We start from the raw sequence: 56,736 nt of genomic DNA, 5'->3' as shown, positions 1-56,736 counted from the left end.
GGCCTCGGACGCGGCCGGCGGCGTGAACGGACAGGTTGTGCGGGTCTGCGGCCAGAACATGGTGGGCGCATGAGTGAGACCCAGCTGGGCGAGATACCCGCGCTCGGCAAGCTGTATGTCGGTGCCGTCGGCGCTGCGGCCAGGGCGCGGCTCTCCTCGGCTCCGGCGTCCCGAACCTTGCCGGCGGACCGGCACACGGTGCGCGGCGCCCGTGTGGACCTTGAGCGGCTGGCGGACTTCCAGCGGCTCGTGCTGCACAGCGCGTCCGACTACCTGCCCTCCGGCTTCGTGCACACGTTCGCGTTTCCGGTGGCGATGAGCCTCATGGCTCGGGAAGATTTCCCGCTGCCGCTGCTGGGCATGGTGCATCTTCGGAACCATGTGGAGCACTTCCGGCCGATCCATTACACCGAACCGCTCACCGTCACCGCCTGGGCGGAAAACCTGGCCGGACACCGCGCCGGCACCTCCGTGGAGCTGATCGCCGAAGTCCGCGCCGGAACCGGGGAGGGCATGGGGGAGAACACCGGGGAGGGCACGGGGGATGGCACGGGGGAGAACACGGGGGAGAACACCGCCGTCGTCTGGCGCGGGCGGTCGACCTATCTCGCCAAGGGTGTGTTCCTGCCCCGCCTTGACCGGCCGGGTGCACGCGCACCCCGCCCGGATTTCGTTCCCCCGCAGCCGACGGCGCAGTGGCGGCTCGGCGCGGACGCGGGGCGCAACTACGCGCGGGTGTCCGGCGACTTCAACCCGATCCACCTCAGCCGGCTGTCGGCGAAGGCGCTGGGCATGAAGCGGTCGCTGGCGCACGGCATGTACCTGGCCTCCCGGGTGGTGGCCGACATCGTGCAGAACCGGCAGGAGCCGTACGAGTGGACCATCGAGTTTGACTCTCCGGTGTTCCTGCCGGCGACGGTCGCCCTGTCAATCTCCGATGCGGAAGGGGAGGACGGGTACGCCGGATCCACCTTTGTTGGTTGGAACCAGCGCTCCCTTCGCCGGAACTTCGCCGGCAGTGTCCGGCCGCTGTAGTTCCGCCCGGGCTGCTACCGTGCCCTCATGATGAAATCGGACGCATTGCTTGCCGCTGCCCGGGAGCTGGACGCGGCGGACCCGCTGGCCGGCTTCCGGGACCGCTTCCTGGAAGCCGACGGCGTCAGCTCCTATCTGGACGGCAATTCGCTGGGCCGTCCGCTGCGGGCCAGCGCGGCGCATCTGCAGGACTTTGTGCAGGTCCAGTGGGGCACCCGGCTCATCCGCGGCTGGGACGAGCAGTGGCTGGAGCTGCCGCAGCAGCTCGGCGACGCGCTGGGCGCCGCGGTGCTCGGCGCCGCCGCCGGGCAGTGCATCGTGGCCGATTCCACCACGGTCCTGCTCTACAAGCTGGCCCGTGCCGCAGTGGCTGCCCGCCCGGGGCGGACCGAGATTGTCCTGGACACCGACAACTTTCCCACCGACAGGTATGTTCTGGAGGGCATCGCCAATGAGTGCGGGCTGACCCTGCGCTGGATCGCCGCCGACTACGACGGCGGCGTCAGCGCCGACGCAGTGGCGCAGGCGGTCGGGCCGCAGACCGCCCTGGCGGTCTTCAGCCACGTCGCCTACCGCTCCGGTTTCCTGGCCGACGCCGCAGCCATCACGGCAGCAGTGCACGACGCCGGGGGACTGGTGCTCTGGGACCTGTGCCACTCAGCGGGGGCGGTTCCGGCACAGCTGGACGCCTGGGACGTGGACTACGCGGTGGGCTGCAGCTACAAATACCTCAACGGCGGCCCCGGTGCCCCGGCCTGGGCCTATGTGGCCCGGCGGCATCAGGAGACCTTCACCCAGCCCATCCAGGGCTGGCTGGGCAGCGCCGACCCCTTCGGCATGGCCCAGGGCTACACGCCGGCCGCCGGCATCCGCCGGCTGGTGTCCGGAACGCCGCCGGTGCTCGGCATGCTGCCCCTGCGGGACATGGTCGCGCTCCTCGCCGAGGCCGGCATCGATGCAGTGCGGACCAAATCCGTGGCCCTCACCGAATATGCCCTGGCGGCGGTGGACACCCTGCTGGCGCCGCACGGCGTCGTCCTGGCCTCTCCTCGCGCCGCCGAACGGCGCGGCAGCCACATCACCATCGATCATCCATCGTTCCAGGCCGCCACCGCGGCCCTGTGGAAGCAGGGAGTGATCCCCGACTACCGGAATCCGTCCGGAATTCGGCTGGGGCTGTCCCCGCTGTCGACGTCGTTCGAGGAGACGTTCACCGGAATCGCGGCGGTCTCGGCGGAGCTGCGCCGCCAACCGGCGGAAAGTCCCCGCCGGACGGAAGCCCGTCCGGTCCGCTGAGGCCAGCGGCCGCGGAGGCCAAGTATTGGAATTGACAACCGGCATGGACCGGGAGCCATAATGTTAGCGCTCACATATTTATGTGACGCACTTCTCATTTCCGGCCTGCCGGGCCGGCTGCGGGAAGGGTAAGCCGCGTCACGCGATCCGGTAGTTTCTCCGCTAGACAACGACGTCAATCGAAAGGGCTCCTTCGTGAAAATCCGTAAACTCCTGCTCAGCCTGACGGCGGGCATCCTGGCCGTGTCAGTGGCCGGCTGCGGTTCCGGCTCGGGCCGCGGCGGCGCTGATTCCGACGCCGCCGAATCGGGCGACAACGCCGGCGCGCTGGTGGGCATTGCCATGCCGACCAAGACCTCGGAACGCTGGATCAAGGACGGCGACTCCATCAAGGCAGAGCTTGAAGAGCTCGGTTACGAAACGACCCTGGAATACGCCGACGACGATATCCCCACCCAGGTCCAGCAGGTGTCCAACATGATCACCAAGGGCGCCAAAGTCCTGGTCATCGCGGCCATCGACGGCACCGCCCTCAGCGATCAGCTGGACAACGCGGCCGCCGCCGGCATCAAGGTGATCGCCTATGACCGCCTGATCACGGGCAACAAGAACGTTGACTACTACACCACCTTTGACAACTACACCGTAGGTGTCCAGCAGGCCACCTCGCTGCTGACCGGACTGGGCATCCTCGACGCCGAGGGCAAGGAGACCGGGGCAGCGGAACCGAAGAACGTCGAACTCTTCGCCGGCAGCCCTGATGACAACAACGCCAACTTCTTCTACGACGGCGCCATGGCCACCCTGCAGCCCCACATCGACAAGGGAACCCTCGTGGTCCAGAGCGGACAGACCGGGTTCTCGCAGATCGCCACCCTGCGCTGGGATCCGGCCACCGCGCAGAAGCGCATGCAGAACCTGATCGCCAGCAACTACTCGGGCGGCGAGAAGGTCGACGGCGTGCTGTCCCCGTATGACGGCATCTCTCTGGGCATCATTTCCGCCCTCACCGGATCCGGCTATTCACCGGATGCCCTGCCCGTCATCACCGGACAGGACGCCGAAGCCGCGTCAGTGAAGTCCATCATGGACAACCAGCAGTACTCCACGATCTTCAAGGACACGCGTGCCCTGGGCGAGCAGACCGTTGCCATGGTTGATGACGTGCTCAAGGGCGAAGTCCCCGAGACCAATGACAACGAGACGTACGACAACAAGGTGAAGATTGTTCCGACCTTCCTGCTGGATCCGATGGTGGTCACGAAGGACAACTACGAGGAAGTCCTCGTCGACAGCGGCTACTACCAGGCCTCCGACCTCAAGTAACCCCCTACCACCGCGGTTCCGAAGGCGGCAGCCGGATCCGGCTGCCGCCTTCGGAACACCGCCGGCAAGGACACGAACGTGAACGCGAATATTCTTTCCATGCGGGGCATCACCAAGTCGTTCCCCGGGGTCAAGGCACTGCAGGAAGTCTCCCTGGAGGTCCAGCAGGGGCACGTCCATGCCATCTGCGGAGAAAACGGCGCCGGGAAATCCACCCTGATGAAGGTCCTCTCCGGCGTCTATCCGGCCGGAACCTACGAGGGCGGAATCTACCTGGACGGTGAACTCCAGGAGTACAAGGACATCAAGGACTCCGAGTCCGCCGGCGTGGTGATCATCCACCAGGAACTGGCGCTGAGCCCGTTCCTGTCCATCGCAGAGAACATCTACCTTGGCAATGAACAGTCCAAGGGCGGTTTCATTGACTGGCACCGGACCAACCTCGAGGCCGCGAAGCTTCTCGAGCGGGTGGGCCTGGCGGAAAACCCGGCCATCCGGATCCAGGACATCGGCGTAGGCAAGCAGCAGCTGGTGGAAATCGCCAAGGCGCTGTCCAAGCGGGTGAAGCTGCTGATCCTGGACGAGCCCACGGCAGCCCTGAACGATGAAGACTCCGAGCATCTGCTGGGTTTGATCAAGGACCTGCGCAGTGACGGCATCACCTGCATCATCATCAGCCACAAGCTCAACGAGATTAAGGCGATCGCCGACGCCGTCACCATCATCCGTGACGGCCGCACCATCGAAACGCTGGACATGCATGCCGACGAAGTCTCCGAGGAGCGCATTATCCGGGGCATGGTGGGACGCGACCTGGACAGCCGCTATCCGGAGCACACTTCGGTCATCGGCGAGGAAGTCCTGCGCATCGAGGACTGGACGGTGCATCATCCGCTGGACCGGTCGCGCAAGGTCGTCACCGGCGCCAACCTGTACGTGCGGGCCGGTGAGATCGTGGGCATCGCCGGACTGATGGGGGCCGGCCGCACGGAACTGGCCATGAGCGTGTTCGGCCACAGCTACGGGCACAACATCAGCGGCCGCACCTACAAGGACGGCCGCGAGATCACGATGAAGACCGTCGGCCAGGCCATCGCCCACGGCCTGGCGTACGCCACCGAAGACCGCAAGCGCTACGGCCTGAACCTCATCGAGGACATTAGGCGCAACATCTCGGCGTCCAGCCTGAACAAGCTGTCCGTCCGCGGCTGGGTGGATCCGTACCGGGAGCATCTGACGGCGGAGAAATACCGCACCAGCATGAACATCAAGGCGCCGTCGGTGCTGTCGCTGACCGGCAAGCTCTCCGGCGGAAACCAGCAAAAGGTGGTGCTCTCCAAATGGATCCACACCAATCCGGACGTGCTGATCCTGGATGAGCCCACCCGCGGCATCGACGTCGGTGCCAAGTATGAGATTTACACCATCATCAACGAGCTGGCCGACCAGGGGAAGGCGATCATTGTGATCTCCTCCGAGCTGCCGGAACTGCTGGGGATCTGCGACCGCATCTACACCCTCGCCGAGGGCCGCATCACCGCGGACGTCCCGCGGGAGAAGGCCAGCGCCGAATACCTCATGCATTACATGACCCGTGATGCCAGGACTCCTGCCGCCGCGACAGACAAGGAACGCCAATGAGCACTCTCACCGACCAGGGTCCGTCCACCGGCGCTCCCGCGCCGAAGACCAACCCGACAGGAATCGTCGGCTCTGCCCTGAACTACCTCACCGGGCAGCTGCGCCAGGTGGGACTGTTCATCGCACTGATCGCGATCATCATCTTTTTCCAGATCACCACCAACGGGATCACCCTGGCACCGATCAACGTGTCAAACCTGATCATCCAGAACAGCTACATCCTGATCCTCGCCGTCGGCATGGTGCTCGTGATCATTGCCGGGCACATTGACCTCTCGGTCGGCTCCGTGGTCGCCTTCACCGGCGCGGCCGCGGGCGTCATGATCACCCAGTGGGGGCTGCCCTGGTGGCTGGCCGCCGTCCTGTGCCTGGTCCTCGGCGCCGCCGTCGGAGCCTGGCAGGGGTTCTGGATCGCCTACTTCGGAATTCCGGCGTTCATCGTGACCCTGGCGGGCATGCTGACGTTCCGCGGACTGACGCAGATTGTGCTGCAGAACCGGCAGATCTCGCCGTTCCCGGATCAGTTCCGCGGGCTGGGCAGCGGATTCCTTCCCGACCTCGGCGGAGGGACGAGTTTCCTGGAACCGCTGACAGTGATCATCGGAGTGCTTTCGGCCGCCGCCCTGGTGGGCTCGGGCATCCGGCAGCGGATGATCCGCCGCCGGCACCAGCTGGTCGACGAACCGATGCTCTGGTTCGCGGCCAAGCTCGTCCTGACCGCCGGCCTGATCCTGTTCATCACCTACCTGCTGGCCAGCTACCGCGGAACGCCCATCGTCCTGGTCATCCTGGGCCTGCTGACGGTCGGCTATGCCGCCGTCATGAACCGCAGCGTCTGGGGCCGCCACATCTACGCCATGGGCGGGAACCTGCACGCGGCGGAACTCTCCGGCATCAACACCAAGCGGACCACCTTCACCGTCTTCATCAACATGGGCGTCCTGGCCGCGCTGGCAGGGCTGGTCTTCACCGCGCAGCTGAACCTGGCCAGTCCCAAAGCGGGCGAGGGATTCGAGTTGGATGCCATCGCCGCAGTCTTCATCGGCGGAGCTGCCGTCACCGGCGGCATCGGCCGGGTGACCGGAGCCATCATCGGCGGTCTGATCATCGGAATCCTGAACAACGGCATGTCCATCATGGGCGTCGGCACCGAGTACCAGCAGCTGATCAAGGGGCTCGTCCTGCTGGCAGCCGTGGCGTTTGACGTCTTCAACAAGCGCCGCGGATCCTCCTTGATCACGTAGCAGGAGCACACACACCTGTGGCCGGCACCCGCAGGGCGGGTGCCGGCCACAGGCATGTCAGCCCTGCTGCGAGGAGACCCTAGTGATGGGCCTTCACAGCCAGGACGGGGCAGTCGGCCTGGAGCAGCACGCGCTGCGCCGTGCTGCCCAGCAGCATCTTGCCGACCGGGGTGCGGCGGCGCAGCCCCAGGACAACCAGCTCGACTTCCGGCCCGGCGGCCGCCGCGAGGATCTCCTCGGCGGGATCGAAGTCGCCGACCGGGTGGACCAGCTCGTAGGCCGTTCCATCCGCGGTCAGCTCTGCTTCGAGCTGGGCAAGCGCCGCGTTGTTGGCGTCCTCCTGCTCCTGATGGTGCAGTCCGTGACGGGGGAACGCCACGTTCACGATGACCAGCAGCGCTGCGCGGTCACTGGCCTCCCGGCGGGCGGCGTCCAGCGCCGCCGTCCCCTCGGGGGTGGGAAGAAATCCGACGACAATACTCATGGTGCTCCTGACCTAGGGATGGAAACGCGGGGCGGGGAAAAGGCTTAGCCCCGGAGTTCTTCGGCATCAGTAAAGCGGGTCTTCTTGGCGCGCACGGCCCGGTTCCAGAACCAGGTCAGCACCCACAGCAGCAGGCCCAGCAGCAGCATGAGGCCGGCAATCTGGTATTCGATCGGATCCTGCGCCCAGGGGCCCAGGAGGAAAGCGCAGGTGAAGACACCGACGTAGGGCAGGAAGCCGGGGGAGCGGAAGTGCTTGCTCTCGTGCGGGGTGCGGCGCAGCACCAGGCAGGCGATGTTCACCACGGTGAACACAGCCAGCAGCAGCAGCGCCGTGGTCCCGCCCAGGGCGGTGACGGTTTCCTTGCCCATGAAGTTGGTGACGGTGATGATCAGGCCCAGCGCGATGGCGGTGGTGAAGATGATCGAAGCCCACGGCGTCCGCCGGCCGGGGAGCACCTTGGAAAGTGAACGGGGAAGCACATCCTGCTTCGCCATGCCGTACAGCAGGCGGCTGGCCATCAGCATGTTGATCAGGGCGGTGTTGGCCACGGCAAAAATGGACAGGAACGGATAGATGACGTCCACCGGCAGGTTGGGTGCCCCGGCACGCACGACCTCCAGAAGCGGGGTTGCGCTGGAGGAGAGCTGGCCCACGGGCACAATGGCGACGGCGGCAATGGACACCAGCAGATAGACAGCCAGCGTGATGCTTAGCCCGGTCAGCATGACCTTCGGGAAAATCTTGGCCGGATCCTTGGTTTCCTCAGCCATGTTGACCGAGTCCTCAAAGCCCACCATTGAGAAGAAGGCCAGCGATGTGGCGGCCGTGAGGGCCAGGAAGACGCTCTTGTTTCCTTCGGTTTCGAAGACCATGACGCGGGAGAAATCGACGTTCCCCTGGCTCATTGCCCAGAATCCAATCAGGATGACAATCAGCAGACCGGTAAGTTCGATAATCGTCAGGACCACGTTGAACTTGATGCTCTCCCCGACTCCGCGCAGGTTGATCACGGCGAGGACCAGCATGAAGATGACGGCCACCCATGTGACTCCGGTCTGTCCCCAATCCAGGTCAAAGCCGACGATGAAGTTTTCGGCCAGGAACTTGGCGGCCGTCGAAGCTGAGGTAATTCCTGAGCTCAGCACGGCAAAGGTCACCAGGAAGGTGAGGAAATGAATGCCGAAGGCCTTGTGTGCATAGAGCGCGGCCCCGGCGGCCTGCGGAAATTTGGTCACCAGTTCCAGGTAGGACAGGGCGGTGATGGTGGCAACGGCGAAGGCGACCAGGATGGGTGCCCACGCGGCACCGCCGATTTCGCCGGCCACTTGGCCGGTAAGGGCATAGACTCCGGTGCCAAGAATGTCGCCGACGATGAAGAGCAGCAAAAGCTTGGTCCCCATCACCCGCTTCAGCTCGGGTTCCCCGGAGCCGATTTTTGTATCGCCCATGGCTGGTTTCCTGCTTTCTAAAGTATCTGCAATGCGGCACGAGGCGTGTTCCGGAAATTCGGTCACGACCCGCTGCCCGGTATTCTCTGCGCTGTAACAGGCAAATCAATGTTACGGGACTTGACGCGCCCCCGCTTGCGCGGAACCCGGATGGCGCACGACGCGGACGGATCCAATGCGCCTGCGCTGGACGCTGAGCACCTCCAAATCGCATTCCGGTGCGGCGACAGTGTCTCCGGGACGGGCAATCCTGCCCAACCGCGCCAGAATGTAGCCGCCGACGGTTTCGTACTGCCCTTCCGGAAGCGGGACGCCGGTCAGCCGCTCGAATTCCTGCAGGATCAGCGCTCCGTCCACCACCAGGTCGCCGCGCACCTGCCGGTGCCGGTCTTCGGGGTCCCGGAAGGTGTCGTATTCGTCGTAGATCTCCCCGACCAGTTCCTCCACAAGGTCCTCCAGGGTGACAATGCCGTCAGTGCCGCCGTATTCGTCGGCGACCACGGCAATATGGCTGCCGTTCCGGCGCATCCTGGACAACGAGGGAACCACGGGTGCCGTACCGGGCAGGAACAGGATCGGCCGGACAATGTCACCGAGCCGGAGTGCCTCAGACTCCGGGAAACGGGTGCCGCCGTCGCCGTTTTCCCGGAGGAGGTCGCGGACGTGGACGAAGCCGAGGACGTCGTCGGGGGACTCCCCAATGACCGGATAGCGCGAATAGGGCAACGAGTGCACTGCCGCCCGGGCCTGGGCTACGGTCAGGTCCGCGGAGAGGAACTGCACCTGCGGCCGCGGACGCATCACCTCCTGGAGGAGCCGGTTTCCGGCGCCGAACACGTCGGAGAGAATCCGCCGGCTGTCCTCGGCCAGGACCGGACTCGCGGCGACCATGTCCCACAGCTCCTGCGACGTCACCGGCGGTGTCCTGACTTTGGGATCCCCGCCGAGGAGCCGGACCACGGTGTCAGTGGAGACCGACAGCAGCTTAATGACCGGGCGCATCACGACGGCGAAAGCGTTCAGGGGAGGTGCGAGCAGCCGGGTGAAACGCTCCGCATTCTGCATCGCGAGCCGCTTGGGCACCAGCTCCCCGAACACCAGGGACAAGTAGGCGACGGCGAGGGTCAGCAGGATGAAGGCGGTGGCATCCGCGGCGGCGGGCGAAAAGCCGAAGCTGCGGAGGGCGGGGGCCGCGGCCGGGGCCAGCGCGGAGGCACCGTAGGCCGCGGAGAAAAAGCCCGAGAGGGTGACACCAATTTGGATGGACGAGAGGAAGAGGTTTGGGTTGCGGGCAAGTTCCGCGATTCTCCGGCCGCCGGCACCCGATGCCTCAATGCGGCTGATTTGGCTCTCCCGCAGTGAAACCAGCGCCATCTCAGTGCCCGCGAAGATTCCTCCCAGCAGCACGAAGAACACCACCAGAAGCAGATTGAAGAGCGTGCCGCCATCCATGGTCAGAGCGTACCGGTGCGTCGACGCAGGGCACATGACTGGCCGGGTGGTCGGCAGTCCGAGGGCCAATGCCGTGACGGCAGTAATCGTGTGCCCGTGGGCCTGCATCCGCTCGAAATGCTGCCCATGTCAGGCAAGAACGCTCGGTCATGTCGAAAAACGAGCGATGTGCTGGTGGCGAGCTGGTCGATGGTGATGGCAGGACAGCCGTCAGCCCGTGGCAATGCCACGGGCTGCTCGGCGCCCAGGCTCACGTCGTTTCAAGCCTGCGCACGCTCCAGTTCGCGGCGTTCACGACCTGCCCGCCTTCAGTCGTGATCAGGATCAACGTTCTGCCTCCGCGCATCGTCGCCGTACCGCCGATGCGGAGGTCCCAGGGGCGGCGCTCCAGAATCTCCCCGTCGTTGTTGAACCGGAACAGGGAGTTCTTCCCATCGGAGGGCTCGTGGACCGCGACCCAGGTCCCCGTCACCGGGTCGTGGAGGACATGCCGGAAGTGCTCAGCTATCCTCGCTCGTTCTCGCCCGTCGGAGTCGAGAATGCGTAAAACTCGGCCGCCTATCTCGGTTATCACCAGATGCTCACCGTCGCTGGCCGCGAACCAAACGATATTCAGTCCGGTCGAAATTCGGGACCCCAGCGGATCCAGCGAACGATCCAGCAGACGGCACCAACCGCCACCTACTGCAAGCGAGAGATCCGGGCGCAGCGCGATCACTCTCAACGCCCCGCGCAGGGTACGCACCTCCTCCCCGGTCGCTGCCTCCAGCACGCGGGTGGCCCTGCGGAGGTGAGTGACGACCACGCGACCTCCAGCCAGGGCAGTCACGGCCTCTACGTTCGTGCGGCTGCGGTCCTGCCACAGCCGTTGTCCCGTCAGGTCGTACCCGCACACGCCGTGGCGCTCCCACGCGCCGGCCACCACCACGGGGTGCTCACCGGGGACCAGTGCCCCCCGCCAGCCGCCGGAGTCCCAGACCGTTTCGAACGTGGCGCAGCGCGCATCGCGCATCAGTGACCACACGTCCACGACTCCCTTGGGTCGGGCGGTGACCAGCAGGTCCTCTTCCCACGGTGGTGCGGCCACCTGGCGAAGGTCGATCACTACGGAGCACCCCCTACGAGCTCATCGAAGATCATGCCGAGGACTCTGCCGGTGGATCCGATAACGGTCAAGTCCCCACGGAGGTGGTGTATGACGTTCCCCGCGTGATGCTTCGTTTAGTCAGGCCAAGGAGGCAAAGCCCTCCAGCGCGGCAACCAGTGCCGGGCGGTGGTCCTTCAGATGGTTCAGCAGCGCCGGTGTCCGGGAACCGTCCACCGCCATCAGGATGAGCAGGGTGAGGACGATGACCAGGGCCCCCGCCAGGTTGCTGAGAGATGGAGGCGCCGGCAGCGGCGATCTGCGGCGCGAACTGCGGCAGCAGCGCTAAAAATTGCGCCAGCGCCGCAATGAGTGCTCCGGCGAAACCGGCGAGCAGGATGAAGACGGCGGCGATGCTGCCTCCGGTGGCGATGCCCCGGGGAATTCCGTGTGCCTGCAGCCACCGACTGACCGGATGAACACACAGGGTGAGCACAAAAGCCAAAAACGCCGGCGTAAAGATTCCGCTGACCGCCGCCAGGCCGAAGGCTGCAAGGGTCGCGCCGCCGAGCATGAGCAAGATCACGGCGCTGCGGGGAAAAACGGGGCGTGCGCCGGTGTCCGATGGCCCCGAAGCCATCGAGTCCTCCTTCGTTGGCTGGACGAAAGTCTAGGAGCCCCGGGGACCGGACCAGAAGGGATGGGACAACAAAATACCCCCGGAATCCAGTGGATTCCGGGGGTATCAATTGTGCGCGGAGGGGGACTTGAACCCCCACCCTCGTTAGAGGACTAGCACCTCAAGCTAGCGCGTCTGCCATTCCGCCACCCGCGCTTGGGTGTTTTCCGCAAGGCCTTCAGTCGTTCAAAAGCTGCGGAAGCAACGGGAAAAACTCTAACACGGATTTGGACGCAACCGTAAATCGGCGCTGGTCAGGCCTCCGGGAACTAGGCTGGCAGCATTGCCTTCGAAGGAGAACCAATGTCTGAAACCACTGCGCGCGAGCGAACAGCCGAAGATGAAGTCACCCGGATCTGCCAGGAGCTCATCCGCTTTGATACCTCCAACTTTGGAGACGGATCCGGTCCGGGGGAGCGGTCCGCCGCCGAGTACACGGCCGGACTGATCGAAGAGGCGGGACTTCAGGCTGACCTGTTCGAATCAGCCCCCGGCCGCGCCTCGGTCGTCACGCGCATGGAGGGCACCGATTCGTCCCTTCCGGCGCTGGTGGTGCACGGCCATCTGGACGTGGTCCCGGCGCAGAAGCAGGACTGGTCGGTGGACCCGTTCAGCGGGGAAGAGCGGGACGGCCTGATCTGGGGCCGCGGCGCCGTCGACATGAAGGACATGGACGCCATGATCCTCTCCGTGATGCGCAGCATGGCCCGCACCGGAACCAAGCCGAAGCGGGACCTCATTTTCGCCTTCTTTGCCGATGAGGAAGCCGGCGGAAAGTACGGGGCCACCTGGGCGGTCGAAAACCGCCGGGAACTGTTTGACGGTGCCACCGAAGCGATTTCGGAAGTGGGCGGCTTCTCGGCAACGATCGGCGGCAAGCGCACCTACCTGCTGCAGACCGCCGAGAAGGGCATCTCCTGGCTGCGGCTGGTCGCCCACGGGCGCGCCGGGCACGGTTCGCAGATCAACACCGACAACGCGGTGACCCGGCTGGCCCGCGCCGTGGCCACGATCGGAGAGTACCCCTGGCCCATTGAGCTCACCGACACCACCCGGGCCTTTCTGGACGGCGTCACCGAGCTCACCGGCGTCGAGTTCGATCCTGACAACCCGGAGAAGCTGCTGGCCGAGCTGGGCACCGTGGCCCGTTTCGTGGGCGCCACGCTGCAGAACACTGCCAATCCCTCTGTCCTGAAGGCCGGCTACAAGCACAACGTCATTCCGGGAACCGCCGAAGCCCTGATTGACGTGCGCACCCTGCCCGGGCAGGAGGAGCAGGTCCTGGCCATCATCAAGGACCTCGCCGGACCCGGAGTCGACGTCAGCTACGAACACAAGGACGTCTCGCTCGAGGTGCCGTTCAAGGGCAACCTCGTGGATTCGATGATCGGCGCGCTGCAGGCCGAGGACCCGGGAGCGCCCGTCCTGCCCTACACGCTTTCCGGCGGCACCGACAACAAGTCCCTGAGCCGCCTGGGCATCACCGGCTACGGGTTCGCCCCGCTGCGCCTGCCCGAGGACCTGGACTTCACCGGCATGTTCCACGGCGTGGACGAGCGCGTTCCGGTGGATTCCCTGAAATTCGGCACGCGGGTGCTCTCCCGCCTGCTCACCAGCTACTAGGAGCCGCCCCGTGACCATCACCGACATCCTGACCCCGGAACTCCTGGACCGCCTGCGCAGCCGGGCCGCCGGCTACGACCGGGACAACAGCTTCTTCACGGAAGACCTCGAGGACCTGCGCGCCGCCGGCTACCTGGCCCTCTTTGCCCCGCGGGAGGCGGGCGGCGCGGGGTTCAGCATTCCCGAGGTGGTGCAGGCCCAGCGCCTGCTGGCCATGGCTGCTCCGGCCACCGCGCTGGCGGTCAACATGCACCAGGTCTGGTGCGGAGTGGCGCACCTGCTGTCGCTGCGCGGGGATGATTCCCTGTCCTTCGTGCTCGACGACGCGGTCAAGGGGGAGCTGTATGCCTTCGGCGTCTCCGAGCCGGGGAACGCCGCGGTGCTCTTTGACTCCTTCACGGCGGCGCGGCCGCAGGGGGACGGCTCCTACGCGTTCACCGGGACCAAGATTTTCACCAGCCTCTCCCCGGCGTGGACCCGGCTCGGCATTTTCGGCCGGGACGATTCCGATCCGGACGAACCCCGGCTGATCTTCGGCTTCGCTCCGCGGGGCACCGCGGGCATCACCATCAAAGACGACTGGAACACCATGGGCATGCGCGCCAGCCAGTCCTGCACCACCGTCCTGGACAACGCGGTGCTGACCGCTGATCAGCTGGTCCGCACCACGCCGGTGGGCCCGCACGCCGACGCCTTCGTGTTCGGCATCTTCAGCCTGTTCGAGACGCTGCTCTCGGCGGTCTACACCGGAGTGGGGGACCGCGCCGTCGACCTGGCGGTGGCGGCGGCGCAGGAGCGGACGACGGCGGGCGGCGGACCCGCCGCCCATGACCCGTTCACCCGCTGGAAAGTGGCCGATGCGGCGATCCGGATGGACGGCATCCATCCGCAGCTGGAAGCCATTGCGCGTGACCTCGAAGCGGGCACCGACCACGGCAGCCTCTGGTTTCCCCGGCTGTCCTCGCTGAAGTACCGTGCCACCGAAACCGCCCGCTCCGTCGTCGAAACGGCCGTGCGGGTGTCAGGGGGCCGAAGCTACTCGCGCGGGGCGGAGCTGGAACGCCTGTATCGGGACGTCCTGGCCGGGATGTTCCATCCGTCCAGCGAAGACTCGGTCCACAACTCGGTTGCGAATGCCTGGCTGGGGCCGGTTCCCGGGGATTCCTGAGCCGGACTGTGCTTCCTGACCGGGACGGTGCTTCCTGAGTCGGCCGGTGCAGGCCGGTGCACAAGGCTCAGGCGGTGCGCTGAACCCGCATCACGCGCCGGCGGAGCCAGAAGCGCCGGGCGCCGCCGCGGTAAATGCAGCTGCGGTGCAGCTCCCACTTGCCGTACTCCGCATGCCCACTGATCACCCTGCGGGCCTCGGCCACTGAATCTCCGGGGTTCACCGACACCACGAGGTACTCATAGTCCCGGAAGTTCTCGTCTGGCCGCTGCACGCCGGGCCGAAGAATTTGTTCTCGCATATCCCTCCAATTTTGCCTTCTTTACCGCTAACGTCTAGGGCATGAGCATAGATCCGCACGTGGCGCTCCAATCCCTGATGGCCGCCCTCGAAGAGCATCTGACGGCTGCTTCCCAGCGCCGCGGGGACAAGGATCCGATGGTGGAGACAGCATATCTGGCGGTGGCGGATGCCTTCGAAGTCTATGAGGAGGTCCTCTACGACGCGTACGGCGAGGTCACGCCGCTGGAGATCTATGAGGACGACGACGATGAGTTTGACGGCTCCTTTGCCGACGACGGGGAGGGAGCCGAAGAGCGGTCCTCCGGAGTCCAGCCCGGGCAATAGCTCCGGGCGCCCGGTCGGGAAATCCTGCCGCTGCGGAGCATGACATGGGACTCACCGGCGGGACGCCCCGAGGGGCTGCGCGCGGACAGGTGCGGGTCGTGGCTTAGAGTTCTATCTTGTGAATTGGTTTGAAGCGCTCTTCCTCGGTCTCATTCAGGGCTTGACTGAATTTCTCCCCATCTCCTCCAGCGCCCATCTGCGAATAGTGGGTGAACTGCTGCCCGGCGCCCAGGATCCGGGCGCGGCGTTCACCGCCATCACGCAGCTGGGCACGGAAACGGCAGTGGCGGTCTATTTCTGGAAAGACATCGTCCGCATCATTAAGGCGTGGTTTGGTTCGCTGGCCGGCCGCGTTCCGCGCACCGACCCCGATGCCCGCATGGGGTGGCTGATCATCATCGGCACGCTGCCCATCGTGGTCCTGGGCCTGCTGTTCCAGGACCAGATCGAAAGCACCTTCCGCAGCCTCTGGATCGTGGCGACCATGCTGATCGTGTTCGGCATCATCCTCGCCGTGGCGGACGCCGTCGGCAAGCAGCAGCGCAAGCTGGACCAGCTCACCTACAAGCACGGCATCCTGTACGGCTTCGCGCAGGCGCTGGCCCTGATTCCGGGCGTCAGCCGCTCCGGCGGCACGATCACGGCAGGGCTGTTCATGGGCTACACCCGTGAGGCAGCCGCCCGTTATGCCTTCCTGCTGGCCATCCCCGCGGTCTTCGGCAGCGGCATCTTCCAGCTGGTGAAGTCCTTGGACGAACCGATGGTCTACGGCGGCTGGGAAACCGCCGGCGCCACTCTGGTCGCGTTCATCGTGGGCTTCATCATCATCGGCTGGTTCCTGCGGTATGTTTCCACCCGCGGCTACAGCCTCTTTGTCTGGTATCGCATCCTTCTCGGCGTCGTGATTTATATCCTGCTGGGACTCGGCGTGCTGAACGCCTAGCAACGGAAAGTAGAGTTGAACCTGTGATCGCGTGGAAAAGCTCCCCCCTGCCCGTCCTGCCCGGAACCTCCCCGGACGTCGCCCTCTACGACACCGCCCTGCACCGGACAGTGCCCGTGCGCCCGGGGGGTGAAGCCAGCCTCTACGTCTGCGGAATCACTCCCTACGACGCCACGCACATGGGACATGCCTCAACCTATGTGGCCTTCGACCTGCTGAACCGGCAGTGGCGGGACTCCGGGAACAGCGTCCGCTACGTGCAGAACGTGACCGATGTGGACGATCCGCTGCTGGAGCGGGCGACCGCCAGGGGTCTGGACTGGCGCGCCCTGGCGCAGGAGCAGACACAGCTCTTCCGCGACGACATGGAAGCCCTGAATGTCCTCGCCCCGGACCACTACATCGGCGCCGTCGAGTCCATCGAGTGGATTGTGCCGGTGGTGGAAGACCTCCTCCGCCGCGGCCTCGCCTACCGGGTCCCGGCGGCGGGCAGTGAACCCGCCGGCGACGTCTATTTCTCCGTCGATGCGGCGTCGCGACTGGATCCCGAGGACCCCGACGCATGGCGGCTGGGCAGCGTCTCCGGGCTGACCGCCGACCAGATGCTGCCGCTCTTCGCCGAACGCGGCGGAGACCCGCTGCGCCCGGGCAAGCGCAACGCCCTGGATCCGCTGCTGTGGCGCGTCGAGCGTCCCGGCGAGCCGTTCTGGGACGGTGCGTCGCTGGGCTCCGGGCGGCCCGGCTGGCACATCGAATGTTCGGTCATCGCACAGCGTTTCCTGCCGGCGCCGTTCACGGTGCAGGCCGGCGGGTCCGACCTGGTCTTCCCGCATCATGAGATGAGCGCGGGCCATGCCTACGCCTGCACCGGCACACCGCTGGCACGCCACTATGCCCACGCCGGAATGGTCGGCCTGGACGGCGCAAAGATGAGCAAGTCACTGGGCAACCTGGTCCTGGTCTCCTCGCTGCGGACCTCCGGCACTGATCCTGCGGCGATCCGTGCCGTGCTGCTGAGCCATCACTACCGCACCGACTGGTTCTGGACCGGGGAGCAGCTGACCGCCGCCGAGCAGCGGTTGTCCCGCTGGCGGTGTGCCCTGCCTCTGACCGGATACGCACAGGCCGAGGAGATGCTCGCCGGTGTGCGGGCCGCGCTGGCCCGTGACCTGGATGCCCCTGCCGCCCTGGCAGCAGTCGACGCCTGGGCCGCTTCGGCCTTGGAAACTCCGGCCGAGGACCGCAGCGACGACGCAGCTGTCCTGGCCGGATCGGCCGTTGATTCGCTGCTGGGGATTCGGCTCTAGTCCCGCCGGCGGCGTTTGAGGTACCGCTCAAACTCGCGGGCGATCGACTCTCCGCTGGCTTCCGGCAGGTCGGCGGTGTCCTTGGCCTCCTCCAGTTGCCGCACGTAGGCGGCAATTTCCGGATCGTCGGTGGCCAGTTCGTCGACGCCGCGTTCCCAGGCCTCCGCCTCATCCGTCAGCAGCCTGGTGTCCAGCGGCGCCTGCAGCAGCTCCTCGAGGCGGTGCAGCAGCGACAACTGCGCCTTCGGTGAAGGGGAGTGGCCCACATAGTGCGGCACGGCCGCCCACATCGACACGGCGGGGATGTCGGCCAGCCCGGCCATTTCCGCGAGGACCCCCACGATGCCGATCGGCCCCTCGTAGTGCGAGGATTCCACCTTCAGCTCCTCGCGCAGGTCGGAGTCCTCGCAGGTGACCGTGACGGGAATGGGACGGGTGTGCGGCACGTCGGCGAGCAGTGCGCCGGCCAGCACGATGCAGTCAACACCGAGTTCCTTGGCCAGGGCAATCAGTTCGGCGGTGTAGGCGCGCCACTTATAGGACGGCTCGACGCCCGACACGAAAATAATGTCCAGGTTGCTGTCCGGAACCTCGGCACGGGAAATGCGGGTGGTGGGCCACTTGATCCGCCGCTCACCGGACCCCAGCCGTTCAATGACGGGGCGGGTGAACTGGAAGTCGTAGTATTCGTCGGCGTTCAGGCTCCCGATCTTCTCGGCTTCCCAGAACATGCTCAGGTACTTCAGCGCGTCGCTGGCGGCCTCCCCGGCGTCGTTCCACCCTTCGAAGGCGGCCAGCATCACGGTGGTTCGCTCCTGGGAACCGCCAAAAAAATCCTGGAGACCAACGGGCGGGGTTTCTTCGGTATTGCTCACAGACTCACCCTATGCCCAGCACGTCGCGCTGTCAGGACCGGGCGGAGCGCTTCGCCGGGAGCGGGGTAAACCGGGGGTCCGGCCCGCCCAGTAGACTGGGATGCATGTCTTCCTCCGTCCAGGCCCCCCTGCAAACCGAACCCGCCCCCGGTCCGCTTCAGGCGGTGCTGTGGGACATGGACGGAACCATCGTGGACACGGAGCCGTACTGGATCGCCGCGGAGAAGGACCTGGTGCACAGCTACGGCGGCTCCTGGACCGACTCCGACGCCGAGGCCATGGTTGGCCAGGCGCTGACCTTCAGCGCCGGACTCCTGCAGAACGCCGGCGTCCCGCTGAGCATCCGCGAGATCATCGACCGCCTCATCGGCCAGGTCACCGAGCAGGTCCGCCGCGAGGTTCCCTGGCGCCCCGGTGCCCGCGAACTCCTCGGCGAGCTGTCCGCCTCCGGCATTCCGTGCGTCCTGGTCACCATGTCCGAGGCCGTCCTGGCCGAGGAGATCTGCCGCCGGCTGCCCGCCGGCACGTTCTCCTTCCTGGTCACCGGCGACATGGTCCGGCAGGGAAAACCGCACCCCGAGCCGTATGAACTGGCCTTTAGCCGGCTGGCGGAACAGCTTCCGGACCTCGCCAAGGACCGCGTCGTGGCCATTGAAGACTCCTTCCCCGGAGTCACCTCCGCCCGCGCCGCCGGTCTCGTCACCCTGGGTGTTCCGCATTTCCTTCCGCTGCCTCCGGACGCCAGCCGGCATGAGTGGGAGACGCTGGCCGGGAAGACGGCGGCGGACCTGGCCTCCCTGCTGAGCACCGCCAACGCCGGGGCTGCCCGGTGAGCATCGGGCAGGGCGCCGGCACCCCCGCTCCGGTCCGGGACGGGATCCCGCTGGGCCGGATTGCCGGCGTCCCCGTGTACTTGGCCTATTCCTGGTTCATCATCGCGGCTTTGATCGTGGTCTTTTTCGGGCCGCTGGTCGGCCGGAGCTTCCCGTTCCTGGGGGCCGGCGCCTACGCCGTCGCCCTCGGCTACGCGATCCTGCTCCTGGTCTCCGTCCTCATCCATGAGCTGGCCCACGCCCTGACGGCCAAAGCGTACCGCTGGCCGACGGCGAAGATCGTCCTGACGCTGTGGGGCGGCCACACCCAGTTTGGGCAGGTCCGATCCACCCCCGGCCCGTCGCTGCTGGTTGCGCTGGCCGGTCCCGCAGCGAATTTCCTGCTCGCCGGGGCCGGCTGGCTGCTCCTCCTCGCGGCTCCGCTTCCTCCGGTGGCAGTGCTGCTGACGGAGATTCTGATCTGGGCCAACCTGCTGGTGGCCATCTTCAACATCCTGCCCGGGCTTCCGCTGGACGGCGGGCGCATCGTTGAATCAGCCGTGTGGAAAGCCACCGGATCACAGGACAGGGGCACAGTGGCAGCCGGTTACGCCGGACGCATCATCGCCCTGGCCCTGGCCGCCGCCGTCATCCTGCCGCCGTACCTGCGGCAGGAAAGCCCCGATCTGCAGGTGGTCCTGCTCACTGCCGTGGTCTCGGGATTCCTCTGGATGGGAGCCGGCGCCAGCATCAGCAATGCCCGTGTGCGGCTGCGGCTGCCCTCCATCAGCGCCGCCGCCCTGATGACTCCGGCAGTCTCCGTTCCGGCGGCCTCTCCCGTGGCCGTGGCCCGGGAACTGCTTGCCGGCCGTCCCGGCACCGCCCTGGTGATCACCGCACCGACCGGACAGCCCTGGGCCATTGCGGACCAGGACGCGCTGGCGCAGGTGCCGGAGCAGCTGGCCATGTCCACCCAGATCGACGCCGTCGCCCGGCCCCTGGGACCCGGCGCCTATGTTCCTGCCGCCGCCGCGGGTTCTGAACTGGTGGACTATCTCGCTAAACTTCAGGGCAGCGAGTATGCAGTTATCGACCGGGACGGCGGGGTGGTGGGACTCCTGACCCAGGCAGCTGTCCTGAACGCCATCGCGGCCAAGCCGAACCGGCCCCGCAGCTCCTGAGGCACTCCCGCACCGGCATCCCGGCCCCGTCTTCCCCGTTGACCCGGGGACCCGGACGCCGGCGCTGCCGGCGGAGCGCCCGCTCCACCCCTTGAACTTCACCCCACCACCGCGCACCACCTAGATCCAAAGGAACGTTACCCATGAACTCGGAGACCCCGGGCCAGACAGCCGCTACAGCTCCCCACGGCGCCGACCACCGCAGGGGACCGCTGCGTCCGGGGGAGCGCGTCCAGCTCACCGACGAAAAGGGCCGGCACAACACCATCACCCTGACCGAAGGCGGCGCCTTCCACACGCACCGCGGATTCCTGCCGCATGACACGATGATCGGTGTTCCCGAAGGCACCATCGTCACGAACACCACCGGTCAGCAGTACCAAGTGCTGCGGCCGCTGCTGTCTGACTTCGTGCTGTCGATGCCGCGAGGCGCCGCCGTCGTCTACCCCAAGGACGCCGGCCAGATTGTCACGATGGCAGACATCTACCCGGGTGCGCGCGTCGTCGAAGCCGGCGTCGGCTCGGGTGCGCTGAGCATCTCGCTGCTGCGCGCCGTCGGTGACTCCGGCTCCCTGCATTCGTTTGAGCGCCGGGAAGAATTCGCTGACATCGCCCGCGGCAACGTGGAAACCTTCTTCGGCGGCCCGCACCCGGCCTGGAACATCACGCTGGGAGACTTCCAGGAGGAGGTCGTCCGCACCGAAGAGCCCGGCAGCGTGGACCGGGTGGTCCTGGACATGCTGGCACCGTGGGAATGCACCGACGCGGTGGCCACCGTCCTGGCTCCCGGCGGCGTGTGGATTTCCTATGTGGCAACCGTCACCCAGCTGTCCCGCACGGCGGAGGCCATCCGCGCCGACGGCCGGTTCACCGAACCCGACGGCTGGGAATCCATGGTCCGCGGCTGGCACCTGGAGGGCCTGGCCGTCCGGCCCGACCACCGCATGGTGGCCCACACCGGATTCCTGCTCACCGCCCGCCGCCTCGCCGAAGGCGCCACCGGACTGGTGGCCAAGCGCCGCGCCTCGAAGACCAACTTCAGCGAAGAGGACCTGAACGCGTGGACCCCTGCCGCCGTGGGAGAGCGCGAAGTCTCCGCCCACAAGCTGCGCCGGGCCGCCAAGGACGCCAGTTCGAAGATCCAGCGCGGCGCTCTGGAGAACGCCGAAAAGTACAACGCGGATAAGGACGGTACGCCGGAAATCCCCTAGCCGCAATCGGGTCGGCGGATAACTGACGGCCGACAAAGACAAGAGGTTGCAACCCGTGTGTTGCCTGCGCTGCTGGGCTATCGTCAAAGCTAGAGACCCTGCGCAACGTGAAGGTGGTCGCAACCATGGCTGAAGCAGAGAACACCATCGATTCCGGGGCCGACGATCCGCGGAATTATTTCCGCGGGCCCGGCGTGCAAGGCGCCGAGTCCCCGCAGCTGAACGTGCTGCGGGACAAGCTGCGGAACGTGGACCGGCAGCTGGCGGCACTGACACACAACAACGCCCGGCTGGTGGCGATGCTGGAGACGGCGAAGGCGGAGATCATCCGCCTCAAGGACGCCCTCGAAAAGGAGGGCGCCACGCCCTTCAGCTTCGCCACCGTCATCGCGGTGAACCACCGGGTTCCCGCCAGCAGCGGCAGGACGACCACCGCAGCCGTCCAGGACAACCTGGACATTGTGCAGTCCGGCCGGAAACTGCGGGTGTCGGTCAGTCCACTGCTGGACATGAACCAAATAGTTCCAGGCCAGGAAGTGCTCCTGAACGAATCCCTGGTGGCCGTGGCTTCGCTGGGTTTCGAGCGCAGCGGCGAGCTGTTCACCGTGAAGGAGCTCCTGGGCAGCGACCGGTGCCTGGTGATCGGACGGGCCGACGACGAACGCGTGGTCCGGCTCAACGGGCCCCTGGAGGCCGAAAAGGTGCGGGTCGGCGACGCCCTGACGGTCGACACCCGGATCGGCTACGCGCTGGAGAAGATCCCGCGCAGCGAGGTCGAGAACCTCGTCCTGGAGGAAGTTCCGGACATCTCCTACTCCGACATCGGCGGACTCGGCCCGCAAATCGAGCAGATCCGCGACGCCGTTGAACTGCCGTTCCTGCACCCGGACCTGTACCGAGAACACGGGCTGAAGGCGCCGAAGGGCATCCTGCTCTACGGCCCTCCCGGCTGCGGCAAGACCCTGATCGCCAAGGCGGTGGCGCACTCCCTGGCGGCCCGCGTCATGGAGCAGACGGGCACCCTGGGAACCCGCAGCTACTTCCTGAACATCAAGGGCCCCGAGCTGCTGGACAAGTACGTGGGGGAGACGGAGCGGCACATCCGCCTGATCTTCGCCCGGGCCCGGGAAAAGGCCTCCGGCGGCAGCCCCGTGGTGGTGTTCTTCGACGAGATGGACTCCCTGTTCCGCACGCGCGGCACCGGCATCTCTTCCGACGTCGAAACGACCATCGTGCCCCAGCTGCTCTCGGAGATCGACGGCGTGGAGAAGCTGGAGAACGTCATCGTCATCGGTGCCTCCAACCGCGAGGACATGATCGATCCGGCGATCCTGCGGCCGGGCCGCCTCGACGTGAAGATCAAGATCCTGCGCCCCGACGCCGAAGGGGCGGCCGAGATCTTCGCCAAGTACCTCACTTCCAATCTGCCCCTGCACCGCGAGGACCTCGCGGAAAACGGCTACGATCCGGAGGTGACCGTCCGGGAGATGATCCGGCGGACCGTGGAAAAGATGTACGCCGAGGACAAGTCCAACGAGTACTTGGAAGTCACCTACGCCAACGGCGACACGGAAATGCTCTACTTCAAGGATTTCAACTCCGGAGCGGTGATCCAGAACGTGGTGGACCGGGCCAAGAAGTACGCCATCAAGGATCTGCTGACCCTGCACCAGCGCGGCCTGCGGATCGACCACCTCATGCGGGCGGTGGTGGACGAGTTCCGGGAGCACGAAGACATGCCCAACACCACCAATCCGGACGACTGGGCACGCATTTCCGGCAAGAAAGGCGAGCGCATCACGTACATCCGCACGATCATCCAGGGCAAGGCGGGACAGGAACCCGGACGCACCATCGAAACCGCCGCCAACCCCGGACAGTATCTGTGAGTGTTCGCCGTGTCATGGGCACGGAAACCGAATACGGCGTGTTGGCGCCGGCGCTGCCGGCAGCCAACGCAACGGTCCTGTCCAGCCAGATCATCAACGCCTATGCCGCCACCCGGCGCAGCGGCATGGGCAACCTGTCCGGAACCCGCTGGGACTACACCGACGAAGCGCCGCTGAACGACGCCCGCGGATTCACGGTGCCCCGCGCGGCAGCTGATCCGACCCAGCTCACGGACGCGCCTCCGGTCCTCGACGCGGAGCAGATCGCCATGGAGGGCGGCGGCCCCGCTGCCCTCTACGGGGAGCAGTCCACGGAGAACCCCGTCCTGATGAACATGGTGCTCTCCAACGGGGCCCGGCTGTACGTCGACCACGCCCATCCGGAATACTCCTCGCCGGAGGTGACGACCCCGCGCGACGCGGTGCTGTGGGACAAAGCCGGCGACGCCGTCGTGCTGGCGGCGATGCGGCACATAGCCGCGGCGCCGGGCTTCTCCCCGGTGAATCTGTACAAGAACAACACCGACAGCAAAGGCGCCTCCTACGGCTCGCACGAGAACTACCTGGTGCCGCGCAGCGTTCCGTTTTCCGATTTGGTCCAGGGCCTGGTGCCCTTCTTCGTCAGCCGGCAGGTCCTTGTCGGCTCCGGCCGGGTGGGAATGGGCACCAACAACCAGCGCCAGGGCTATCAGCTGAGCCAGCGGGCCGATTTCTTCGAAGCCGAGGTCGGCCTGGAGACCACCATCCGGCGGCCCATCGTGAACACCCGCGACGAACCCCACGCGGTGGCGGAAAAATACCGGCGGCTGCACGTCATCATCGGCGACGCCAACCTCAGCGAGGTTTCGGCGCTGCTGAAGGTGGGCACCACCTCCATTGTGCTGTCCATGATCGAGGCGGGCACCGGGCCCGGGGTGGAGCTGCGGGATCCGGTGGGATCCCTGCAGGCCATCAGCCATGACCCCACGCTGCAGCAGCTCGTAGAGCTGAAGGACGGACGGATGATCACCGGCCTGGACCTGCAGGAGATCTATCTGGAGGCCGCCGCCCGGCACTGCCGCAGCCGCGGAGCCGACGCCGCCACCGAAGACATCCTCACCCGCTGGACCTCGCTGGTGGGGGTCCTGAAACGCGATCCGCTGGAAGCCGCCTCTTCCGTGGACTGGGTGGCCAAACTCCGGCTGCTGCAGGCCTACCGGGACCGCGACGGTCTGGCCTGGTCCGACGCCCGGCTGCATCTGGTGGACCTGCAGTACTCCGACATGCGGCCGGAGAAGGGGCTCTACTACCGGCTGGCCGCCCGCGGCCAGATGGAGCGGATCCTGACCGACGAGGAAATTGCCCGCGCCGTCACCGAACCGCCGGATGACACCCGCGCCTATTTCCGCGGCAAGTGCGTCAGCCGCTTTCCGAACCAGGTGGTGGGGGCGAGCTGGGATTCCATCATCTTTGAGCTGCCCTCGCACCGGCGGCTGCAGCGCATTCCGACCCGGGAACCGCTCCGGGGGACCCGGGCGCTGACGGAGGAGTTGTTCGAAGCTTCGTCCGATGCGGAGGATTTTGTCGCCAGACTCCTGACCGGTCCCGAACATAGCGTGGCACCATAGGACTAGCAGGGCAGCGTCAGGACCTGGCAGGATCCGCCAGGACCAGTAAAAGGGCCGGAATCCGGCCGGGAAAGGCAATGATCATGGCAACCCAGGACCGCAAGAGCACCGGAGCCCGCACCGAAGAGGAGCTGGAGGAGACGCCCCCGCCGACAGCCGAACCGGAAGCGGCGGCCACCGCCCAGACCGAAGGCGTGGACGACCTTTTGGACGAAATCGACGGCGTGCTGGAAAACAACGCCGAGGAATTTGTCCGGGGATTCATCCAAAAGGGCGGACAGTAGCGGATGACCTACCGGGATCCCGCAGCAGAGGTAAACGGGGCGGCCCCGCCGTCCTTCAGCGACCATTTGGCCCGGCACCACCCCGACCTGCTGCCGTCAGCCCGCCGGCTGGGCACCGCCCCGGCCGGATCGGCGTCGGCGGCGGCACCGCAGGCCACCACCATCGTTTCGCTCACCTACGCCGGCGGCGTGCTGATGGCCGGCGACCGGCGCGCCACCATGGGCAACATGATCGCCAGCCGGCACATCAAGAAGGTCTTTCCGGCGGATAACTACTCGGTGGTGGGCATCGCCGGCACCGCGGGGCTTGCCCTGGACATGATCCGGCTGTTTCAGGTGGAACTGGAGCACTACGACAAGATCGAGGGCACCCCCATGAGCCTGGACGGCAAGTCCAACCGGCTCGCCGCAATGGTGCGGTCGAATCTGCCCCTGGCCCTGCAGGGCCTGGCCGTGGTCCCGCTGTTCGCCGGCTACGACACCGAACGCCACGTCGGCAGGCTCTTCTCCTATGACGTCACCGGGGGCCGGTACGAGGAATATGAACACCACAGCGTGGGCTCCGGCTCGGTGTTCGCCCGCGGCGCCCTCAAGAAGCTCTGGCGTCCGGGGCTGGACGAGGAACAGGCAGTCGCCGTCGCCATCGAATCGCTCTACGACGCAGCCGACGACGACTCCGCCACCGGGGGACCGGATCTGGTCCGTCAGCTGTGGCCGGTGGTCTACGTGGTCAACAGTGCCGGAAACCGGGAAATCCCGGAGCGGGAACTGCAATTGATGGCGCGGGAGCTTGTTGACCGCCGCTCCGTCGCCGGACGGGAGAGCTGACCATGACGCAGCAGTTCTACGTCTCCCCCGAACAGCTGATGAAGGACCGGGCGGACTTCGCCCGGAAAGGGATCGCCAGGGGCCGGTCGGTGGTGGTGCTCACCTGCCGCGACGGAATCGCCCTCGTGGCCGAGAACCCCTCGCCGTCACTGCACAAGCTCGGCGAAATCTACGACCGGATCGGCTTCGCCGCCGTGGGCAAGTACAACGAGTTCGAGAGCCTCCGCCAGGCCGGTGTCCGGTACGCCGATGTCCGCGGCTACTCCTACTCCCGTGAGGACGTCTCCGCCCGCGGCCTGGCCAGCGTCTATGCCCAGAGCCTGGGGTCGGTTTTCACCACCGAGGGCAAACCCTTCGAGGTGGAACTGGCCGTTGCCGAGGTGGGGACCGAGCCCTATGCGGACCACCTGTACCGGCTGACGTTCGACGGTTCCATCGCTGACGAAAGCAACTTCGTGGTCATGGGCGGCCAGGCGGAAGTGGTTCGCGAAGCCCTGGCCCGGACCTGGAACCAGGACACCGGCTTTCCCGAGGCCGTCCGCACAGCGGTCGCCGCCCTCTCCGCCACCCGCAGCCCCGCCGGTCCGGCGGCCGGCGAGGCCGGGCCCAACGGCAACGGATCCGCGCCGTCCGGCTACGGCGGCGGTGAGGCCGTGCCGGCGGAACCCGACCGGCTCGGCGCCGGCCTGCTGGAAGTGGCATTTTTGGACCGTTCCCCGCTCTCCTCCCGGGGCACCGTCCGGGCATTCAGGCGAATCAACACAGTGGAGCTGGACCGCTTGCTGGCCGGCCCGGAGGGAGACTGATGGACCGCAGGATTTTTGGGATTGAAACTGAATTCGGAATCGCATACTCCGGTCCGGACTCCCGCCCGTTGTCGCCGGAAGAGGTGGCCCGCTACCTGTTTCGGAAAGTCGTCAGCTGGGGGCGGTCCTCCAACGTCTTCCTGACCAACGGATCCCGTCTTTATCTGGATGTGGGGTCCCATCCGGAGTACGCGACGGCGGAGTGCGATGACCTGGCGCAGCTCGTGGCCCACGACCGGGCCGGCGAACTGATCCTCGACGACCTGGTGGAGGAAGCCGAGGACCGGCTGCGGGCCGAGGGGTTCAACGGCAGCGTCTACCTGTTCAAGAACAACACCGATTCCGCCGGGAACTCCTACGGCAGCCACGAAAACTACCTCATCCCGCGGCGGCTGGAGTTCTCCCGCCTGGCGGACATCCTGATCCCGTTCCTCGTGACCCGCCAGTTGCTGGTGGGTGCGGGCAAGGTGCTGAAGACCCAGTCCGGTTCGCTGTACGCCTTTTCCCAGCGGGCCGACCACATTTGGGAAGGGGTGTCCTCGGCCACCACCCGGTCACGGCCGATCATCAACACCCGGGACGAGCCCCACGCCGACGCCGAGCACTACCGCCGGCTGCATGTGATCGCCGGGGACTCCAACATGTCCGAGACCACCACCCTGCTCAAGGTGGGTTCCGTGGACCTGATGCTCCGCCTCATCGAGTCCGGAGCGGTGCTGCGCGACCTGCGGCTGGAAAACCCGATCCGGAGCATCCGTGAAATCTCCCATGACCTGACGGGACAAATGCCCCTGAAGCTGGCCAACGGCACCACCATGACCGCGCTGGAGCTGCAGCGGGTCTATCTGGCCCGCGTCCAGGACTTCGTGGCGGCAAACGGTGCCCACAACCGGCACGTTGAACGCGTGCTGGACCTCTGGGAGCGGACCCTTGACGCCATTGAATCCGGAGACACCTCCGGCATCGACACCGAGATTGACTGGGCGATCAAGAAAAAGCTCGTGGATCGGTATGCCGAACGGCATTCCTTGGAACTGACCTCGCCGCGCCTGGCCCAGCTTGACCTGACCTACCATGACATTTCTCGCCGCCGCGGACTCTTCTACCTCCTCCAAGCCCGCGGGGAAACCGCACGGGTGGTTGAAGACAGCGACGTCAAGGAGGCGGTGGACGTCCCGCCGCAGAGCACCCGGGCCAAACTCCGCGGGGACTTCGTGCGCCGGGCGAAGGCCGCCAACCGTGACTTCACCGTGGACTGGGTTCACCTGAAACTCAACGACCGGGCACAGCAGACCGTCCTGTGCAAGGACCCCTTTGCCGCCGTCGATGAACGGGTTGAAGCCCTGCTGGCGACGCTCTAGGAGCCAGCGGGCCGGGACCGGCTCCCGGCGGATTTCTCCGCTTTCACCCGCACCAAGGCAGCATTCAGGCAGAAACGCTACGCTGGACGGGACCGCCCGCTCCCGTTACCCCTGGCACGACCCGGGGACACTGCGGGCCCACCTGTCCACCACTGAAAGAAGTACTGTGCGAAAAGTACTAGCCATAAGCTTGTCCTCCCTGCTCCTCATCTCGGCCTGCTCCGGCGGGGAAGCGACCGGTGCCGCGGGCAAATCCGCAGGCCAGGCCGGAGTTTTTGACTCCGTGAAGGTCAAGGTCGAGGATCAGGACACCGTACCCGAGGTGGAGTTCGATGCTCCGCTGGAGATCACCGAAAGTGCGGCGAAGATCGTCTACACCGGCGACGGCGACACCGTTGCCGAAGGCCAGAGCATCACCTTTAAGTTCGTGGCGCTGAACGCCGAAGACGGCAGTGTCCTCGGCGACACCTACGAGGATGCCGCGTCGGCGCTGCCCGTCAACGAGCAGCTGAAGGAACAGGACCCGGCGCTGTACGAGGTCCTGCTGGGCGCCAAGGTCGGCTCGCAGGTCGCCTATGCCTTCCCTGATGCCCAGGCCGCCGCCCAGTCGGAGGGTGCCGAAACCGAGCAGGCAGCCCAGCCCACCCAGGTGATGGTGCTGAGCATCCAGAGCACCCAGGACACCGTGGCCACGCTGTCGCCGGACGAGGCTGCGTCCCGCAAGGCCGAAGGCAACCTGCTGATGAGCCCTGAGGATGTCTCCGCGCTGGAAACCGACGGCAAGCTGCCCAAGGTCAGCTTCGGCGAGGACGGCGTTCCCGCCGTCGAAATCCCGGAGAACATGGAAGAGCCCGACAAGCTGATCGTCAAGGTCCTCGAAGAGGGCGAGGGCGCGGTTGTAGAAGAAACCGGCACCGTGAAGGTCGACTACCTCGGCGTTTCCCAGCGGGACGGCAGCACCTTCGACTCCAGTTACGAACGCGGCGAGCCGGCGGAGTTCCCGCTCGACGGCGTCATCCCCGGCTGGACCCACGGCCTGGCCGGCCAGAAGGCCGGCTCCAAGGTCCTGCTGGTCCTTCCGTCCGAGCTGGCCTACGGCGATCCCGCACCCAGCGGCAACCCGGCCGGACCGCTCGTATTTGTCGTGGACATCCAGGAAGTCAAGTAGCGTTAGAACCGAACACGACGTTTGACGCGGCACCGCCGCAGCAAGGAGCACCATGTCATTTGGAAAGCGTGAATACGACCGCCAGAAGCCGGAGATCGACTTCCCGGAGCACGAGGCTCCCACGGAGCTTCGCATCGAAGACATCGTGGTCGGCGACGGCCCCGAGGCCAAGCCCGGGGACACCGTCTCCACCCACTACGTGGGCGTTGCCTTCTCCACCGGTGAAGAGTTCGACGCATCGTGGAACCGCGGCACCCCGCTGGACTTCCGCGTGGGCGTGGGCCAGGTCATCGAGGGCTGGGACCAGGGCCTGCTGGGCATGAAGGTCGGCGGCCGCCGCCGGCTCGAGATTCCCGCCCACATGGCCTACGGCGACAGCGGTGCCGGTTCGGCAGTTGCTCCCGGCGAATCGTTGATCTTCGTGGTTGACCTGCTGGGCGTCCGCTAACCCGGCACCCCGGCAGAACAGGCGGGTCCGCAGCTGCACTGCAGCAGCGGGCCCGCTTTTTCGCGTCTGCTCCCGGTGCTGTCCGCCGCGTCTGCGCTCCGCCGCCCGGCGCGGTAGATTGGCTTCCGTGCCCGCCAACAGAACCGAACGCCTCCTGACCCTGGTCATTGTCCTGCTGTCCACCCGCAGGGGTTTCACCAAGCACGAACTGTTCGACGAAATCGAGCTCTACGGCGAAGCGCCGTCCACCGCCGCCCGGGAAAAGCTCTTCGACCGTGACAAGGCCTTCCTGCGCGAACAGGGCATTCCCGTGGAGTCCTACAGCGAGGAAACGCTCTACGACCAGGACAACTCGGTGCGCCGGTACCGCATTCGAGCCGATGCCTACCGGCTTCCCGGCGTGCGGTTCAGCCCCGAGGAATCAGCCGTCCTTGCCCTGGCGGCAAGCATGTGGGAGCAGGCGTCGCTGGGCTCGGCAGCGGCACGGGCGCTGCGCAAGCTCCAAGCCCGCGGCGTGGTGGCCGACGGCGCCGCCGCGAGCCCCCTGCAGCCCCGGATCCGCACCAACGACCCAAACTTTGACACCGTCTGGAAAGCCACGACCACCCGCACGCCCATTTCCTTCGGCTACCGCCCGGCGGCACGCACCGGCAGCGCAGGAGGGAAGGCGAAACCGGGCCGGCGGCGGAGCACCCGCCGGCACGTGCAGCCGTGGGGGATGGGCAGCCGCTTCGGGCATTGGTACGTGGTCGGATGGGACCTGGACCGCGGAGCCGAGCGCTTTTTCCGGCTGTCCCGGATGACGACGCCGGTGGCCCTGGAAGCGGGCAGCTACGACGTTCCGGAGGACTTCGACATTGAGGCCTCACTGGCATCGCTGGACCGGGTGTTCGCCCCGGTCACGGCCGTGGTGGAAGCCCGGGAGGGTGCGGCTGCCGAGCTGCGGCTGCGCGCCGACGGACCGGCCCGGCCGGAAAGTGCGACGGGGGACAGGGCCGGGGACAGGGCCGGGGACCGCACGGGCTGGGACGTGCTGTCGCTGACCGTCCCGGACCTGGACGCCCTGGCGGCCGACACGGCCGGGCTGGGGGCCAGCGCCGTCGCAGTGGAGCCGGCGGAATTCCGGCAGTCGGTCGCGGAGCTCCTGCGGCTGGCCCTGGCGGCCCAGCTCAAACCCGTGCCGGCCTTCACCCTTGTCCGCCGCACCCCGGCGCCCGCGTCCAGCTCGACGGCAGCTCAGAGCCACCTGACGCGCCTGCTTGACCTTGTGCCTTACATCCTGGGGAACCAGGGTGCGGACATGGAGCAGACGGCACAGCGCTTTGGCGTCAGCGCCGCCCAGCTGGCAAGCGACCTGAACCTGCTCTTCGTCAGCGGCCCCCGGCACTATCCCAACGGGCTGATGGACGTGAACTTCGAAAACGGCCAGATTTTCATCGACAACGCCCAGGACCTCTCCGAACCCGTCCGGCTGGGCATGGATGAGGCCGCCGCACTCATTGTCGGTCTCGAAACGCTCTCGTCCCTTCCGGGGGTCGGCAGCACCCCGGCACTGACCAGTGCCCTGGCCAAGCTCAGCGAGGCGGCCGGGGAATCGGGACGGGTGGGCACCGCCGTCGCCGCCCGGCTCACGGAACCCGAAGGCACCGCCGGCGTGCTGGACCAGCTGCAGCAGGCCATCACCGGCCGCCGGCAGCTGGAATTGCGTTATCTGGTGCCCAGCCGCGACGAGGTCACCGACCGCACAGTGGACCCGCGGCGGCTCTTTTCCGTCAATGACCGCTGGTACCTCGAGGCCTGGTGCCACCGTTCGGAAGGCGTGCGGAACTTCCGGGTGGACCGCATCCACAACGTCACGGATTCCGGTCCGGCCTCCTGGCAGGGCCCCGATCCGGACAGCACTCCGGCCGGCCTCTTCCGGCCCAGCGCCGAAGATGAGCTGGTGACCCTGCTGCTGGAGCCCGCAGCCAGCTGGGTGGAGAGCGCGTACGACGCCGGACGCCGGGCTGATCTCGCGCGCGGGCGCACCGCGGTGGAGCTCCGTGCCGGGAACACCCGGTGGATTCCCGGTTTCATCGCCCGGCAGGGAGGCAGTGTCGTGGTGGCCGCGCCCGAGTCTCTGCGCCGGGAGACGCAGGAGTGGCTCCGCGCTGCGCTGGCGAACTACGAACCGCCCGCTGACGGGGTTCCGGCGTCGAACGGCTGACTCCGCCGGCCCTCCTGCTGTGAGGCGCGCTGCGGCGATGCGTCCCGCAGCGGCTGCCCGCACTATGCTGGACTCATGCCTTGGTGGTCCTGGATTTTGATATGGGCGGCGCTCATCGTCGCCGCAGCCGCTTTTTACGCCCTCATCGGCTGGCGGATCTTCCGCAAGCTCATGGCGACATTGCGGGAAGCGGAGACTGCGGTCTCGTCGCTGGCAGTTTCAGCACCCGCCGCGGCGCCGCCTGCAGAGAAGTCTCCCGACGCTGAACTCGGGATTTTTGCGGATCCAATCCTGGTGAAGGTCCGCTACGAAGAAGGAAAAGAGGCGCGCCAGGCCGGCCGCCGGGAACGCCGGATCAGCCGGCGCCTGGCCAACGGGCAGCCCCGCGCCCTGCGGGACTTTCCAGGACTCTGACGTAAACTGTCTCAAAACGAAAGGACACCCGGCATGAACGGTATTCAAGGCTGGCACATTGTAATCCTGGTCGTTCTGGCCCTTCTACTCTTCGGCGCACCCAAACTTCCCGGACTGGCCCGCAGCATGGGGCAGTCCCTGCGGATTTTCAAGTCCGAGGTCCGCCAGATGAAGGACGAAAACCCGTCCGATTCCACGCCCGAGGAGACGGTGGAGGGCCGGATCGTCACCAACCCGCCCGCCGGAGCATCCGGGGTCCAGACGCCGCCGGCGGCACCGCGTGCCTCCGGAACAACCGGGACAACCGGTCCGGATCAGCGCCCCGCGGGTAACCCGCCCACCGGCCTGTAACGGCCGTGGCGCTGACCAAAGGGCGCAATTCCAACCCTGAGGGTCGGATGGCCCTCAAGGAGCACCTGCGGGAAGCCCGCAACCGTCTGTTCAAGGCCGGCATTGCCGTGGTCCTCGGCACGGTTGCCGGGTTCTTCCTGTACATGCCGGTCTTTAATGCCCTGACCCGTCCGGTCCTGGACGTGGGCAACCAGGAGGGGCGCTTCGCCACGATCAACTTCGAGGGCGTGGCGACACCCTTTGACCAGATGATCCAGGTCTCGGTCTTTATCGGACTGCTGCTGTCCTGCCCGGTGTGGCTGTACCAGCTGTGGGCCTTCATTACCCCCGGGCTCAAGACCAAGGAACGGCGCATGACCCTCGGGTTCATGGCTGCCTCAGTGCCGCTGTTCCTGGGCGGCGTGTACCTGGCCTGGCTGCTTCTGCCCAGCGCCATTGAGGTGCTCACCGGCTTCACGCCCGAGGGCAGCGCCAACGTCATCACCGCTACGGTGTACCTGGCCTTCGTGATCCGCCTCCTGCTGGCCTTCGGCATCGCTTTCCTGATTCCGGTGGTGCTGGTGGGCCTGAACATGGCCGGCATCCTCCGGGGGAAAACGATCGTCAAGTACTGGCGCATCACCATCTTCCTGATCTGCGTCTTCGCTGCCATGGCAGCACCCGGCGGCGACGCCCTCACCATGTTCTACATGGCTGCGCCGCTGCTGGTGCTTTTCGCGGCCGCAGTGGGAATCTGCCTTGTCAACGACAGGCGCCGGGATCGCCGGAACGCGGCCCGCGAAGCGGCCGTCAGCGCAAGCGCCGACACCGCCACTCCGCTGGAGAACCTGTAAGGCGCTGCCGGCAGTGCGGTTCGGACTTTCAGCCCAAGGCGGAGCCCCGGGTCCGGACGCGCGGCCGGGGGCGGGCAGAGTCTAGGCTGGGAACATGACTTCCCCGTCGGAGCGGTACAGAGCCGCGAAACAACTAGCCGAACACTCCAAGACCAAGCTGGCGGTCTTCGAGCAGCAGCTCGGGTTTGACCTTGACCCTTTCCAGACGGATGCCTGCCGCTCCGTGGAGGCCGGCCGCGGCGTCCTGGTGGCCGCCCCCACCGGTGCGGGAAAGACCGTGGTGGGGGAGTTCGCCGTCTACATGGCCCTCGAGCGCGGGCTCAAGGCGTTTTATACGACACCCATCAAGGCCCTGAGCAACCAGAAGTACCTGGAGCTCTCGGCGTCCTACGGTGCGGAACGAGTAGGCCTGCTGACCGGCGACACCAGCATCAACCCGGACGCCGACGTCGTCGTCATGACCACCGAAGTGCTGCGGAACATGCTGTACTCCAACTCCGCCACCCTGGATGACCTGGGTTATGTCGTGATGGATGAAGTGCACTACCTTGCGGACCGCTTCCGCGGTGCCGTCTGGGAAGAAGTCATCATCCACCTCCGCTCGGACGTGCAGCTGGTCTCGCTGAGCGCAACGGTCTCGAACGCCGAGGAATTCGGGGCCTGGCTGGACACTGTCCGGGGCGACACCGACGTCGTGGTTTCCGAGCACCGTCCCGTCCCGCTCTGGCAGCATGTAATGGTGGGCCGGGACATCATGGACCTGTTTGAATCCGATGTGTCCTTCGACGAGGCAGCCGAACCCGAGCAGCCTGCCGGCGTGCAGGAACGCTACCGGGTGAATCCCGAGCTGCTGGAGCTGGCGCGCGCCGAGTCGCGCATCAACCAGCGCGGACACTGGGGCGGTTCACGCGGTTCCTCCCGCGGGGGACGCCGGGACGCACCGCGCCGCGGGCATGCCGGGCCGCCGACCACCCGGATCCCGAAGGCCTCGCGCCCGGCCGTCATAGCCCAGCTCGAGAGGCGGGGCCTGCTGCCGGCCATCACCTTCATCTTCTCCCGCAACGGCTGCGAAGGTGCCGTCCGGCAGTGCGTCGAATCCGGCCTCTGGCTCACCAACGAGTCCGAGCGCCTGGCCATCGCCCGCATCGTGGACGAGGCCAGCCAGGACATCCCCGAGGACGATCTGGAAGTCCTGGGCTTCTGGACCTGGCGGGAGGGCCTGATCCGCGGATTCGCCGCCCATCATGCCGGGATGCTGCCCACCTTCAAGGAAGTGGTGGAACGGCTCTTCACCGCCGGGCTGGTCCGCGCCGTCTTCGCCACTGAAACCCTGGCACTGGGAATCAACATGCCCGCGCGCACCGTGGTCCTGGAAAAACTGGACAAGTTCAACGGCGAGGCGCACGTGGACATCACGGCGGGGGAGTACACCCAGCTCACCGGCCGCGCCGGCCGCCGGGGCATCGACGTCGAGGGCCACGCCGTGGTCCTGTGGCAGCCGGGCACCGATCCGGCCGCCGTCGCCGGTCTTGCCTCCCGGCGGACCTATCCGCTGAACTCCAGTTTCCGGCCCACGTACAACATGAGCATCAACCTCATGGCCCAGTTTGGCCGTGAGCGCTCCCGCGAGATCCTGGAGTCCTCCTTCGCCCAGTTCCAGGCCGACCGCTCGGTCGTTGGCCTGGCCAAGCAGGTGCGGTCCCGGGAGGAATCCCTGGCCGGCTATGAAAAGGCCATGACCTGCCACCTGGGGGACTTCACCGAGTACGCGGCACTGCGCCGCCAACTCTCCGACGCCGAGGCGCAGGCCTCGAAGTCCCGCGCGCGGGACCGCCGGTCCGCCGTCGCCGCCTCGCTGGATGCCCTGGCCGCGGGCGACGTCATCCTGATTCCGGGCGGCCGGAACTCCGGCTATGCCGTGGTGCTGCCGCAGGACGCGCAGCAGGGCAGGGAGGCACGGACCACTGTCCTGACCGAGGACAAGCAGATCCGCCGGATCACCGCCTCCGAGCTGGACGGGGCCGTGGAAACCGTTTCGCACATCCGCATTCCGAAATCCTTCAACTCCCGGACAGCGAAGGACCGCCGTGATTTGGCCTCCTCGGTCCGCAACGCCCTGCATGATCACCGGCCCCCGCGTGCGGCAGCCAAACGCGGCGCGCTCCACCTGGCCGCCGACCGGCAGGAGCAGGCCATCACTGAACTGCGGCGGAAGATGCGCGCACACCCCTGCCACGGCTGCAGCGACCGGGAAAACCATGCCCGCTGGGCCGAACGCTGGTGGAAGCTGCGCCGGGAGACGGACACTCTCGCGGCGCAGATCCGAGGCCGCACCAACACCATCGCCAAGACCTTTGACCGTGTCTGCGACGTCCTGGGGCACTACGGCTACGTAGCTCCGGACGAGACCGGACGATCGGCGGTGACTCCGGCCGGCCAGAAGCTGCGCCGGATCTACGGTGAGAAGGACCTGCTGATCGCTTTGTCCCTGCAGCACGGCGCGTTCAGCGACGTCCATGCGGCTGAGCTGGCGGCGCTGGCCACGACCCTGGTCTACCAGGCCAAGCGCGAGGAGCGGGGCGTGCGGCCGCGGCTGCCCAGCGTCTCCCTCGAGGTTGCCATGGACCTCATCGTCCAGCAGTGGTCCCGCCTCACCGACATCGAGGAAGCGGAGCGGCTGCCGCAAACCGGGGAACCCGAGCTGGGCCTGGTGTGGCCGATGTACAAGTGGGCCAAGGGCAAACACCTGCAGCTGGCGCTCAACGGCACCGAGCTGGCCGCCGGTGACTTTGTGCGGTGGACCAAGCAGGTCATTGACCTGCTGGATCAGCTGGCCAAAGTTCCGGACCTGCCCGACGGGCTGCGCCGGCGCTGCATCGAGGCCATCGGCCTGATCCGGCGCGGCGTCGTCGCCTACTCCGCGGTCAGCGAATAACCTGCCCGGCAAAGCCGCCCCGCAGCTCCCCGCCGTCCGGTTCCGGTCGGCGGGGATCTTTCAACCACACAGCACTACAGAAAACAGGTAAGTCCTTGAACACCCAGCCTCCTTCCGGAACCCCGCAGCTGACGCTCTACCGCAACGGGTCCGTCTACAGCGCGGCAGATCCGTTCGCCACGGCGATGCTGGTGGAGGGGGACACCGTGGCATGGGTCGGCTCCGAACACGCCGCCACCTCCATTCAGGACTCCCGGATGACGGTCGTGGACCTGCAGGGCGCCCTCATCACTCCCGGGTTCGTTGACTCGCACGCGCACATCACCGAAACGGGAGCGGCCCTGTCCGCCCTGGACCTCTCCCGAGCAGCCTCGCTGGCGGAGCTCCTCGAGCTGGTGGCCAAGGCTGCCGCCGGCACTGAGGGGCTGCTCACAGGCTACGGCTGGGACGAATCGGCGTGGCCCGAGCGCCGGGTGCCGACGGCTGCGGAGCTGGACGCCGCCTCGGGCGACCGGCCCGTGTATCTGGCCCGGACCGACGTGCACTGCGCCGTCGTGTCCGGAACCCTCGCCGCCACCCTGAAACTGGCGGAGCACGATGGCTGGGACAACGGCTTCGTGGTGCGTGCCGCACACACCCTGGCCCGCACCGCCGCCCGCTCCCTGGACCTGGTGCAGCGGTCGCGCTATCAGCAGGCTGCGCTGAAGCACGCCGCCGGGCAGGGAATCATCGCCGTGACCGAAATGGCGGCGCCGCACATTGCGCCCGTCGAAGACCTGCGCCAGCTGATGGGCCTGGAGGGCTCGCTGGGCGCGGACCCCCTGCCGCAGGTGCTTCCCTACTGGGGACAGCTGGCACAGACCGAGGCGGAACTGGCCGAAATCACCGCACCCTTCGAAGGGCGGCTAATCGGGCTGGCCGGCGACTTGAATGTCGACGGTTCCCTCGGCGCCCGGACCGCGGCCCTGCGCGCACCCTACACCGACGCCCCGGAGTCCAGCGGCACCCTGTACCTGAGCGCCGAGCAAGCCGGACGACACTTGGAACTGGCCACCCGCGCCGGTCTCCAGGGCGGTTTCCACGTCATCGGCGACGCCGGCCTGGACACTGTCCTGGCCGGGCTGCGGATCGCGGCCGACGCCGTGGGTGAGGACCGCATCCGTGCGTCGCACCACCGCATGGAACATTTGGAACTGGCCGACGACGGCGCCATCGCCGAATTGGTGCGCTTCGGCGCCGTCGCCAGCATGCAGGCCGGTTTCGACGCCGCCTGGGGCGGCACCGGCGGTCTCTACGAGCAGCGGCTGGGGGAGCGGAGCGGATCCATGAACCGGTTCGCGTCCCTCCTTTCGGCCGGCGTGATGGTTGCCCTTGGGTCGGACTCACCGGTGATCCCGATGAATCCCTGGGCCGCCGTCCGGGCCGCAATTTCCCATTCCAATCCGGCCGAGCGGATCTCTGCCCGGGCGGCTTTCATCGGCCATACCCGGGCCGGATGGCGGGCCGCGGGGGCCGGAAACTTCATGCTGGGCCAGCTGGCTCCGGGCGCGCCCGCGTCCTACGCCATCTGGGAAGTCGAGGAGCTGATGGTGCAGACCCCCGATGCCAAGGGCGCCTCCTGGAGCACCGATCCCCGGGCGGGCACCCCGCTGCTGCCGGCGCTGGATACCGGACACCAGCCGCGCTGCCTGCTGACCGTCCACGACGGCAGCGAACTCTACCGGGCGGTAGGTTTCTGAGTTCAGGCGCACCGAAAAGCCGCGGCGGCTCGCCCGCGTGACCTGCACCGTCGGTCAAAGTACCTAGTCAGAAGCTTGTTGACAGAGATCAGACAGCACGTAGGCTAAGGGAATCGCAGGCGGACTTCGGGGAACCGAATCCGCTGCGCAGGAAATACCGCACACCGCACCGCTGTGCCGACCGGGTACTCGGCGGCTAAAACCGGGTACCGACCAGGTACGCAGTGCGCACCAGGGCAGGCTCAACCGTCAGTAGAAAACAGCCCCGGCTTCGGCCGGGCTGGCCCGAAGGCGGAAGGGCCTGCCCTTGTGTGTGACCGGCGCGGCATTGGAGCTGGACGTTGGCGCAGGAACACTCCCATATACTGGGAAGTCTTGCCGGGGTACCGACCCCACGGCTGCGTTCGTGCAGCCTATTCCCAATGAAAGGCGAATGCGTGCGCGTCCTGACCATCATCCCGACCTACAACGAGATCGAATCCCTCCCCAAGACGCTTCAGCGGCTGCGGGCGGCGGTGCCGGACTCGGATGTACTGATCGCGGACGATAACAGCCCGGACGGCACCGGCGCCTATGCGGACGGAATCGCCGCCGTCGATCCTCAGGTCCATGTCCTGCACCGCAGAGGCAAAGAGGGCCTCGGGGCAGCGTATATCGCCGGGTTCCGCTGGGGCCTGGCGCGGGACTACGACATCCTGGTGGAGATGGATGCCGACGGATCCCACAAACCCGAGCAGCTGCCGCTGCTGCTGGCCGCTGCCGAGGCAGGTGCGGATCTGGTCATCGGTTCGCGCTGGGTGCCCGGCGGATCCGTGGTCAACTGGCCGCTGCACCGCAAAATCCTGTCCAGGGGCGGAAGCACCTACTCCCGCCTGATGCTGGGAATCGGCGTTCGGGACATCACCGCCGGCTACCGGGCGTTCCAGCGCACCACCCTGGAAAAACTCGACCTGAGTGCCGTGGAGTCAGTGGGCTACGGCTTCCAGGTGGACATGACGTTCCGTGTGGCCCGCCTCGGGCTGAGCATCAAGGAGGTGCCCATCACCTTCGTCGAGCGTGAGTTCGGCGCCTCCAAAATGAGCGGCAACATTGTCTTCGAAGCGATGGCCAACGTCACCAAGTGGGGCCTGGGTGCCCGCTGGAAGAAGCTGACCAAGCGCGTCTAACCCTTCGGGGTTAACAAAAGGGAGGGGGCTGCCGGACGGCAGCCCCCTCCCTTTATGCGGCGGAGTTACTTCTTCGAAGCAGAAGTGCGCTCTCCGCGGCGTTCGCGCAGGATAGTCAGACGGTCCTGCAGGATCGTTTCCAGCTCTTCAATGCTGCGGCGTTCCAGCAGCATGTCCCAGTGCGTACGCACCGGCTTGTCGTTGCTGGTGTCCGGCTTCTCGCCGTCGACCAGGAGGGCTTCCTTGCCGGTCTTGGATACCCAGACCGGAGGAACGTCGGCCTCGGCGGCGAACGTAACGAATACCCGTTCGCCGTCCTCGCAGCGGTATTCCACCCGCTGGCGGGGAGCCGGCTCAACGCCGGATTCAGTCTCCATGCTCTGCGCGCCAAGGCGCATACCCCGCAGGCTGCGATCGCTCATCTTTTCTCCCTCTTCAGTCCGAAGGATCCACGGGGGACCCATCTGTAGTGCTGTTGGTACCGTTCCGCTCCGGTACCTTCACGTGTGTGTCGCCGAGCCGTCGAACGCAGAGGCTGCATCCGAGTTCCTGTGCCGTCCCGCAGGCGGCCCAATGAATTCAACGCCGATTTCGCGCCAAATGTTCCAACGCGAACGTCCGCGACCGGTTTCAATGGGCGGGCCAAGGGACAGACCCCGGCAAACAACCAATTATACCGGCCGCGGACGGCTTCGCTAACCGCGGCAGCTAGCGCTGAACGTCGGGGGAGTCGGCGAGGGTCGGAGCTTCCGCCGTGGGAGCGGCTGGTGTCGGACCGGATGCGGCTCCGGCGGTGTCCGGAACCGATCCGTTGGCCGCGGAAGCAGCCGGCGTGCTGCCGTTGGCTGCCGGCATGTCGGGAACAAAGTTCCCCAATGCGCTGCCGACGCCCTTCAGCGCCTCGCCCAGCTCACTGGGGATGATCCAGAGCTTGTTGGAGGTTCCTTCCGCCAGCTTGGGCAGGGTCTGCAGGTACTGGTACGCCAGCAGGTTCTGATCCGGGCGGCCCTTGTGAATGGCCTCGAAGACCTTGTGGATGGCCTGGGATTCGCCGTCGGCCCGGAGGATGTCGGCTTTCGCATCACCTTCCGCAGCGAGGATGGCAGCCTGCCGGCGGCCTTCCGCGTTCAGGATCTGGGCCTGCTTGGTGCCCTCGGCCGTCAGAATGGTTGCGCGGCGTTCGCGCTCGGCGCGCATCTGCTTCTCCATGGAGTCCTGGATCGACAGGGGCGGTTCGATGGCCTTGAGCTCCACCCGGGACACCCGGATGCCCCAGCGGCCGGTGGCTTCGTCAAGGACGCCGCGCAGCTGGCCGTTGATGCGGTCGCGCGAGGTCAACGCTTCTTCGAGGTTCAAGCCGCCGACCACGTTGCGCAGGGTGGTGGTGGTCAGCTGCTCCACCGCGTGGATGTAGTTGGCAATTTCGTAGGTGGCGGCACGCGGATCGGTGACCTGGAAGTAAACAACCGTGTCGATCGAGACCACGAGGCTGTCTTCGGTGATCACCTGCTGCGGAGGAAAGGACACCACCTGTTCGCGGAGGTCCAGCAGCGGCAGCAGCCGGTCCACAAACGGAATCAGGATGGTCAGGCCCGGGTTGAGCGTGCGCTGGTATTTACCCAGCCGCTCGACGACGCCGGCGCGTGCCTGCGGAATGATCTTGACCGATTTCACCAGGATGACCAGGACAAAAATTATCAGGACAGCCAGAATGATGATGAGGCCGGTGGTTCCGGGACTCATATTCCCCCTTCAGGTTTTGGCGGACCCGCGCGGGCTCGCCTGGTTCTGTGCCGGCGGCGGCTGCCGCCGGATAAAAACGCCGTCTCCGGCGGTGGTTCCTCAGTGCTGTTCGCTGCCGCGCTCGTCAGTGGGCCTGGCATCCGATGGATGGACCTCGCTGGAATGGGCACCGGAAGGGGCGGGAACGACGACGGCGGTGGCCCCGTCGATGCGGGTCACCAGGACCGGTGCGCCGGCGGTGAGACTGGAGCCGTCAGGCGTGCGCGCGGTCCAGATGTCGCCGCCGATCTTAACGGTTCCGGCGGTGCCGGAGACGGCTTCCAGGGTGAGCGCCGGTGCGCCGATGAGGCGGTCAATGTTGGAGCGCTGGTCCTTGGGGCCCCGGTCCAGGTGCTTCAGCGCCAGCGGCCGGACGAGGACGATCATCAGCAGCGCCACGATGCAGAAGACCACGACCTGCAGAAACAGCGGCGCTCCGAAGAGGGCTGCCAGCATGGCACCCAGGGCGCCTACTGACAACATGGCGAAAAAGAGGTCGAGGGTCAGCGTTTCGATGGCGGCCAGGGCCAGGAAGAGCACGAGCCAGACGGCCCAGCCGTAGTCAAGCAGCCATTGGTATACGTCCTGCATATCGTTCCCTTCGGCTCCGCAGGCTATGGGCCGGCGGTCGGGTTGTGCGGGCGGTGTTGCCCATTCTGCCTGAAGCGGACCCGTTTTGTCCGTGCAACACCGTTGCCGACTATAACGTTTGGGTGCCGCTTTCCGTGTCCGACGTCATACTCCGGCCCCTTGGGGGAGTGCCGCTGCCCGAAAGAGCTGGAGCGAAAACGCTGCCGTGACGGGGACGGGGCCGGTGAGCTGGGCAAGGTTTCCGGCGAGGGCTTCCCGGTCCAGGTGGCGGGCGGAGGGTCCCATGAGGGCGACATTGCTGATGTCGGCCGCGGAGAGCTGCATGCGGTATTCGCAGTGCAGGGTCCGTTCCGGGCGGAAATGTTCCTCCAGGGCACCGGTGACGCGGGATTCCTTCTCGTCGCCGATCTCCAGCATCCCGGCCAGGGTGCGAATTTCCTGGAGATGCGCCGGTTGCGGCGTGACGACGGCCAGGACCCCGTTCCCGCGCAGGACGCGCCGGAATTCCGCAGCGTTGCGGGGTGCAAAGACGTTCAGTACTGCATCCACCGAGGCGTCCGCCAGCGGCAGCGGGCGCCAGACATCCCAGACGAGGCAGCGGGCCGCCGGCAACGCCCGCGCGGCGCGCCGCAGTGCAAACTTTGAAATGTCCAGGGCCACCGCGTCAGCGGCCGGAAGCCTCTCCGTGACAACGCCCAGGTAGTAGCCGGTGCCGGCGCCGGCGTCGAGCACTGTTGGCGCTTCGGGGGTGGCAGCGGCCACCAGGCCGGCGAGCTCGTCAGCCATCGGCCGGTAATGTCCGGCGGCCAGGAAATCGACCCGGGCCTGCACCATCTCGGCGGTATCGGCCTGGAATTTGGTGCCGGAGCCGGTGAGCAGGTTGAAGTATCCCTGCCGTGCGGCGTCGTACCGGTGCCCGCCGGGGCAAGTGAGGACGGGGGCGTCGCCTGCTCCCGGGGAGGCCAGCGGCCCGCGGCAGACGGGGCACAGCAGGGACACGGGAGCAGGGGGCATCCTTCCATCTTAGGTGCGCCGCTGCGGCGTCCGGGAATTCCCGCGGTAGTAGGCTTCACCGGGTGAAACCAAGTGACCTGAATCTCCTGCACTCTGTCTCTGTTCCTACAATCCATCCGGACGGCACACGGGCGGTGGTGTCAGCAACCCGGCCCGACTTCGCCGCTGACGCCTACGTGGGCCAGCTCTGGTCAGTGCCGCTGGGCGGCGGAACTCCGCGGCGCATCACCCAGGGCTTCGCGGACACCCAGCCGCGTTTCTCGCCCGACGGCGAAGTGCTCGGATTCCTCCGCTCCGTTCCCGGCGGCAAACCGCAGCTGTACGCCGTTCCCGCCGCAGGCGGAGAGCCGGTCCGGCTGACCGACTCCAAAATGGGCGTGAGCTGGTTCCGTTTCTCCCCGGACTCCGCCCAGCTGGTGTTCTCGTCCCGGGTTCCGGCACACGGGCGGTACGGCACGGTCGACGGCGTTGGCCCCGGTGCCGAGGACCCGCGGCTCATCAGCAGCTACAAATACCGGGCCAACGGCGCCGGCTACACGGCGGACAAGCGGGTGCAGGTCTTCCTGCTGGACCTGCCCGCCCTGGATGCCGAGCCGTGGATCGCACCGGTTGGACGGGCCAAGGAGGCCTCCGGACAGGCCGGGGACTCGGCTGACGGCGGCATCGGCGGGGACTTCCCCGAGGCCCGCCAGCTGACGCATGCCGACGCCGACGCCACGTCACCGGTGTTCTCCGCCGATGGAAAGCACGTTCTGTTCACCGCGGCGCTGCACTCCGGCGCTGACGAGGACCTGGTCTCGGACATTTACGCCCTGGCCCTGAGCGGGACCGAACCGGAACGCCTGACGAACACTGCAGTTGAAAGTGAAACGCTCCTGGGAGTTTCGGAGCCCACCCCGAGCGCCGACGGGCAGTGGCTGTACTTCCTGGCCCAGGACCTTTCCGGCACCGGCAAGGACTTTGTGGCCCGCAACACTGCCCTGTACGTGCTGCCGGCCGGTTCGGACGGTCCGGCCCGGCGGCTCACCGACCCGGAGGATACCGATCTGGCGGAAGGCGGCATCGTGCCCGCGGGGGAGTCGGAGGTGTTGGTGTTCAACCGCACGCGCGGCTCCGTTGAACTGCTGCAGATTGATGCCGGGGGTGAGCGCCGGGTGCTGGCCTCCGGCCCGCTCGTGGTCCAGGGCGCAGCGGCGGCGGCGGGCGCCGTCGTCGTCAGCTATGCCGACGGCACCACGATGGGGGAGGCGGCGCTGCTGGAAGCGGGCGGGCTGCGGCCGCTGACTGATTTTTCGGCGCAGCTGCGGAAGGACACCAGGGTGGCTCCCGCGCTCGAGGAAATCCACCCGTCCCGGGACGGTTATCCGGTGCACGGCTGGGTGGTCCTGCCCGAGGGTCCGGGCCCGCATCCGGTGCTGCTGAACATCCACGGCGGTCCGTTCGCACAGTTCGACTGCGCCTATTTCGACGAGGCGCAGGCGTACGCGGCTGCCGGCTACGCGGTGGTGCAGTGCAACCCCCGCGGTTCCGCAGGTTACGGACAGGCGCACGGCCGGGTTATCAAGGAAGCCATGGGAACCAGGGACCTGGACGACGTCCTGGCCTTCCTGGAGGGCGTGCTGGCAGCGCATCCGGAGCTCGACGGCGCCCGCTTGGGAGTCATGGGCGGCTCCTACGGCGGCTACCTGAGCGCCTGGACGACGGCGAACGACCACCGGTTTACCGCAGCCATCGTGGAACGCGGCTTCCTGGATCCGCTGTCCTTCACCGGATCGGCGGACATCGGCTGGTTCTTTGGTCCCGAGTACACCGGCACCAACACTGATCAGGTGCTCGCCCAGAGCCCCATGGCCCGTGTTGGTGACGTGCGCACCCCCACGCTGGTAATCCACTCCGAGGAAGACCTGCGCTGTCCGGTGGACCAGGCCCAGCGTTACTACACCGCCTTGAAACAGCACGGCGTTCCGGCGGAGCTGCTGCTGTTCCCCGGCGAGAACCACGAGCTGTCCCGGGCCGGAACTCCGTGGCACCGGCGGCAGCGCTTTGAGCACGTCCTGCGCTGGTGGGAGCAGTGGCTGAAGCCGGGCAACGCGTAAGCCGCCCGGAAGCCTAGAAGCCCAGGATCCGCTGGGCCTCGTCGATGGACGGCGAGGCCCAGCGGCGCAGGTATTCGGCGTTGCTGCACAGTGAGCGGGTCAGGACCTTGTCCACGTAGACGGTGCCGTGCAGATGGTCCGTTTCATGCTGGACAATCCGGGCCTGCCAGCCCTGGAAGTCCCGGCGCACGGCAGCGCCGTCGGAGTCGGTGAAGTGCAGCGAGACGGATCGGGCACGCGCCACGACGCCCTGATAACCGTTAAAGGAGAGGCAACCCTCGAAAAACTCTGCAGTCTCCGTGCCCACCGGCGTGTAGCGGGGATTGATTGCAGTGAAGAACGGCAGGGGGTGGCGGTCGCGGACGTCGGTGATGTCCGGATCGGCGTCGAACCGATCTTCCAGGACGGCAATCTGCAGCGGGATGCCCAGCTGCGGCGCTGCCAGCCCAACGCCAGGAGCGGCATGCATCACCCGGCGCATCAGGGTGATGAGTGCACTGAGCTCTCCGGCGGTCAGCTGCCCGTCGTAGGGAAGGGCAGGCTGGCGGAGAGCGGGATGTCCCAATTGGACGATCGGCGGCAGCTCCGTTTCCAGCAGTGGAAGGACCAAATCGCGGATGCGGGGAGTTTCTGTGGGCACCGCCCCATCCTAGTGGCCTTCCGCCGTCATCAGGCCAACTGCTGGACCTTCCCGGGTGCCGATTGACACTGACTGTGGCAAAAAACAACCGGCCCGGGTGCCGCGGCTGAGCCGCTGGCACCCAGGCCGGGGGAGCAGTGGTCCTAGCCTTCGCAGTCCACGCAGTACTTGTCGCCGTTCTTCTCCTTGGCGATCTGTGAGCGGTGCCGCACCAGGAAGCAGGACATGCAGGTGAACTCGTCAGCCTGGGCCGGGACAACCTTGATGAGCAGTTCTTCGCCGGACAAGTCAGCACCGGGAAGTTCGAAACCGTCGATGGCATCCGTCTCATCAGCGACGTCCCGAACAGCCGTCATTGCGCCGCCGCGCTGCTGGGCTTTCAGTCCTTCAAGGGAGTCGCTGGGGCGGTCTTCTTCCTTGACGCGCGGAGCATCGTAATCAGTAGCCATGGAAAGTGCTTATCTCCTGAATTTTGGGGGGTTGAGCGTAGATCATATAGGCAGACGGGCCGATTTCACCAACTGAAGGCGTGACGGCATATCTTAGGGCCTGTTGTGCTTCTGCGGAAGTGATCGGCGTCCTATTTTTTGGGCAGTTTTAAGGAAGTTCGGGTTCGGCGAACGGGCCGGGAACGTTGCGCGGGGACTGGCCGGGACTGTCGGTTATGTCAGGTTGCGCTTCGCTGTCCGGACGCCGGAACGGACGTTATGACAAGCTGGCGGGTGAGCTGCGGGGCCGGCTCACCCGGGGGGACGCGTTATGTCAACAAGCAGGCTCGGAGGAATTTCCTCGTTCGTCGATGCCGGGGGACATTATGTCAACTCATTCGGCAGGGCATCCGGGAGGGGTTGTGCCGCGTTTTGGCGCGACCTGTAGGTGCAGGCTGGGCCCATTCTGGCGTGCTGCGGCCCGGAACGGCCGGTGGGCCCCGTTGAAAGAGCCGCTGCCAGCAGCGGAAATAAAGGCCGAAATGCGGGGGATTGAGTGCCAGAACACCAGGATGCTGATTTGACGGCAAACCCCTTCCGGCGGGCTTGGAGATAACGCCGATAATCTACATTATGTCAAGTAGTGCCGAGAAGGGGCTCCCCTGCCGGCTTTCCGGGGCCTGCTGACGCGCTGCTGTGGCGGTGGGACAATCGGGGTAGCTGAGCGGCGGACCGATGAAGCAGCACGCAGAATCCGGGAGTCAAGCCAATGAATGAGACATCAGCCCCAAGCCCTCCGGCCGGACCGGTCAACAATTATCTGTTTGCGCTGACGGACGGCGGAGGAACCGTGCCGCCCGAACTCGGCGTCGCCCGGCGGCTCCTCGACCGCGGCCACCGGGTCACCGTTCTCGCGGAGGAATCGATGGCCGACCAGGTGGACGCCACCGGTGCCTCGTTCATTCCCTGGACCGAGAGCCGGGGCCAGTTTCAGGACTGGCAGCTCCGCACCCCGAGGAGCCTGCTGCGCGGCACCGTCGACCACATGTTTGCCGGTCCGGCCCCGGCGCAGGCGCGGGACACGGTCCGGGCCTTCGAGCAGCTGGCGCCGGACCTGGTGCTGACCTCCTTCCCCGCCATCGGAGCCATGATCGCTGCCGAGGGGCGCGGTGTCCCCTTCGACGTCCTGTTCCCGAATCTGTACCCCCTGCCCGCGCCGGGCCGGCCGCCGTTCGGTGCAGGGCTGCAGCCAGCCCGCGGCCCGCTGGGCCGCGTGCGGGATTGGGCCGCGGGCACGGCAAGCACATCTGTGTTCGACCGGTATGCCCTGCCCCGCATCAATGCCCTTCGCGCAGAGTACGGGCTCGCGCCAATTGCACATTCCTGGGACCAGCTTCATCACGCCAGGCGTGAGCTTGTGCTCACCTCGGCCTCGTTCGACTTCCCCGCGCCGCTGCCGCCAAACGTCCGCTATGCCGGACCAGTGCTGGACGACCCGTCATGGGCGGTCAACGACAGCTGGGCGCCGACGTCCGGTGATGACCCGCTGGTGCTCGTTGCCCTGTCCTCAACATTCCAGAACCAGGCCGCGTGCCTGCAGCGCATTGTGGACGCACTTGGGAGCCTTCCCCTGCGCGGGCTGGTGACCACCGGGCCGGCCGTCCGGCCGGACGCGATTCGAGCGCCGGCCAATGTCGCCGTCGTCGCCTCCGCTCCGCATCAGGAGGTACTGCGGCAGGCACGCCTCGTGGTCACGCACGGAGGCCACGGCACCGTGATGAAGTCACTCGCTGCGGGAGTGCCGATGGTCATTCTTGCCCATGGCCGCGACCAGTCGGACAACGCCGTGCGTGTCACGGTGAGGGGAGCCGGCGTCGCACTCCCCCGCCGTGCCCGGACGCCGCGGATTGCCCGGGCCATCGCCGACGTCGTGGCTGCCGGAACCTACCGCCAGGCTGCGGCGGAGCTCGGTTCGGCCATCACGCACGACGCCGCCACCAGCCCGCTGGTCAGTGAACTCGAGGACCTTCCCGCCCGGCCGGAGAGCCGGTTTTCCGGATAAATCCGTGCCGTGCCGGACGTCAGGTGCGGCGCAGGTGTTCCCGCAACCCCGGAATGGCGAAGTCCAGCAGCCCTCGGCCGGCCGGCTGGACCAGGCCGGCGTCAATCAGGCGGGCCCGATAATTGCCGATCGTGTTTTTCTGGTCACCGAGCCGCTTTCCGATATCCGCGGTGGACGCCGGCCCGTCATCTTCGGACATGGCCCGGAGGAAGTCGAGGTCCTTGGGCGACGCCGTGGAGAGCGCCGCACCGATGACAACGCGCGTGTTCCGCCGGTGGGCGGCGGCCAGGGCCAGATTGACGGTTTCGGCGGTCATCGGGCCGTCGGTGACCTCGGCCAGCTGCCAGAGGTGGTAGCCAATGAGCTGGATCAGGAACGGATAACCGCCGGTCGACACGGCGGCGGTTCGGATCAGGTCCGGATCCAGCGGATGGGCGAGACCCGCGAAGGTCTCCCGGTAGGACTCCTCCACCTCGTCAATGGCCGCAGCGTGCAGATCAATCCGATCGGCTCTGCGGAGGAACGTGGCCACTCCTTCATTGAGCAGGTCGGACACCGCCGCGGGAAGCCCGGCGAAGACCAGCGCGATCGGCAGCCCGTCGCGGATGAAGTGCTGCACGGAGGCGGCGAGCTGGGCCAGTTCATCCCGGTCGGCACCGTGGATTTCGTCCAGGGTGATGGCCAGCCCGGTTTTTTGGGCGTCGAGCAGGCGCAGCAGCTGCTCGCCCACCTGGCGCCATCCGGTCTGCTGCTCGGGCGGCAGTTCGGCGGTCAGCGAAAAGCCGGCGGCGCTGATTCCGGTGATCCTGCGCCCGGGCGGCCCGTCGCCGAGCTCCTCGGCGTGCGCGCGCATGGACTCGCCGATGCGGCCCAGGAAACCGCGCGTTGCGGTCTCCGAGACGACGGCCCAGCCCTGGCTGCGTGCCTCATCCTCCGCCTCGCCCAGCATGACCGTCTTGCCGATGCCCCGGGCGCCGGTAAAGATGGTCAGGAGTCCCGGGGCGCCTGAACGGATGCGCAGTCCGTACGCGAACTCGTCCAGCAGTCCGGCGCGGCCGATCAGCTGCGGTGGTTCGGCTCCTGCAGTGGGCCGGAACGGATTACCCGCCGGGTTCGATGCCAATACGTCCTCCTGTGAACAGTTGTGTACACAGTGTACTTGGGTGAACCCGGCGCGGCGCCCTGGTTGTCACTTCCCGAGTGCTGCCAGCGGCTCGAGCGCCTCGTAACTTTGTCCGTGCGGTCCGGTGAACGCCCGGGGAGTCCCGTCCTGAGCCAGGACGGTCCTGCCGCCGGCGCCGCGGGGAAGGCGGGCTGCGATGGCCGGAACAATCTGCTCCCCCTCGTTGCTGATCCAGGTCACGTCCAGGGACTGCACCAGGTCCACGAAGCGGGAGCGCCGCTCCTGGTCGAGGTAGACCAGCACTGAACTGTGGAACACGACCACCGTGGCGTCCTTCGGAGCCTCGGAGACCAGGCGGGGCAGGGCCTCCACCATGTCGCCCCGGACCAGGTGCGGCGGGTCGGCTGCGACGATGGAGGCCGCCGCCCGGAGGCGGGTCCGGCGGGCCTCGTGTTCCGGCCACACGAGCGTGTCGAGCCACTCAAGGTCCGCGCTGTCACGAACGTCCAGGGGATTCAGGTCGATCCCGGCACGCCACACCACGTCGGGCAGCCGGGAGGGTAGAGCCGGGCCGCCGAAGGCGCAGGGAAGCTCGACGGTGCTGGGTCCGTCCGCCGGATGCAGGAGGTGCTCCCCCGCCGTGCTCCGATAGCGGTAGCTGTATCGATCCGGATACAGGCAGAGACCAGCCGACGCTCCCGCTTCAATGAGCGCCAGCGGTCCCTCAATCCTGCTGAGCAGCGGCAGCAGCACGGCGCACCGGCTGGCCTCGTTCGTCTGGGTCATCCGGGACCTGATGATCGGTTCAACCCGGGGCCAATGCCTCAGAAGCCAATGGCGGAATTCGGGATACGGGGCGAGCGGCGCACCGGCGGACCGAGCGCCGGCAAAGACCAGGTTGGGCTGCTTCTTCATGCCCGGGAGTGCGCTGATCAATTCCAGCACGGCCGGATCGTCCGAAATGGACGACGCCCACTCCGCGTACATCGGCGAGGTGGGACGCGCTTCAATCTCTGCGAAGCGCCGGTAAGCGTCAGCTGTGGCGTGGGTCATGGCTTCACCCTAAAACACAACTGCCAGACAGCTGCCGAAATGAACGGCAGGAACCCTTGCGTCCATTTAGCAAATCTACTTGCCGTATAAATCAGACTACAAGTCAGCATCTTTTCGGCAGATCTTGGACGGATTCAAGATCTTCCGGGTCCGGGGTGAAAAGGAGTTCGACCGATACTTGGAAAAGGTGAGCGAGACGGAAAGCAGGGGGCAACCCGGGTCGAATTGTCAGCTTTCAAGAGAAGCGATGGTTTGGCGTGATGCGCCAACTCGTTTACCGAAACACCCAAGGCACGAAAACAAGCATGCCCCGTGAAACAACCTGGGCCCGGAAGAAGCATCCGGTGAAGGATCCTTCAGTGTCCGCTTCCATTGATGTTGGTTCGACGGCTGGTGATTCTAAAGCGCGTGATGCGCTGGATCATGACGGGATATAAGTGAAGGATCATCCCGAGAAGCAGAATCTGTGCAGCACCTCGAGGGTGTGATGTAGCCGCGGCCATGATGGCCAGTACTGCGGTGGCGGAGAAGCCGAGAAGGTGACCGGTTTCGGACTGCTCAGTCCCTCTAAGGAAGCGGGCTATCCCTGATGCTCCTTGCTCTGTTCGACGCATCTGTTCGATGATCCTGTTCCAGCCGACGAGGCCGAGTAAGCGTCGGAGTGCCTCCGCTCCCAGCAGGGTGTAAATCCGTGGCTCGAACGGTCTGACCCGGTAGCGGTAGCGGGCAACGTCCACCAGTGCTGGACCTGTCAGGAGCGCCATGAAGAGAAAGGCGCTCTGGACAACGAATGCGTAGACGAAATGATCGGGTCCTATGGCTAGCCAGCCAGCGACCGCTAGTCCGAGACCGAGCACCAGACCCGCAGCCGTCGAGCCAAGTTGTCCACTCTGTGACCAGAGATACGTGCTTCGTCGGATGTTCATCTCGGTGCGTGCTGCTGCTCTTGTTCGTCGATCCCCCGTTGTCATGCCCCCGATTCTAGCCAGAGCCTTCCTCCGGGCTGTCCCATAGGGCGATCCCTCAGTGAGAAATGCTCAGCGCACGCTTGACCAAAGGCCATAGCGGGTCCAGCCGGTTAATCCAGGGATCTGCCATTACGCCGCCGCCAGCCGCCGTTCGATCACCTCCGGCATCAACCACTCGGCCGCTATGACTTCGCTACGTTGCAACGTCAGCCGCGCATTCGACCTCGCGCGTGACGTAGAAGTCGAGGAGAGCTGAGGTCTCGACGAAACCGGCCAATTGGTGTGTCAGTGTCGACGGCTCCACATTTAGACCCGACTCCTCCCGCAGTTCCCGGCTCGCTGCATTCGCGCTCGATTCACCAGCCAGAGCACTCCGGCGCGGGAACGGAGCTCCCAACTGAATGGGAACTCGTTAGCTGCACACTGGGTAAGCACAATTGCCTTCCTCACGCTTTGCACAGACCGCGACAACCAGATGAAAGCATCCGGACGGCCACCCCCAGCACCCCTGCGAAAGATCTCTCCGGTCGGCGTTCCCTCGGTGTCCAAGATGTCCCACCACCCGCCGTCGCTGCTCATCGCGTCATTCTGTCGTAAGGTCCAGGTGCCGATCAACGCACCTCTCCGTGCCCGTAAGCCGATCCCCCAGCGCGACCCGGGGCGGGAGGCTGTCGACAGGAACATGGCATGGCAGACGTGCCTGTCGTTACGAAACGCGCCCGGATCGATCTAGTTATGCATCGGTCCCCACCCCGGTTAGGCTACCCATCATGATTGCCGGCATTGAGACACCGACCACTCGCGGCCGCGGGCCGGTCTGGCTGCTGCATCCCATAGCGATCCTTATCCTGGCGTCCTGCTTCGCCTACGGGGCAATCAACTATGACTCGCTTCCAGATACAGTTCCAACCCACTGGGGAGCAGGCGGGCACCCTGATGCCTGGTCCCCGAAGTCCTTTAACTCGGTGTTCTTCCCCTTGATGATGGGGGGCCGGAGTCAGTATCTTTCTGTCTCTGATCGCCGCGGCGGTGCCCATGATGGTTCCCCCAGATAGGGACGCTACTCCGTGGGGGCTCTACCGCAGGGAAGGAATGATCCGCGGTACGGTGGCAGCCTTGGGCGGCACCTCCGTCCTGTTAGCCGTCATTATCGGATTTCTGACGGTGGCAGGTTGGAAGAATCCGGATCATGTTCCTTTGTGGCCAGCGCTTTTACTAACCGCGTTGATCCTTGGAGTCGTCTTGGCCTCCTACGCGGCCGCTTCACGCTGGGCGCGCCGCACCGCATTGGATAGGGGAATCCGGCCCACTGCAGCAGAGCAGGAAGAGGAAAAGCTCTGGACCGTGGGCGGGCTCTACAACAATCCCGAGGATCCGCACGTCCTGGTCCCCAAGCGCACCGGTACAGGCACCGGCTTGACGGTGAACGTGGGTAATTCCAAGGGGCGCACGGCCGTCGTCGTTTTTCTGAGTGTCGTTGTTGTCTTTCCACTTGTCTTAGGGACCATCGTGGCGCTCTAGAACGAAATTGCTGGTGGTCTCAACCGGTCAACGCACCGCCCGTGATCGGATATGAAAGTGATGGGAATGGTGCGTGATTATGGGTTCACTGCTGAGCAGCAGGATCAGCTGTGGGAACACTGGCGACGTGGAGACTCTCTACGGTCGATCGCCAGGAACCTGGGTACGAATACTCAGCGGGTGAGGAACTTCCTACTGCAGTCCGGTGGTATCCGGTTGCCGGCCTCGAAGCGTAGCGATCGGCACCTGTCGATGGCTGACAGGGAGGAAATATCCCGGGGTATCGCCGCCGGCCACTCAGCCGCCGTCATCACGGAAAGCTTGGGGCGTGCGGCCTCAACGGTGTCCAGGGAGATCCGCCGCAATGGCGAGCGTGAGAACTACCGTGCTGTGAGCGCCGATCAGCGCGCGGTGCTGCTGGCGAAGCGGCCAAAGCCGCAGCGCCTGGATGTGAACCATATGCTGCTCATCGTCGTGGCCTTCAAGCTGGGGCAGGACTGGTCACCGGAGCAGATTTCCCAGTGGCTACGCCGCACGTACCCGGAGGACGCCTCGATGCGGTTATCGCACGAAGCGATCTACCGGTCCATCTACATCGCTGAGCGCAAAGCCCTCGCGCGATGCCTGGTCCGGCCGGCGCATCATCTGCGGTCGGGACGCACGATGCGCATTCCGAGGGCCCCTCGGGTAAGCAACCGGGGACGCCTGAAGAACATGGTCTCCATCCACCGCCGCCCAACTCACATCGAAGAACGGACCGAGGTCGGTCACTGGGAGGGCGATTTGGTGATGGGTGCACGCCCATCTGCTATCGCAACCCTCGTTGATCGCAAGACCCGGTATGTCCGGCTGGTACAGCTGCCTCTTGGAATCAAAGCCGACGTCGTCCGGACCGCCCTGACCTCGAGCTTCCGCGGGCTGCCGGCTGAGCAACGGCTGTCCCTGACGTGGGACCGGGGACGCGAGCTGGCTGAGCATCAGGAGCTCACAGCCGAGCTGGGCCTGCCGGTCTACTTCTGCGATAAACGCAGTCCCTGGCAACGCGGAACGAACGAAAACACCAACAGGCTCCTACGCCAATATCTACCCAAGAACGGTGACCTTCGTCAGTTCAGCCAGCAGGACCTCAATGAGATAGCAGACAGGATCAACACAAGACCACGAAAGGTACTGGACTGGGCAACCTCCTCAGATGCGTTCAACCCCTCAGCAAGGGCCCCTGCTCCAGTCCTATAAAAGGATCGTCCTACGGGACCAGAAGTCTCCTCTAACTGGAGAGCTACAGATCCTCATCGGAGTATCGATACTCGTGGCGAAGTGTCTTGATCTGTTTGATAGCCATGAAGATCAGAAGGGGCCCCAGGATGAGGGCTGCAACGGCTGCGATAGTCGTTCCGGTGGAGGGTTTCCAGAGGGCGATAAATACCAACGCGAGGGTGAGTCCCCCTAAAGCAACGCTCTGCATCGTCCACCAGATCGTGCCGCGGCGCACTGTCGGATGAGTCCATTTCTCAGTCAAATCGTCTCCCGCTGATCCAGGGGCCGGCGATGTTCAGCCTTTGGCTGTTGAGCCTAGTCGCTACGGACGCAATTCGCTCCAGTGCCGTCAGGCCGGTCGGCTTACGGACACTTGGATGCTGCATGGGCATGTGAAAACTTCACCAGGTATCACTGCGATTCGTACGCTAGGGTCACAGCAAGAACGGAGGCTTTCGCACACGTGCCCGGAGGGATCAGTCCTACTAGAGCCGACGCAGTGGAGAGAGTAGACAATGGTGAAATCAAACGGAATTGACATGAATCTGCGGTTTTCTTTCATGTTGCCGGCGCTGGTGATTGTTGTTGCCCTTGGTATTACTGGTCTGATTTTTCCTGACCTCATCCGTGTGGTTACGGGGCTCATGCCCGTCGTGGTTTTTGCTGCGCTCATCAGCATGGTGCTGACGGAGCGGAAGCGGGGACGTCGTAATCGGGACGGCTGAGGCCGCGCTTGTACCTCGGGTTACCAACTACTGGAGCGTTACCAGGGAGTGCCGCGTTTCGCGGTCCCTCACCGTGCACTTCAGCATTCCTGCAAAGCTCCATATTCCATAGCCACCGCCGATGCATGTAAGACCCGTACGGTGACATGCACGGTAAGGGCACCTTATCTGCAACATTGTCTGAGCGAAAGATTGCACGCGGCTCGACTAACGAACACGGCCCCACAGCTCAGTGGGATGTCTTGGCGCCCTTCGGGGTTGACGCCGGGAACATCACTGCACGACAAAGGTGTGCACGCCCAGGCCGGACTGGCTGAACTGCTTGCCATCTCCCGACCTGCGATCTACCGCAAGGTGCAGCCACGAGCAGTCGCGGCCATATCCCAACCTGGTCAATAGAACTGATGCGGCCGCGGCGCGCGGACCGGTGAAGGCTAAGCAGTTTTTTGCCGCTGTCGATATTCCGGAGCCCCGAACGACGACATAGTGGAAGACGCACAGTGCTTCCCCCAGCGTGTCCCCCACCGCGACTAAGGAGCAGGCCATGAAGTACATGTTCATCATGCGTTCCACCGACGAGGCCAAGGCGGCCTATCAAAAGCTGCCCATGGAAGAGGTCATCAACCAGATGGGCGCCTACAACGAGTCAATGATCAACGCCGGCGTCCTGCTGGCCGGCGAGGGGCTGGCCGACGCAACCCAGGACAACTTCGTCGTCGACTTCGCCGAGGATCCGCCGCTGGTAACCGACGGACCATACGGCGAGACTCATGAACTGTTCAGCGGCTTCTGGATCATTCAGGCCGCCTCGAAGGAAGAGGCTGCGGAGTGGGCGGGCCGTTGCCCCCTCGGACCCGGATCAAAGCTGGAAGTCCGCCGGGTCACTGATGCCTCGGACTTTGCCGACTTCGCGGACAACGAGTACATCCAAAAGGAAGAGGGATGGCGCGACGTCGAAGAAAAGCTGCGCGCTGAGAACGGGTAGCTGAACAGCGGCGGCTCACCACAACGACGAGCCCGGGTCAGGCTTCCTTGCCCCGCCTCGCCGAGGGCGCCTTCACGGCAGCACTCAGCAACATCACCAAACAGGAAGTCCAGACGGCTCCGCTGGGTCCCAGCGGAGCCGCGGCCAGTCCCGCCATCCCGGGCAGCAGAGCGAACGACGCCGAGACCGCGCCCACCGCCGCCGCGTCACCTCCGAGGGCCAGGACCTTGTAGGAGATGACCGGGCGGGCCAGGTTGATCGCGGTCTGGCTGAAAACGGCAGCCAGCGCCAGCATCCAGAGCCAGGCGGCAGAGCGCGGTGCAGCGGAGGAGGAACAGCCTGTGGAAGGCGCCGCTATTTTTCCAGCTGCCGTCGATATCCCTGAGTTCGAATCGACGGGATAGTAGAAGACGCAGACAGTGTTCCTGCACAGCGTCCTTACTGCGGTGAAGGAGCGAGCCATGGCCACGGATCAGCCCGAGGCTTCCTCTCCCCCGGCGGCGGCTGTGAGCCGCCGCCTTGAGGCGGTCTGGCGCATCGAGGGTGCCCGCATTGTCTCGGCGTTGGCCCGCGTCACCGGTGACATCAGTCTTGCGGAGGACGTCGCCCAGGAGGCCGTTGCCGAGGCCCTGGCGCAGTGGCCGCAGGCCGGCGTGCCGCGCAATCCGGCAGCCTGGCTCACCACCGTCGCCAAGCGCAGGGCCATCGATGCCTGGCGCCGGGCCGACAGGTTGGAAGACCGGTACCAGGTGCTGGCAACCGGAATGCCGGACGAAGGCGGCGTGGACTGGAATCCGGTGCCCGACGATGTGCTCCGCCTGATGTTCACTGCCTGCCACCCGGTGCTGTCCCGGCAGGCTCAGGTCACCCTGACCCTGCGGGTCGTCGGCGGCCTGAGCACCGAACAGATCGCCCGGCTTTTCGTCCTCCCGGCTGCCACCGTGCAGCAGCGCGTTGTCCGGGCCAAGAAAACCCTTGCCGCCGCCAAGGTTCCGTTCGAAGTCCCCGAACCAAATG

The 56,736-nt window shown here is 66.1% G+C and carries 56 protein-coding genes and 1 tRNA gene (2 of these 57 cut by a window edge); 37 read left to right on the top strand and 20 right to left on the bottom strand.

Going from position 1 to position 56,736, the window contains the following annotated elements:
• From QNO00_RS01065 to mmsB, 6 genes are all read left to right on the top strand, one after another.
• Positions 1–73: the end of a 3-oxoacyl-ACP reductase gene (locus tag QNO00_RS01065; RefSeq protein ID WP_284023323.1), read on the top strand. The gene continues 1,268 nt to the left of window position 1, outside the view; only the last 73 of its 1,341 coding nucleotides appear in the window; the start codon falls outside the window, past its left edge; the stop codon is at positions 71–73.
• Complete coding sequence (locus tag QNO00_RS01060; protein WP_284023322.1) at positions 70–1,035, top strand: MaoC/PaaZ C-terminal domain-containing protein; 966 nt, start codon at positions 70–72, stop codon at positions 1,033–1,035. Before QNO00_RS01065 ends, QNO00_RS01060 begins: the two co-directional genes overlap by 4 nt.
• Before the next feature lie 27 nt (positions 1,036–1,062).
• Positions 1,063–2,331 (top strand): kynureninase, encoded by a 1,269-nt coding sequence (locus QNO00_RS01055; RefSeq protein WP_284023321.1) that lies wholly within the window; start codon positions 1,063–1,065, stop codon positions 2,329–2,331.
• A gap of 195 nt (positions 2,332–2,526) precedes the next feature.
• Positions 2,527–3,657, top strand: a complete 1,131-nt coding sequence (gene chvE, locus QNO00_RS01050; RefSeq protein WP_229965808.1) for a multiple monosaccharide ABC transporter substrate-binding protein — start codon at positions 2,527–2,529, stop codon at positions 3,655–3,657.
• 99 nt (positions 3,658–3,756) lie between these two features.
• The gene (gene mmsA, locus QNO00_RS01045) at positions 3,757–5,298 is read left to right on the top strand and encodes a multiple monosaccharide ABC transporter ATP-binding protein (RefSeq protein WP_502862932.1); all 1,542 of its coding nucleotides are present in this window, start codon (positions 3,757–3,759) and stop codon (positions 5,296–5,298) included.
• On the top strand, positions 5,295–6,542 hold the full coding sequence (gene mmsB, locus QNO00_RS01040; protein ID WP_284023319.1) for a multiple monosaccharide ABC transporter permease: 1,248 nt from the start codon (positions 5,295–5,297) through the stop codon (positions 6,540–6,542). Before mmsA ends, mmsB begins: the two co-directional genes overlap by 4 nt.
• 79 nt (positions 6,543–6,621) lie before the next feature.
• Here the strand turns inward: mmsB and QNO00_RS01035 are convergent, their stop codons facing one another.
• From QNO00_RS01035 to QNO00_RS01010, 6 genes are all read right to left on the bottom strand, one after another.
• Positions 6,622–7,026, bottom strand: a complete 405-nt coding sequence (locus tag QNO00_RS01035) for a universal stress protein (protein ID WP_229965811.1) — start codon at positions 7,024–7,026, stop codon at positions 6,622–6,624.
• A gap of 44 nt (positions 7,027–7,070) precedes the next feature.
• Positions 7,071–8,477 (bottom strand): APC family permease, encoded by a 1,407-nt coding sequence (locus QNO00_RS01030; RefSeq protein ID WP_229965812.1) that lies wholly within the window; start codon positions 8,475–8,477, stop codon positions 7,071–7,073.
• Positions 8,478–8,588: 111 nt separating this feature from the next.
• Positions 8,589–9,929: a hemolysin family protein gene (locus QNO00_RS01025; protein WP_284023318.1), complete on the bottom strand. Its 1,341-nt coding sequence runs from the start codon at positions 9,927–9,929 to the stop codon at positions 8,589–8,591.
• Between the two features lie 250 nt (positions 9,930–10,179).
• On the bottom strand, positions 10,180–11,034 hold the full coding sequence (locus QNO00_RS01020) for a hypothetical protein (protein ID WP_284023317.1): 855 nt from the start codon (positions 11,032–11,034) through the stop codon (positions 10,180–10,182).
• A 67-nt stretch (positions 11,035–11,101) separates the two neighbouring features.
• Complete coding sequence (locus tag QNO00_RS01015; RefSeq protein ID WP_284023316.1) at positions 11,102–11,653, bottom strand: AI-2E family transporter; 552 nt, start codon at positions 11,651–11,653, stop codon at positions 11,102–11,104.
• A gap of 112 nt (positions 11,654–11,765) precedes the next feature.
• Positions 11,766–11,848 (bottom strand) — tRNA-Leu (locus QNO00_RS01010).
• A gap of 147 nt (positions 11,849–11,995) precedes the next feature.
• Here QNO00_RS01010 and QNO00_RS01005 point away from each other — a divergent pair.
• Positions 11,996–13,315 carry a M20/M25/M40 family metallo-hydrolase gene (locus QNO00_RS01005; RefSeq protein WP_284023315.1) on the top strand — a complete coding sequence of 440 codons (1,320 nt, stop codon included), beginning with the start codon at positions 11,996–11,998 and terminating at the stop codon, positions 13,313–13,315.
• A gap of 10 nt (positions 13,316–13,325) precedes the next feature.
• The gene (locus QNO00_RS01000; protein WP_284023314.1) at positions 13,326–14,483 is read left to right on the top strand and encodes an acyl-CoA dehydrogenase family protein; all 1,158 of its coding nucleotides are present in this window, start codon (positions 13,326–13,328) and stop codon (positions 14,481–14,483) included.
• A 67-nt stretch (positions 14,484–14,550) separates the two neighbouring features.
• On the opposite strand, the gene QNO00_RS00995 is transcribed toward QNO00_RS01000, so the two are convergent.
• Entirely contained in the window at positions 14,551–14,784 is a 234-nt protein-coding gene (locus QNO00_RS00995) for a DUF5703 family protein (protein WP_229965817.1), read from the bottom strand.
• 41 nt (positions 14,785–14,825) lie between these two features.
• On the opposite strand from QNO00_RS00995, the gene QNO00_RS00990 reads away from it, so the two are divergent.
• From QNO00_RS00990 to mshC, 3 genes are all read left to right on the top strand, one after another.
• Positions 14,826–15,110: a hypothetical protein gene (locus QNO00_RS00990; protein WP_229965818.1), complete on the top strand. Its 285-nt coding sequence runs from the start codon at positions 14,826–14,828 to the stop codon at positions 15,108–15,110.
• Positions 15,111–15,228: 118 nt separating this feature from the next.
• The gene (locus tag QNO00_RS00985; RefSeq protein ID WP_229965819.1) at positions 15,229–16,053 is read left to right on the top strand and encodes an undecaprenyl-diphosphate phosphatase; all 825 of its coding nucleotides are present in this window, start codon (positions 15,229–15,231) and stop codon (positions 16,051–16,053) included.
• A gap of 23 nt (positions 16,054–16,076) precedes the next feature.
• Positions 16,077–17,360, top strand: a complete 1,284-nt coding sequence (gene mshC / locus QNO00_RS00980) for a cysteine--1-D-myo-inosityl 2-amino-2-deoxy-alpha-D-glucopyranoside ligase (protein WP_284023313.1) — start codon at positions 16,077–16,079, stop codon at positions 17,358–17,360.
• On the opposite strand, the gene QNO00_RS00975 is transcribed toward mshC, so the two are convergent.
• The gene (locus QNO00_RS00975) at positions 17,357–18,235 is read right to left on the bottom strand and encodes a PAC2 family protein (RefSeq protein ID WP_284023312.1); all 879 of its coding nucleotides are present in this window, start codon (positions 18,233–18,235) and stop codon (positions 17,357–17,359) included. The two genes, mshC and QNO00_RS00975, sit on opposite strands and share 4 nt — an antisense overlap.
• Positions 18,236–18,339: 104 nt before the next feature.
• Between QNO00_RS00975 and QNO00_RS00970 the strand changes: the two genes are divergently transcribed.
• The 18 genes from QNO00_RS00970 (at position 18,340) to QNO00_RS00885 (ending at position 39,474) form a co-directional block, all read left to right on the top strand.
• Positions 18,340–19,068 carry an HAD family hydrolase gene (locus QNO00_RS00970; protein ID WP_284023311.1) on the top strand — a complete coding sequence of 243 codons (729 nt, stop codon included), beginning with the start codon at positions 18,340–18,342 and terminating at the stop codon, positions 19,066–19,068.
• Positions 19,065–20,228 carry a site-2 protease family protein gene (locus QNO00_RS00965; protein ID WP_284023310.1) on the top strand — a complete coding sequence of 388 codons (1,164 nt, stop codon included), beginning with the start codon at positions 19,065–19,067 and terminating at the stop codon, positions 20,226–20,228. Before QNO00_RS00970 ends, QNO00_RS00965 begins: the two co-directional genes overlap by 4 nt.
• 143 nt (positions 20,229–20,371) lie before the next feature.
• A complete protein-coding gene (locus QNO00_RS00960) occupies positions 20,372–21,439 on the top strand; it encodes a tRNA (adenine-N1)-methyltransferase (protein ID WP_284023309.1) in 1,068 nt (355 codons plus the stop codon).
• 194 nt (positions 21,440–21,633) lie between these two features.
• Positions 21,634–23,328, top strand: a complete 1,695-nt coding sequence (gene arc / locus QNO00_RS00955; protein WP_229965845.1) for a proteasome ATPase — start codon at positions 21,634–21,636, stop codon at positions 23,326–23,328.
• Positions 23,329–23,342: 14 nt separating this feature from the next.
• On the top strand, positions 23,343–24,935 hold the full coding sequence (dop, locus tag QNO00_RS00950) for a depupylase/deamidase Dop (protein ID WP_284023308.1): 1,593 nt from the start codon (positions 23,343–23,345) through the stop codon (positions 24,933–24,935).
• Between the two features lie 83 nt (positions 24,936–25,018).
• Positions 25,019–25,219, top strand: coding sequence for a ubiquitin-like protein Pup (locus QNO00_RS00945; protein WP_229965826.1), 201 nt, complete (start codon positions 25,019–25,021; stop codon positions 25,217–25,219).
• Between the two features lie 3 nt (positions 25,220–25,222).
• Positions 25,223–26,047: a proteasome subunit beta gene (prcB, locus tag QNO00_RS00940; protein ID WP_229965827.1), complete on the top strand. Its 825-nt coding sequence runs from the start codon at positions 25,223–25,225 to the stop codon at positions 26,045–26,047.
• Positions 26,048–26,049: 2 nt separating this feature from the next.
• Positions 26,050–26,853, top strand: a complete 804-nt coding sequence (prcA, locus tag QNO00_RS00935; protein ID WP_284023307.1) for a proteasome subunit alpha — start codon at positions 26,050–26,052, stop codon at positions 26,851–26,853.
• Positions 26,853–28,214, top strand: coding sequence for a Pup--protein ligase (gene pafA, locus QNO00_RS00930; protein WP_229965829.1), 1,362 nt, complete (start codon positions 26,853–26,855; stop codon positions 28,212–28,214). The genes prcA and pafA overlap by 1 nt, the downstream gene beginning before the upstream one ends.
• A gap of 190 nt (positions 28,215–28,404) precedes the next feature.
• Positions 28,405–29,382, top strand: a complete 978-nt coding sequence (locus tag QNO00_RS00925) for an FKBP-type peptidyl-prolyl cis-trans isomerase (RefSeq protein ID WP_284023306.1) — start codon at positions 28,405–28,407, stop codon at positions 29,380–29,382.
• Positions 29,383–29,434: 52 nt separating this feature from the next.
• Entirely contained in the window at positions 29,435–29,830 is a 396-nt protein-coding gene (locus QNO00_RS00920; RefSeq protein ID WP_229965831.1) for an FKBP-type peptidyl-prolyl cis-trans isomerase, read from the top strand.
• 127 nt (positions 29,831–29,957) lie between these two features.
• The gene (locus QNO00_RS00915) at positions 29,958–32,036 is read left to right on the top strand and encodes a helix-turn-helix transcriptional regulator (protein WP_284023305.1); all 2,079 of its coding nucleotides are present in this window, start codon (positions 29,958–29,960) and stop codon (positions 32,034–32,036) included.
• A 75-nt stretch (positions 32,037–32,111) separates the two neighbouring features.
• Positions 32,112–32,450: a hypothetical protein gene (locus QNO00_RS00910; RefSeq protein WP_229965833.1), complete on the top strand. Its 339-nt coding sequence runs from the start codon at positions 32,112–32,114 to the stop codon at positions 32,448–32,450.
• Positions 32,451–32,483: 33 nt separating this feature from the next.
• Positions 32,484–32,801, top strand: coding sequence for a Sec-independent protein translocase subunit TatA (gene tatA, locus QNO00_RS00905; RefSeq protein WP_229965834.1), 318 nt, complete (start codon positions 32,484–32,486; stop codon positions 32,799–32,801).
• A 5-nt stretch (positions 32,802–32,806) separates the two neighbouring features.
• A complete protein-coding gene (gene tatC / locus QNO00_RS00900) occupies positions 32,807–33,634 on the top strand; it encodes a twin-arginine translocase subunit TatC (protein WP_229965835.1) in 828 nt (275 codons plus the stop codon).
• Positions 33,635–33,728: 94 nt separating this feature from the next.
• A complete protein-coding gene (locus QNO00_RS00895) occupies positions 33,729–36,569 on the top strand; it encodes a DEAD/DEAH box helicase (RefSeq protein WP_284023304.1) in 2,841 nt (946 codons plus the stop codon).
• 95 nt (positions 36,570–36,664) lie between these two features.
• Positions 36,665–38,308 (top strand): amidohydrolase, encoded by a 1,644-nt coding sequence (locus QNO00_RS00890; protein WP_284023303.1) that lies wholly within the window; start codon positions 36,665–36,667, stop codon positions 38,306–38,308.
• A gap of 437 nt (positions 38,309–38,745) precedes the next feature.
• On the top strand, positions 38,746–39,474 hold the full coding sequence (locus QNO00_RS00885) for a polyprenol monophosphomannose synthase (RefSeq protein ID WP_284023338.1): 729 nt from the start codon (positions 38,746–38,748) through the stop codon (positions 39,472–39,474).
• 65 nt (positions 39,475–39,539) lie between these two features.
• Here QNO00_RS00885 and QNO00_RS00880 read toward each other — a convergent pair whose 3' ends face one another.
• From QNO00_RS00880 to QNO00_RS00865, 4 genes are all read right to left on the bottom strand, one after another.
• Entirely contained in the window at positions 39,540–39,896 is a 357-nt protein-coding gene (locus QNO00_RS00880; RefSeq protein WP_229965838.1) for an RNA polymerase-binding protein RbpA, read from the bottom strand.
• A 286-nt stretch (positions 39,897–40,182) separates the two neighbouring features.
• On the bottom strand, positions 40,183–41,217 hold the full coding sequence (locus QNO00_RS00875; protein WP_284023302.1) for an SPFH domain-containing protein: 1,035 nt from the start codon (positions 41,215–41,217) through the stop codon (positions 40,183–40,185).
• A 99-nt stretch (positions 41,218–41,316) separates the two neighbouring features.
• Positions 41,317–41,847, bottom strand: a complete 531-nt coding sequence (locus QNO00_RS00870; protein WP_284023301.1) for an NfeD family protein — start codon at positions 41,845–41,847, stop codon at positions 41,317–41,319.
• A 144-nt stretch (positions 41,848–41,991) separates the two neighbouring features.
• Positions 41,992–42,861, bottom strand: coding sequence for a methyltransferase domain-containing protein (locus QNO00_RS00865; protein ID WP_284023300.1), 870 nt, complete (start codon positions 42,859–42,861; stop codon positions 41,992–41,994).
• A 62-nt stretch (positions 42,862–42,923) separates the two neighbouring features.
• Here QNO00_RS00865 and QNO00_RS00860 point away from each other — a divergent pair, with 62 nt between their 5' ends.
• On the top strand, positions 42,924–44,957 hold the full coding sequence (locus tag QNO00_RS00860) for a S9 family peptidase (RefSeq protein WP_284023299.1): 2,034 nt from the start codon (positions 42,924–42,926) through the stop codon (positions 44,955–44,957).
• Positions 44,958–44,970: 13 nt separating this feature from the next.
• On the opposite strand, the gene QNO00_RS00855 is transcribed toward QNO00_RS00860, so the two are convergent.
• Both QNO00_RS00855 and QNO00_RS00850 read right to left on the bottom strand, forming a co-directional pair.
• Entirely contained in the window at positions 44,971–45,597 is a 627-nt protein-coding gene (locus QNO00_RS00855; RefSeq protein WP_284023298.1) for a peptide deformylase, read from the bottom strand.
• Positions 45,598–45,740: 143 nt separating this feature from the next.
• On the bottom strand, positions 45,741–46,046 hold the full coding sequence (locus QNO00_RS00850; protein WP_104054271.1) for a DUF4193 domain-containing protein: 306 nt from the start codon (positions 46,044–46,046) through the stop codon (positions 45,741–45,743).
• 748 nt (positions 46,047–46,794) lie between these two features.
• Between QNO00_RS00850 and QNO00_RS00845 the strand changes: the two genes are divergently transcribed.
• Positions 46,795–48,087, top strand: a complete 1,293-nt coding sequence (locus QNO00_RS00845) for a glycosyltransferase (RefSeq protein WP_284023297.1) — start codon at positions 46,795–46,797, stop codon at positions 48,085–48,087.
• 19 nt (positions 48,088–48,106) lie between these two features.
• On the opposite strand, the gene QNO00_RS00840 is transcribed toward QNO00_RS00845, so the two are convergent.
• The 3 genes from QNO00_RS00840 to QNO00_RS00830 all read right to left on the bottom strand — a co-directional run bounded on the left by QNO00_RS00840 (position 48,107) and on the right by QNO00_RS00830 (position 51,234).
• Positions 48,107–49,210: an ATP-binding protein gene (locus QNO00_RS00840; protein WP_284023296.1), complete on the bottom strand. Its 1,104-nt coding sequence runs from the start codon at positions 49,208–49,210 to the stop codon at positions 48,107–48,109.
• A gap of 66 nt (positions 49,211–49,276) precedes the next feature.
• Positions 49,277–50,263, bottom strand: coding sequence for a DUF2332 domain-containing protein (locus tag QNO00_RS00835; RefSeq protein WP_284023295.1), 987 nt, complete (start codon positions 50,261–50,263; stop codon positions 49,277–49,279).
• A gap of 356 nt (positions 50,264–50,619) precedes the next feature.
• Positions 50,620–51,234, bottom strand: coding sequence for a glycosyl-4,4'-diaponeurosporenoate acyltransferase CrtO family protein (locus QNO00_RS00830; protein WP_284023294.1), 615 nt, complete (start codon positions 51,232–51,234; stop codon positions 50,620–50,622).
• Positions 51,235–52,001: 767 nt separating this feature from the next.
• On the opposite strand from QNO00_RS00830, the gene QNO00_RS17335 reads away from it, so the two are divergent.
• The 3 genes from QNO00_RS17335 to QNO00_RS00820 all read left to right on the top strand — a co-directional run bounded on the left by QNO00_RS17335 (position 52,002) and on the right by QNO00_RS00820 (position 53,988).
• On the top strand, positions 52,002–52,286 hold the full coding sequence (locus tag QNO00_RS17335; RefSeq protein ID WP_502862918.1) for a DUF1648 domain-containing protein: 285 nt from the start codon (positions 52,002–52,004) through the stop codon (positions 52,284–52,286).
• A 37-nt stretch (positions 52,287–52,323) separates the two neighbouring features.
• Entirely contained in the window at positions 52,324–52,752 is a 429-nt protein-coding gene (locus tag QNO00_RS00825; RefSeq protein ID WP_284023293.1) for a DUF5808 domain-containing protein, read from the top strand.
• 66 nt (positions 52,753–52,818) lie between these two features.
• On the top strand, positions 52,819–53,988 hold the full coding sequence (locus tag QNO00_RS00820; RefSeq protein WP_502862916.1) for an IS30 family transposase: 1,170 nt from the start codon (positions 52,819–52,821) through the stop codon (positions 53,986–53,988).
• A 43-nt stretch (positions 53,989–54,031) separates the two neighbouring features.
• On the opposite strand, the gene QNO00_RS00815 is transcribed toward QNO00_RS00820, so the two are convergent.
• The gene (locus QNO00_RS00815; protein ID WP_284023291.1) at positions 54,032–54,271 is read right to left on the bottom strand and encodes a hypothetical protein; all 240 of its coding nucleotides are present in this window, start codon (positions 54,269–54,271) and stop codon (positions 54,032–54,034) included.
• Between the two features lie 253 nt (positions 54,272–54,524).
• Between QNO00_RS00815 and QNO00_RS00810 the strand changes: the two genes are divergently transcribed.
• On the top strand, positions 54,525–54,734 hold the full coding sequence (locus tag QNO00_RS00810; protein WP_284023290.1) for a hypothetical protein: 210 nt from the start codon (positions 54,525–54,527) through the stop codon (positions 54,732–54,734).
• A gap of 273 nt (positions 54,735–55,007) precedes the next feature.
• Here QNO00_RS00810 and QNO00_RS00805 read toward each other — a convergent pair whose 3' ends face one another.
• Entirely contained in the window at positions 55,008–55,298 is a 291-nt protein-coding gene (locus QNO00_RS00805) for a hypothetical protein (RefSeq protein ID WP_284023289.1), read from the bottom strand.
• Here QNO00_RS00805 and QNO00_RS00800 point away from each other — a divergent pair.
• Positions 55,279–55,719, top strand: coding sequence for a YciI family protein (locus QNO00_RS00800; protein ID WP_284023288.1), 441 nt, complete (start codon positions 55,279–55,281; stop codon positions 55,717–55,719). The genes QNO00_RS00805 and QNO00_RS00800 overlap by 20 nt on opposite strands.
• A gap of 37 nt (positions 55,720–55,756) precedes the next feature.
• Here QNO00_RS00800 and QNO00_RS00795 read toward each other — a convergent pair whose 3' ends face one another.
• On the bottom strand, positions 55,757–56,182 hold the full coding sequence (locus tag QNO00_RS00795; protein ID WP_284023287.1) for a hypothetical protein: 426 nt from the start codon (positions 56,180–56,182) through the stop codon (positions 55,757–55,759).
• Between QNO00_RS00795 and QNO00_RS00790 the strand changes: the two genes are divergently transcribed.
• Positions 56,181–56,736 carry the start of an RNA polymerase sigma factor gene (locus QNO00_RS00790; RefSeq protein ID WP_284023286.1) on the top strand. It continues 707 nt past the right edge of the window, so only the first 556 of its 1,263 coding nucleotides appear in the window; its start codon is at positions 56,181–56,183; the stop codon falls past the right edge of the window. The two genes, QNO00_RS00795 and QNO00_RS00790, sit on opposite strands and share 2 nt — an antisense overlap.

This window comes from Arthrobacter sp. zg-Y1219, from assembly GCF_030125545.1.
GTDB lineage: Bacteria > Actinomycetota > Actinomycetes > Actinomycetales > Micrococcaceae > Arthrobacter_B.
The sequence above is the reverse complement of the archived record's forward strand: the minus strand, read 5'-3'. Positions and strand labels throughout refer to the sequence as shown.

What these genes read in the sequence shown, in the direction of transcription:
- prcA (WP_284023307.1), top strand. Translation starts at nt 26,050, where the DNA reads ATGACGCAGCAGTTCTACGTCTCCCCCGAACAGCTGATGAAGGACCGG.
- QNO00_RS01060 (WP_284023322.1), top strand. Translation starts at nt 70, where the DNA reads ATGAGTGAGACCCAGCTGGGCGAGATACCCGCGCTCGGCAAGCTGTAT.
- QNO00_RS00945 (WP_229965826.1), top strand. Translation starts at nt 25,019, where the DNA reads ATGGCAACCCAGGACCGCAAGAGCACCGGAGCCCGCACCGAAGAGGAG.
- tatA (WP_229965834.1), top strand. Translation starts at nt 32,484, where the DNA reads ATGAACGGTATTCAAGGCTGGCACATTGTAATCCTGGTCGTTCTGGCC.
- QNO00_RS00960 (WP_284023309.1), top strand. Translation starts at nt 20,372, where the DNA reads ATGAACTCGGAGACCCCGGGCCAGACAGCCGCTACAGCTCCCCACGGC.
- QNO00_RS01005 (WP_284023315.1), top strand. Translation starts at nt 11,996, where the DNA reads ATGTCTGAAACCACTGCGCGCGAGCGAACAGCCGAAGATGAAGTCACC.
- QNO00_RS01035 (WP_229965811.1), bottom strand. Translation starts at nt 7,026, where the DNA reads ATGAGTATTGTCGTCGGATTTCTTCCCACCCCCGAGGGGACGGCGGCG.
- QNO00_RS00810 (WP_284023290.1), top strand. Translation starts at nt 54,525, where the DNA reads ATGGTGAAATCAAACGGAATTGACATGAATCTGCGGTTTTCTTTCATG.
- prcB (WP_229965827.1), top strand. Translation starts at nt 25,223, where the DNA reads ATGACCTACCGGGATCCCGCAGCAGAGGTAAACGGGGCGGCCCCGCCG.
- QNO00_RS00865 (WP_284023300.1), bottom strand. Translation starts at nt 42,861, where the DNA reads ATGCCCCCTGCTCCCGTGTCCCTGCTGTGCCCCGTCTGCCGCGGGCCG.
- QNO00_RS00795 (WP_284023287.1), bottom strand. Translation starts at nt 56,182, where the DNA reads ATGGCTCGCTCCTTCACCGCAGTAAGGACGCTGTGCAGGAACACTGTC.
- QNO00_RS00920 (WP_229965831.1), top strand. Translation starts at nt 29,435, where the DNA reads ATGTCATTTGGAAAGCGTGAATACGACCGCCAGAAGCCGGAGATCGAC.
- QNO00_RS00990 (WP_229965818.1), top strand. Translation starts at nt 14,826, where the DNA reads ATGAGCATAGATCCGCACGTGGCGCTCCAATCCCTGATGGCCGCCCTC.
- QNO00_RS00850 (WP_104054271.1), bottom strand. Translation starts at nt 46,046, where the DNA reads ATGGCTACTGATTACGATGCTCCGCGCGTCAAGGAAGAAGACCGCCCC.
- QNO00_RS01015 (WP_284023316.1), bottom strand. Translation starts at nt 11,653, where the DNA reads ATGGCTTCGGGGCCATCGGACACCGGCGCACGCCCCGTTTTTCCCCGC.
- QNO00_RS00805 (WP_284023289.1), bottom strand. Translation starts at nt 55,298, where the DNA reads ATGATGAACATGTACTTCATGGCCTGCTCCTTAGTCGCGGTGGGGGAC.
- QNO00_RS01055 (WP_284023321.1), top strand. Translation starts at nt 1,063, where the DNA reads ATGATGAAATCGGACGCATTGCTTGCCGCTGCCCGGGAGCTGGACGCG.
- QNO00_RS00845 (WP_284023297.1), top strand. Translation starts at nt 46,795, where the DNA reads ATGAATGAGACATCAGCCCCAAGCCCTCCGGCCGGACCGGTCAACAAT.
- QNO00_RS00800 (WP_284023288.1), top strand. Translation starts at nt 55,279, where the DNA reads ATGAAGTACATGTTCATCATGCGTTCCACCGACGAGGCCAAGGCGGCC.
- QNO00_RS00970 (WP_284023311.1), top strand. Translation starts at nt 18,340, where the DNA reads ATGTCTTCCTCCGTCCAGGCCCCCCTGCAAACCGAACCCGCCCCCGGT.
- QNO00_RS00875 (WP_284023302.1), bottom strand. Translation starts at nt 41,217, where the DNA reads ATGAGTCCCGGAACCACCGGCCTCATCATCATTCTGGCTGTCCTGATA.
- QNO00_RS00910 (WP_229965833.1), top strand. Translation starts at nt 32,112, where the DNA reads ATGCCTTGGTGGTCCTGGATTTTGATATGGGCGGCGCTCATCGTCGCC.
- QNO00_RS00820 (WP_502862916.1), top strand. Translation starts at nt 52,819, where the DNA reads ATGGTGCGTGATTATGGGTTCACTGCTGAGCAGCAGGATCAGCTGTGG.
- QNO00_RS17335 (WP_502862918.1), top strand. Translation starts at nt 52,002, where the DNA reads ATGATTGCCGGCATTGAGACACCGACCACTCGCGGCCGCGGGCCGGTC.
- QNO00_RS00895 (WP_284023304.1), top strand. Translation starts at nt 33,729, where the DNA reads ATGACTTCCCCGTCGGAGCGGTACAGAGCCGCGAAACAACTAGCCGAA.
- dop (WP_284023308.1), top strand. Translation starts at nt 23,343, where the DNA reads ATGGGCACGGAAACCGAATACGGCGTGTTGGCGCCGGCGCTGCCGGCA.
- mmsA (WP_502862932.1), top strand. Translation starts at nt 3,757, where the DNA reads ATGCGGGGCATCACCAAGTCGTTCCCCGGGGTCAAGGCACTGCAGGAA.
- QNO00_RS00825 (WP_284023293.1), top strand. Translation starts at nt 52,324, where the DNA reads ATGATCCGCGGTACGGTGGCAGCCTTGGGCGGCACCTCCGTCCTGTTA.
- QNO00_RS01025 (WP_284023318.1), bottom strand. Translation starts at nt 9,929, where the DNA reads ATGGATGGCGGCACGCTCTTCAATCTGCTTCTGGTGGTGTTCTTCGTG.
- pafA (WP_229965829.1), top strand. Translation starts at nt 26,853, where the DNA reads ATGGACCGCAGGATTTTTGGGATTGAAACTGAATTCGGAATCGCATAC.
- QNO00_RS00995 (WP_229965817.1), bottom strand. Translation starts at nt 14,784, where the DNA reads ATGCGAGAACAAATTCTTCGGCCCGGCGTGCAGCGGCCAGACGAGAAC.
- QNO00_RS01030 (WP_229965812.1), bottom strand. Translation starts at nt 8,477, where the DNA reads ATGGGCGATACAAAAATCGGCTCCGGGGAACCCGAGCTGAAGCGGGTG.
- QNO00_RS00870 (WP_284023301.1), bottom strand. Translation starts at nt 41,847, where the DNA reads ATGCAGGACGTATACCAATGGCTGCTTGACTACGGCTGGGCCGTCTGG.
- QNO00_RS00830 (WP_284023294.1), bottom strand. Translation starts at nt 51,234, where the DNA reads ATGACAACGGGGGATCGACGAACAAGAGCAGCAGCACGCACCGAGATG.
- QNO00_RS00835 (WP_284023295.1), bottom strand. Translation starts at nt 50,263, where the DNA reads ATGACCCACGCCACAGCTGACGCTTACCGGCGCTTCGCAGAGATTGAA.
- mmsB (WP_284023319.1), top strand. Translation starts at nt 5,295, where the DNA reads ATGAGCACTCTCACCGACCAGGGTCCGTCCACCGGCGCTCCCGCGCCG.
- QNO00_RS00880 (WP_229965838.1), bottom strand. Translation starts at nt 39,896, where the DNA reads ATGAGCGATCGCAGCCTGCGGGGTATGCGCCTTGGCGCGCAGAGCATG.